The 57,671-nt window shown below is 68.4% G+C and carries 34 protein-coding genes (2 of these 34 running past the window's edge); 21 read left to right on the top strand and 13 right to left on the bottom strand.

Annotated elements, in window-relative coordinates; genetic code table 11:
- Nucleotides 1-1,158: the 5' portion of a glycoside hydrolase family 48 protein gene (locus tag ACE3SG_RS21505; RefSeq protein WP_374568261.1), read on the bottom strand. Its footprint begins 888 nt before the window's first position; the window shows 1,158 of its 2,046 coding nt (coding positions 1-1,158); its start codon is at nt 1,156-1,158; the stop codon falls past the left edge of the window.
- A gap of 355 nt (nt 1,159-1,513) precedes the next feature.
- Here ACE3SG_RS21505 and ACE3SG_RS21500 point away from each other — a divergent pair, with 355 nt between their 5' ends.
- The 4 genes from ACE3SG_RS21500 to ACE3SG_RS21485 all read left to right on the top strand — a co-directional run bounded on the left by ACE3SG_RS21500 (nt 1,514) and on the right by ACE3SG_RS21485 (nt 5,906).
- Complete coding sequence (locus tag ACE3SG_RS21500; RefSeq protein ID WP_374568260.1) at nt 1,514-2,524, top strand: LacI family DNA-binding transcriptional regulator; 1,011 nt, start codon at nt 1,514-1,516, stop codon at nt 2,522-2,524.
- Between the two features lie 173 nt (nt 2,525-2,697).
- Complete coding sequence (locus ACE3SG_RS21495) at nt 2,698-3,543, top strand: SDR family oxidoreductase (RefSeq protein ID WP_374568259.1); 846 nt, start codon at nt 2,698-2,700, stop codon at nt 3,541-3,543.
- A gap of 9 nt (nt 3,544-3,552) precedes the next feature.
- Nucleotides 3,553-4,038 (top strand): thioesterase family protein, encoded by a 486-nt coding sequence (locus tag ACE3SG_RS21490; RefSeq protein ID WP_374568258.1) that lies wholly within the window; start codon nt 3,553-3,555, stop codon nt 4,036-4,038.
- A 311-nt stretch (nt 4,039-4,349) separates the two neighbouring features.
- Nucleotides 4,350-5,906 carry an N-acetylmuramoyl-L-alanine amidase gene (locus ACE3SG_RS21485; protein WP_374568257.1) on the top strand — a complete coding sequence of 519 codons (1,557 nt, stop codon included), beginning with the start codon at nt 4,350-4,352 and terminating at the stop codon, nt 5,904-5,906.
- A 27-nt stretch (nt 5,907-5,933) separates the two neighbouring features.
- Here ACE3SG_RS21485 and ACE3SG_RS21480 read toward each other — a convergent pair whose 3' ends face one another.
- From ACE3SG_RS21480 to ACE3SG_RS21470, 3 genes are all read right to left on the bottom strand, one after another.
- Nucleotides 5,934-7,352, bottom strand: a complete 1,419-nt coding sequence (locus ACE3SG_RS21480; RefSeq protein ID WP_374568256.1) for an AMP-binding protein — start codon at nt 7,350-7,352, stop codon at nt 5,934-5,936.
- Nucleotides 7,349-7,933 carry a hypothetical protein gene (locus tag ACE3SG_RS21475; protein WP_374568255.1) on the bottom strand — a complete coding sequence of 195 codons (585 nt, stop codon included), beginning with the start codon at nt 7,931-7,933 and terminating at the stop codon, nt 7,349-7,351. Before ACE3SG_RS21475 ends, ACE3SG_RS21480 begins: the two co-directional genes overlap by 4 nt.
- A 166-nt stretch (nt 7,934-8,099) precedes the next feature.
- On the bottom strand, nt 8,100-8,522 hold the full coding sequence (locus ACE3SG_RS21470; RefSeq protein ID WP_374568254.1) for a hypothetical protein: 423 nt from the start codon (nt 8,520-8,522) through the stop codon (nt 8,100-8,102).
- Nucleotides 8,523-8,637: 115 nt separating this feature from the next.
- On the opposite strand from ACE3SG_RS21470, the gene ACE3SG_RS21465 reads away from it, so the two are divergent.
- The 4 genes from ACE3SG_RS21465 (at nt 8,638) to ACE3SG_RS21450 (ending at nt 14,026) form a co-directional block, all read left to right on the top strand.
- Entirely contained in the window at nt 8,638-9,489 is an 852-nt protein-coding gene (locus ACE3SG_RS21465; protein WP_374568253.1) for a helix-turn-helix domain-containing protein, read from the top strand.
- 85 nt (nt 9,490-9,574) lie between these two features.
- Nucleotides 9,575-11,854 (top strand): molybdopterin-dependent oxidoreductase, encoded by a 2,280-nt coding sequence (locus tag ACE3SG_RS21460; RefSeq protein WP_374568252.1) that lies wholly within the window; start codon nt 9,575-9,577, stop codon nt 11,852-11,854.
- A 49-nt stretch (nt 11,855-11,903) separates the two neighbouring features.
- Entirely contained in the window at nt 11,904-12,521 is a 618-nt protein-coding gene (gene thrH / locus ACE3SG_RS21455; protein ID WP_374568251.1) for a bifunctional phosphoserine phosphatase/homoserine phosphotransferase ThrH, read from the top strand.
- 206 nt (nt 12,522-12,727) lie between these two features.
- Nucleotides 12,728-14,026, top strand: a complete 1,299-nt coding sequence (locus ACE3SG_RS21450; RefSeq protein ID WP_374568250.1) for a D-Ala-D-Ala carboxypeptidase family metallohydrolase — start codon at nt 12,728-12,730, stop codon at nt 14,024-14,026.
- A 22-nt stretch (nt 14,027-14,048) separates the two neighbouring features.
- Here ACE3SG_RS21450 and ACE3SG_RS21445 read toward each other — a convergent pair whose 3' ends face one another.
- Nucleotides 14,049-15,197: a hypothetical protein gene (locus tag ACE3SG_RS21445; RefSeq protein WP_374568249.1), complete on the bottom strand. Its 1,149-nt coding sequence runs from the start codon at nt 15,195-15,197 to the stop codon at nt 14,049-14,051.
- A 118-nt stretch (nt 15,198-15,315) separates the two neighbouring features.
- On the opposite strand from ACE3SG_RS21445, the gene ACE3SG_RS21440 reads away from it, so the two are divergent.
- Nucleotides 15,316-18,855, top strand: coding sequence for an ATP-binding protein (locus tag ACE3SG_RS21440; RefSeq protein WP_374568248.1), 3,540 nt, complete (start codon nt 15,316-15,318; stop codon nt 18,853-18,855).
- Between the two features lie 100 nt (nt 18,856-18,955).
- Nucleotides 18,956-20,803: an EAL domain-containing protein gene (locus tag ACE3SG_RS21435; RefSeq protein WP_374568247.1), complete on the top strand. Its 1,848-nt coding sequence runs from the start codon at nt 18,956-18,958 to the stop codon at nt 20,801-20,803.
- A gap of 142 nt (nt 20,804-20,945) precedes the next feature.
- Here the strand turns inward: ACE3SG_RS21435 and purL are convergent, their stop codons facing one another.
- Nucleotides 20,946-24,950 carry a phosphoribosylformylglycinamidine synthase gene (gene purL / locus ACE3SG_RS21430; RefSeq protein WP_374568246.1) on the bottom strand — a complete coding sequence of 1,335 codons (4,005 nt, stop codon included), beginning with the start codon at nt 24,948-24,950 and terminating at the stop codon, nt 20,946-20,948.
- A gap of 140 nt (nt 24,951-25,090) precedes the next feature.
- On the opposite strand from purL, the gene map reads away from it, so the two are divergent.
- From map to ACE3SG_RS21400, 6 genes are all read left to right on the top strand, one after another.
- Nucleotides 25,091-25,894 carry a type I methionyl aminopeptidase gene (gene map, locus ACE3SG_RS21425; RefSeq protein WP_374568245.1) on the top strand — a complete coding sequence of 268 codons (804 nt, stop codon included), beginning with the start codon at nt 25,091-25,093 and terminating at the stop codon, nt 25,892-25,894.
- 316 nt (nt 25,895-26,210) lie between these two features.
- Nucleotides 26,211-28,841, top strand: a complete 2,631-nt coding sequence (locus tag ACE3SG_RS21420; protein WP_374568244.1) for a [protein-PII] uridylyltransferase — start codon at nt 26,211-26,213, stop codon at nt 28,839-28,841.
- A gap of 7 nt (nt 28,842-28,848) precedes the next feature.
- Nucleotides 28,849-29,904 (top strand): tRNA 2-selenouridine(34) synthase MnmH, encoded by a 1,056-nt coding sequence (mnmH, locus tag ACE3SG_RS21415; protein WP_374568243.1) that lies wholly within the window; start codon nt 28,849-28,851, stop codon nt 29,902-29,904.
- A gap of 80 nt (nt 29,905-29,984) precedes the next feature.
- Nucleotides 29,985-30,779: a DUF2189 domain-containing protein gene (locus tag ACE3SG_RS21410; RefSeq protein ID WP_374568242.1), complete on the top strand. Its 795-nt coding sequence runs from the start codon at nt 29,985-29,987 to the stop codon at nt 30,777-30,779.
- 263 nt (nt 30,780-31,042) lie between these two features.
- The gene (locus ACE3SG_RS21405; protein ID WP_374568278.1) at nt 31,043-31,264 is read left to right on the top strand and encodes a DUF2788 domain-containing protein; all 222 of its coding nucleotides are present in this window, start codon (nt 31,043-31,045) and stop codon (nt 31,262-31,264) included.
- Nucleotides 31,265-31,394: 130 nt separating this feature from the next.
- Complete coding sequence (locus ACE3SG_RS21400) at nt 31,395-33,848, top strand: S8 family serine peptidase (RefSeq protein WP_374568241.1); 2,454 nt, start codon at nt 31,395-31,397, stop codon at nt 33,846-33,848.
- Between the two features lie 469 nt (nt 33,849-34,317).
- Here ACE3SG_RS21400 and ACE3SG_RS21395 read toward each other — a convergent pair whose 3' ends face one another.
- The 4 genes from ACE3SG_RS21395 to phaC all read right to left on the bottom strand — a co-directional run bounded on the left by ACE3SG_RS21395 (nt 34,318) and on the right by phaC (nt 40,403).
- Nucleotides 34,318-36,465, bottom strand: a complete 2,148-nt coding sequence (locus ACE3SG_RS21395; protein ID WP_374568240.1) for a M3 family metallopeptidase — start codon at nt 36,463-36,465, stop codon at nt 34,318-34,320.
- A 105-nt stretch (nt 36,466-36,570) separates the two neighbouring features.
- Entirely contained in the window at nt 36,571-37,308 is a 738-nt protein-coding gene (gene phbB / locus ACE3SG_RS21390) for an acetoacetyl-CoA reductase (protein ID WP_374568239.1), read from the bottom strand.
- Between the two features lie 226 nt (nt 37,309-37,534).
- Entirely contained in the window at nt 37,535-38,716 is a 1,182-nt protein-coding gene (locus tag ACE3SG_RS21385; RefSeq protein WP_374568238.1) for an acetyl-CoA C-acetyltransferase, read from the bottom strand.
- A gap of 91 nt (nt 38,717-38,807) precedes the next feature.
- Nucleotides 38,808-40,403: a class I poly(R)-hydroxyalkanoic acid synthase gene (phaC, locus tag ACE3SG_RS21380; RefSeq protein WP_374568237.1), complete on the bottom strand. Its 1,596-nt coding sequence runs from the start codon at nt 40,401-40,403 to the stop codon at nt 38,808-38,810.
- A gap of 285 nt (nt 40,404-40,688) precedes the next feature.
- On the opposite strand from phaC, the gene ACE3SG_RS21375 reads away from it, so the two are divergent.
- A complete protein-coding gene (locus ACE3SG_RS21375) occupies nt 40,689-40,931 on the top strand; it encodes a hypothetical protein (protein WP_374568236.1) in 243 nt (80 codons plus the stop codon).
- 280 nt (nt 40,932-41,211) lie between these two features.
- Here ACE3SG_RS21375 and pgeF read toward each other — a convergent pair whose 3' ends face one another.
- Genes pgeF through ACE3SG_RS21360 form a run of 3 tightly spaced genes read right to left on the bottom strand, consistent with a single transcriptional unit; the run spans nt 41,212 to nt 43,332 of the window.
- On the bottom strand, nt 41,212-41,922 hold the full coding sequence (pgeF, locus tag ACE3SG_RS21370; protein ID WP_374568235.1) for a peptidoglycan editing factor PgeF: 711 nt from the start codon (nt 41,920-41,922) through the stop codon (nt 41,212-41,214).
- Between the two features lie 55 nt (nt 41,923-41,977).
- Entirely contained in the window at nt 41,978-42,610 is a 633-nt protein-coding gene (gene maiA / locus ACE3SG_RS21365) for a maleylacetoacetate isomerase (protein WP_374568234.1), read from the bottom strand.
- 17 nt (nt 42,611-42,627) lie between these two features.
- Nucleotides 42,628-43,332: a fumarylacetoacetate hydrolase family protein gene (locus tag ACE3SG_RS21360; protein WP_374568233.1), complete on the bottom strand. Its 705-nt coding sequence runs from the start codon at nt 43,330-43,332 to the stop codon at nt 42,628-42,630.
- A 130-nt stretch (nt 43,333-43,462) separates the two neighbouring features.
- Here ACE3SG_RS21360 and ACE3SG_RS21355 point away from each other — a divergent pair, with 130 nt between their 5' ends.
- The 4 genes from ACE3SG_RS21355 to ACE3SG_RS21340 form a co-directional block, all read left to right on the top strand.
- The gene (locus ACE3SG_RS21355; protein WP_374568232.1) at nt 43,463-44,008 is read left to right on the top strand and encodes an NUDIX hydrolase; all 546 of its coding nucleotides are present in this window, start codon (nt 43,463-43,465) and stop codon (nt 44,006-44,008) included.
- Nucleotides 44,009-44,045: 37 nt separating this feature from the next.
- Complete coding sequence (locus ACE3SG_RS21350; RefSeq protein WP_374568231.1) at nt 44,046-46,259, top strand: type I secretion system permease/ATPase; 2,214 nt, start codon at nt 44,046-44,048, stop codon at nt 46,257-46,259.
- An 86-nt stretch (nt 46,260-46,345) separates the two neighbouring features.
- Nucleotides 46,346-47,755, top strand: coding sequence for an HlyD family type I secretion periplasmic adaptor subunit (locus ACE3SG_RS21345; RefSeq protein WP_374568277.1), 1,410 nt, complete (start codon nt 46,346-46,348; stop codon nt 47,753-47,755).
- A 166-nt stretch (nt 47,756-47,921) separates the two neighbouring features.
- Nucleotides 47,922-57,671: the 5' portion of an Ig-like domain-containing protein gene (locus ACE3SG_RS21340; protein WP_374568230.1), read on the top strand. It continues 5,136 nt past the right edge of the window; 9,750 of the gene's 14,886 nt are visible here — the first part of the coding sequence; the start codon lies at nt 47,922-47,924; the stop codon falls past the right edge of the window.

The raw sequence follows: 57,671 nt of genomic DNA, 5'->3' as shown, positions 1-57,671 counted from the left end.
GGGCTTGAAGTCGGCGTTGGCCGACAGCACCCACGCGGCCATCGGGTTCTGGTAGCCGAAGTGGTTGTGGCTGCTGCCGATGCGCCAGGCCCAGCCCGCGTTCACGTCGGTGGCGCCGCCCCAGGCGTAGTACCAGCTCAGCAGGTAGTGCTGGTTGTCGCGCAGGCCTTGGCCATTGGCCTGGCCGGTGCCGGCCTGGCAGCTGTAGGGGCCACCCACGCAGTTGCCGATCTTCTTGAAGTACTTGTCGAACATCGAGTAGCGCAGGTAGTCGCCCATCTTCGATGCGCTCTTGACGATGTCGGCCACCTCGGCGCCCTTGCCCTGCGCCTTGGCCCAGACGTTGGCCCAGTACACGGCCTCGACCGCGCGGGCGTCGGCGTCCGGCGCGTTGGTGTAGCGCCATTGCTTGGAGTAATTCGAATCGGCGGTGAACAGGCTCAGGAAGCCCTGCGTGCCACCGTTGCGGCCCCAGCGGAAGGTCTCGCACGACGGGTGCGGCACGGTCTCCCAGACCGATTCCTGCGCGCCACGCTGGAAGGTGTTGATCAGCGCCGCGCGGCTCGTGCCGTCACCGCAATGGCCGTAGCCGTACCAGTTGTCCACATCCATCAGCCAGTGCATGCCGTAGATGTTGCGCGTGCCGTAGGCCGACTCCAGCTCGGTGCCGATCGGGTCCTGCCCCACCGGCACGCCGAACTCGAGCTGCGACGGGTAGTCCTTCGGCAGCGAGTGTTCGCCGGCGTACGAAGCCGGCTTGGTGGCGTTGTAGAAGCTGTTCGTCGGCTGGTCGGCCGCCGACGGGATCATGTACTTCTCCATGTTGGCCCACGCCTTCTTCAGCGGGGCCCAGTCGCCGGTCTGGCGGCCGTGGTAGGCCTCGAGCCAGATCCAGAAGCTGTAGGCCTCGGAGGTGGTCTCGTGGCCGTAGTCCGGCGCCTCGACCATCAGCGTCTCGGGTGAGTGGTACGGGATGCCTTCGCTGCTGAAGTAGCCGTTGGCCGGGTCTTTGATCTTCTTGTACTGCGCAGAGAAGCGTTTCTCGAACTTGGTCGCCAGCGTTGCGTCCTCGGCCATCGCGTGGCTGGCGGTCATCGCCAACACCGCGGTGGCGACCGCGTGGGAAATGCGCGTCAGCGAGCGCTTGGAGTTTTTCATGGGGTCTCCTGAAGTTGAAAACGTTGTCAGATTCAGCTTGACCATGCGGGCCACGCACCGTCCCGCATGTCGCGATTCTTTATAGGCCGAGCTGGGGCCATCGGCGCAGAAAAGTCTACGCAAAGCAAACTGAAAACGTTGTCAGTCTTGACCCCCATTGTTGTAACCAATTTCGACGTTAGTATGGGTCGACCCTCACACCAGGCTGCATAGGTGGCCGCGCTGACCAAAGACACCTCCGCCGGGTGCGCGATCGAGTTGAAATCGTTACCATCCCGAGCCCTGTTCGATACTCGCCGCGCCCCCAGCTCTCGCCAGCCGGCTTGAACCCCCAACGACTGGAAGCCCTTTGACCATGCAGGCCGCGCCACTCGCCACCGCCACCATCATCGAAGTCGCCCGCAAGGCCGGCGTGTCGCCGAGCACCGTGTCGCGCGTCGTCAATGGCAGCGCGGGTGTCAGCGAGCGCAAGCGGCTGGCCGTCGAGGCCACCATTCGCGAACTGAACTTCCGCCCCAACCCGTCGGCCCGCAGCCTGAAGACCGGCACCACCATGTCGGTGGGCGTGGTCGTGCAAGACCTCGAGAGCCCGTTCTTCACCCGCATGCTGCGCGGCATCGAAGTGGGCCTGGCCGACAGCGGCAACGTGCCGATCATCGTCAGCGGCTTGTGGAACGCGGCTGAAGAAGCCGCGCGCATCCGGCTGCTGGTCGAGCGCCGCATCGACGGGCTCATCGTGCTGGCCGGCCACCTGTCGGACGACGCCTTGATCGAGTTCGCGCGCATCCAGCCGGTGGCGGTGGCCGGCCGCGAGCTGAGCGGCCCCAATCTCAGCGCCAAATGGGTCGACCAGGACGAAGCCGGCCACCTGGCCACCACCCACCTGCTGGCCCATGGGCACCGGCGCATCGCCTTCATCGCCGGGCCCACCACCCAGCAAGACGCGGTGCAGCGCTACGCCGGCTACTGCCGCGCACACCGCGACCACGGCATCGAGCCCAACCCGGCGCTGTGCGCGCAGGGCGACTTTCTCGAGACCAGCGGCCTGTTGGCGATGAACCGCCTGCTCGACGCCGGCGAGCCCTTCACCGCGGTCTTCGCCGCGAACGACCAGATGGCCTACGGCGCCCGCGTGGCGCTGTACCGCCGCGGCGTGCGCGTGCCCGACGACATCTCGCTGGTCGGTGTCGACGACATGCCCGCGTCGGCCTTCATGACACCAGGCCTGACCACCGTGCGCCAGCCGCTGCACGAGATCGGCCTGCACACCGCCAGCTCGCTGTTGCGGCTGCTGGGCCAGGACGCCGCCGAGGTCGAGGTGCCCGGCCTGCAGCTGATCGTGCGCGAGACCACGCGGCGCTTGTGAAGACAGGCGGGTGACGTGCCGCGACGCTGCGTCACCCGGTTGACGCGCGGCCTGTTCGACCCCCGCGAAAACACTGTCGTGCCCAGCCCCTAATCGCCATTCCCGGCCGTGTCACGGGCGGCCCCAGCCCGTAGGATCAAAGGCTCGAGAACACCTCCTGCGGAGACAAACCCATGAGCCCTTCAGAGCGCAGCCTCAAAGGCAAGACGCTGTTCATCACCGGCGCCTCGCGCGGCATCGGCCTGGCGATCGCCACCAAGGCCGCGGCCGACGGCGCCAACATCGCGCTGATCGCCAAGACGGTCGACCCCAACCCCAAGCTGCCCGGCACATTGCACAGCGCGGCCGAGGCGGTGCGCGCCGCCGGCGGCCAGGCGCTGGTGCTGCAAACCGACATTCGCGACGAAGAGCAGGTGGCCAAGGCGGTGGCGCAGACGATCGAGCAGTTCGGCGGCATCGACATCCTGGTCAACAACGCCAGTGCGATCAGCCTCACGCCCACCGCCGCCACGCCGATGAAGCGCTTCGACCTGATGAACGGCGTCAACGCCCGCGGCACCTTCTGCTGCACCCAGGCCTGCCTGCCCGCGCTCACCGCCAGCGCCAAGGCCGGCCGCGCACCGCAGGTGCTGACCCTGTCGCCGCCGCTGAGCATGAAGCCGCACTGGTTTGCCAACCACGTGGCCTACACGATGGCCAAGTACGGCATGAGCATGTGCACGCTCGGCCACGCCGAAGAGTTCAAGCGCATCGGCATCGCGGTCAACAGCCTGTGGCCACGCACCGCCATCGCCACCGCCGCGCTGCAGATGATCCCGGGGGTCGACCCCAAGCTGTGCCGCAAGCCCGAGATCATGTCCGACGCGGCCTGGTTCATCCTCACCAACCCAGCCCCGGCGCCGAGCGGCCATTTCTTCATCGACGACGACGTGTTGGCCGCCAATGGCATCACCGATCTCGAGCCGTACAGTGTCGAGCCGGGCACCAAGAACTTCCTGCCCGATTTCTTCCTCGACTGAGCTGCCAGCATGCCCGCCCCTGCCGCCCGCCGATCACCGGCCGAACAACACAAGCTCGACGCGACGCTGACCGAGTTGTTCGAGCAGCGCATCAGCTTCAACCAGGTACTGGGCCTGAAGGTCGTGACGCTGGAGCCGGCCCGCCCGACCCTGCGTTTCGACATGCGGCCCGAACTGGTCGGCCACTACCTCTACGGGCGGCTGCACGGCGGCGTCATCTCTGCCGTGCTCGACGCGATGGGCGGCCTCGCGCTGATGGTGGCGATCGGCGAGAAACACGCCGACGAAGCGGCCGACGCGGTGCTGCACCGCTTCGCCCGCATGGGCACCATCGACCTGCGGGTCGACTTCTTGCGCCAGGGCATCGGCAAGCACTTTCTCGCCACCGCCGAGGTCACCCGCCTCGGCGGCCGCGTCGGCTCCACGCAGATGCGCCTGGCCAACGACGAAGGCACGCTGATCGCCACCGCGGCGGCGGCTTACATGATCAGTTGAGCCAGATCAACTGCATCACGTAACGGCACACCTCACCGCACCTCCCGCTTGCCATCACCCGCTCGCCATTACCCTGCCGCGGCGACTTCGGCATGCGGGCAACTGCGTACGGCCCCACGCCTGTTTCAAGTCGGCGCAATTTCGTCGTTGACGCTAACTGTGCACTTGCCCAGACTGCTTCGCCATCAGCCCGGCCGAACGGTTGATCGCAGGGAGGCGTGTTCGGCGATCATTTCTGTCGGTGGCGGGCCGCTTCGGGCTGTTGCCGCATGAACCATTGCCCTCCTGCTTGTCCGTCACAGGAGGAGACCATGGTTCGTTTGAAACGCTTGTGGGCCGCATCGGCCATCTCGGCCGCCGTGCTGAGCCTGAGCGCACCGGTGTTTGCACAAGAAGGCGCCGCCTCGCAGGCCGCGCCGATGACCCGGGTTCAGATCGAGTCGACGATCGCCCGCGATATCCAGCGCCTGGTGGACGCGCAAAAGCGCATCGAAGGCCAGGGCAAGCATGTCAGCGTCAGCGCCTCGCTGAACACCAAGGGCGATGTGCTGACCTTGAACCTCAGCGTCGAGTACCTGCCCAAGTGGTACGGCGCCGAGATCGAAGACCTGTTGAATGAGCTGGCGACCGCGGCCGAAGACCGGCTGCGCGACCGCAGCACCGTCAAGCGCGTGCAGTTCCGCATCGGCGGGCGCGACATCTACGACTACTTCCCCGCCGAGCGCCCGCCGGTGCGCAAGGAAAGCGCTGCACCGCAACCCACGGCCGGCACCATCGTGCTCGGCGCCGGCCACGGCATCTACCACCACTACAAGTTCAAGGACTGGCGCGCCCAGCGCGACCCGAGCAACGGCATCACCGAAGACTTCATCACGCCCAGCTTCACCACCGAGCTGTCGACCTGGCTGGTGGCGCGCAGCAGCGCGACGACCTTGTTCGCACGCTCGCAGGCGACCAGCCTGCACGAGGCCAGCAAGCAAGAGTGGTGGAAGATGGGTGCCCGCTACTACCTGCAAGACACCTACCCCGACAACCCCGAGATCTGGCATTCCCGGCCTGACGACACCAGCGCCCTGCGTGAGCGCAACGAAGACATCAACAGCCGGCCGCTGTACGCCAACTTCATCGGCGCGACCACGCTGATCCACGTGCACACCAACGCCGGCGAAGCCGGTGCCAGCGGCGCGCGGGGCTTCTATCACACGGGCCGCACGGCGGACCAGAAGCTCGCCGACAACATGATGTGCTACATGGGCGAGCTGATCCACGCCAAGGAGGGCTACGAGGAATACAACGTCCCGAAGACCGCCAACGCGCGCGACAACCTGGGCGAGAACTCGAAGGCGACGATGCCCTCGGTGATCATCGAGGCCGGCTTCCACACCAACGCCACCGATGCCGCCGCGCTGCAAGACCCGGTGTTCCGCACCGCGGCGATGAAGGGGGTGGAAAAGGGCTACCGGCTGAACGGCGAGGGCAAGGCCTGCGAGCTGTTCAAGGTGCCGAAGATCGAAGACAGCACCGGCGGGCAGAACGTGCCGATCCCGGTGAAGGTGCCGTACAAGGGCTACCCCGAGTTCGCGGTGACCGCCACGGTCGAGATCATCAGCTGCCCGTCGGGCTGGACCTGCACCGGCGGCACCGTGACCTACAGCGAGAAGACCCCGTCGCCGCTGAAGTACACCTTCAGCTGCAACGTGACCTCGCAGATGCCCGCGGCCACCTTCGGCCTGCGTACCACGCTGAAGGACATCGATGACGTGAAGACCAAGCCGGTCGACCACAACGTGACCTGCACGCCGACCAACCAGAAGTTGGTGCCTGGGGCCGCTGGCACCAAGCCGTCGTTCTCGATCGGCGCTTCGTGATCTGAAGCCCGAGACCGGGGCGCGCGCTCACGGCGCGTGCCCCGGCAACTCGCTGGTGTATTGCCGCTGCTTGTCGTCGGCGTGCAGGGCGGCCACCGTCAGGTCCAACGGCAGCCCGAGCGGCCGTGCCAATGCATGCTGCAGCCGCGGTGCCAGCGCGATCAGCGGCTCGCGGCTGTCCACACGCAGCTCGAAGCGTGCGTCGGCGCGCTGGTGCAAGGCATAACGCACGAGATCAAATGACTTCAGCGCGTGCGTGATTTCGATGTTGTTGACCCACGCGCCGTCGGCGCGGCGAAACCGCACGGGCGAGCGGCCCTGCAGGTCACGCAGCACCGGCCCGCACGGCGTCTGCACCAGGCGGGCATGATCGCCGGTGCGGTAGCGCAACAGTGGCAGGCAGAAATTGAAGCCGCCGCTCAACACGATCTCGCCAAGCTCGCCTTCGGGCAAGGCCCGGCCCTGCTCGTCGAGGATCTCCACGTGCAGCCAGGGTTGCAGCAGGGCAAAGCCTTGCAGGTCGTCTCGGTAGACGCCGATCGGGCCGGCCTCGTTCATCGAATACAGGTCCAGCACCGGCGCCCCGAAGCGCGTCTCGAGGCGGCGCCGCAGCCCGTCGGACAAGGCCATCGACGTGCTCAAGAGGGCCCGCGGACGATGCGCCAGCGGCAGATCGGCCAACTCGGCCAATGACACCGGATCGCCCGAGACCAGCTCGGGCGCACAGGCGTCGAGGTACGCCGCGCGGTCGTCCGGGTGGTGCCACTCGTGCGGCATCAGGTTCAGCTTGGCCAGGCCGCACTCGCCCATGAAGGGGTTGACCGACACGTAGCTGAAACAGCGTTGCTGGTAGCCGGCCAGCACGATGCCCACCTGCCCGCCGCGGGCCTTCGGCACGATGCCGAACAGCGCCAGCGCACGACGGTGGTAGGCGAAGTACTCGGCCGCGACCACCGGGTGCGAAGGCACGCGCAGTGGGTGCCCCGTGGTGCCCGAGGTGGTGAAGCAGATCAACTGGTCCAGCGTCAGCGAGCGCGGGACGTGGTCTTCGAGACGGGCACTCAGGTCGTCGCGCCGGATGGGCTCAATGTCCTGCCAGCGCGGTGGGCGCGCGGCGCTGCGCCGGCGTGCCGGCAGATCGGCCCAGGTACGGCGCACGAAACCGTCGATCCATCCAGGCATGCCCGGTGCCGGCATGGCGGCCTGCCGCACCCGCCATTGCCGCCAGCGCGCCCAGCACAGGCTCGCCCAATCCAACCGGTGCCCGCTGAAATGCCGGTACGCAGGTGCACACGGGTGGCCGCGCAACCAGCGCAGCATCTGCCGGCCCGGCGCACCGAGCAGCGGAAACCGCCGCGGATCAAACAGCTCGGCTTCCATTGCGGCCGGCAGCGGCGCAGCGCTGTGCCGGTCGTGTCGGCGCGGGTCAGGTCGCAGCGGGCTCATTCGCGCGTGTACTTGTCGGCCGCCTCCTGGGCTTCATCGCTGTCCAGCCGTTCGATCAGCGGTGGCGAAGGCTCGCCGGGCGCCGGTGCCGGCGGCTCACCCGGCAGCCGCGGCACCGCCTTCCAGAAGGCGAGTGCGAAGGCGGCCAGACCCAGCAGCACCAGCAGGCCTTGCAGCGCTTGGCCCAGGCCCAGCCAAGCCTCGAACATGACCAGCAGCACGCCCCCGCACAGCAGCGACCAGAGCAGCAGAACCAGGCGCCAGGGGCCCTTGACCCAGCGCGCAGCCAGGCCCACCGCCAAGGCCGACAAGCCCCACGCCAACTCGGGAATGCCGGCCGCGGCCGCCAGCAGGCTGTGCCCGATGCGCATGGTCAGCGCGGTGAACAGCAGGCTCACCGACAAGGCGGCGCAATGCCGCCAGACGGTGGGCAGCCTGAAGTTCATCGCCATGCCGGTGCCCAGCAGCAGCACCAGCCCACCGAGCACGATGACGGCGGGCCAGGGTAACTGCGCCAGGCGCGTCAGTGATTCGACGGCCCACGCCGCCAGTGGATGCGCGGCAGCGGCCTCTGCGCTCACGCCGCCACCCCGTGGGCGGCGACGCTGCCCTCGAAGCGGCCCGGGGCGGGCGCAGACCGTGGACGGAGGGGGGTGCACTCGGCGGACGACATCCACCGAGTATCCACGCGCCGCGCGTCAGCCAGCCAGCGCCCCGCGCGTCATCAGCCAGCCAGCGCTCCGCGCATCAGCCCGCGAGCGCTCCGCGCAAGGGCGCCGCCCGCGGCGCGCGCTTCATCCCCACCCATTCGAGCTCGGCGATCACCAAGGTGCCGACGGCCTGCACCGCCAGCATCGCCACGCCCAAGCCAAGCGGCGAGCCGAAGGCACCAAAGGCCGCCATCGCGCAATCGAGCACCCAGACGAAATTGAGCGCCACCACGGCGCCGACGGCCGCACTGGCCACCACCGGGCGGCCGGCCAGCCAGGCCAGCAGCGCCGTCCACGGCAACAGCGCGGCGCCCAGCACCGTCAGCACGGCCGAGGGCAGCCCGGTCCACCCGGCCAGGGGCTCGGCATCGGCGATCAGCGCCAGCGCCGTCAGGCCGCTCAGCACAGCATCCACCCGCAGCACGTTGCGCAGGAACGGGGTCATCGTCAAACGGGACATGGTCATCTCCTTTGGGGTTGGGGTTCGAAGTGACGCCATCGTCGGCGCGGCGGGTCAGTGCGTCGATGACCTCACAGGTCATGGTGGGCAAGCCACGCGGCGCTATCGTTGCCGCATGGACGCCGCCACCCTCACCCGCCCTGCCCCCGCTCGAGCCCCCAACGTTGCCAACGCGCCGGTCGGCGAGCTGCTGCGCCACTGGCGCCAGCACCGCCGCTGGAGCCAGCTCGACCTGGCGACCGAAGCCGAGGTCTCGACCCGGCACCTGAGCTGCATGGAAACCGGCCGCGCGCTGCCCAGCCGCGACATGCTGCTGCGCTTGGCCGAGCGGCTGGACGTGCCGCTGCGCGAGCGCAACCGGCTGCTCACCGCCGCGGGTTACGCGCCGATGTACCGCGAGCGCCCGCTGGCCGACCCGGCCCTGCAACCCGCCCACGCCGCCGTGCAGCGCGTGCTGCAGGCGCACGACCCGTACCCCGCGCTGGCGGTGGACCGGCACTGGAACCTCGTCGCTCACAACCGCGCCGCATCGGCTTTCATGGCCGGCCTGCCAGACGAGCTGATGACGCCGCCGATCAATGTGCTGCGCGCGTCGCTGCACCCGCAAGGCCTGGCGCCGCGCATCGCCAACTTCGGCGCCTGGCGCGAGCACCTGTTCGAGCGGCTGGCGCACCAGGTGCAAACCAGTGGCGACCCGGTGCTGGCCGCATTGGCCGATGAACTGCGCGCGCTGCCGCTGCCCCCCGGCTTCACCGAGGCCGCGCCCGCGCCGCGCGGCATGGTCGACATCGCCGTGCCGCTGCAGCTGCATTCGCCGGTCGGCCTGCTCAGCTTCATCAGCACGATCACGGTCTTCGGCACGCCGGTCGAGGTGACGCTGTCCGAGCTGGCGATAGAGGCCTTCTTTCCGGCCGACGACGCGACAGCCAAGGCGCTGACGACGATGGCGGCCGCCGCTGCGGATTAACCCTCGCTTCCAGCGTCGCCGGGGTGACGGACAGTGCGGCCACGGCCTGCGATAACCAGCGCCTGCTTGATTGGAGTCAAACGGTATGACCGCCACCCCCACCCCCACCGCCACCGACACCCGCTACCGCATCTGCCCGCTGTGCGAGGCCTGCTGTGGGCTCGATGTGCAGGTGGCCGACGGCAAGGTGCTCGCCATCCGCGGCAAGGCGAACGACGCGTTCTCGCAGGGCTACATCTGCCCCAAGGGCTTCGCGCTGAAAGACCTGCACGAAGACCCCGACCGCCTGCGCCAGCCGCTGGTGCGCCGCAACGGCGAGTTGCAGCCCGCCACCTGGGACGAAGCCTTCGACGAGATCGAGCGGCGCCTGGTGCCGATCATCGAGCAGCAGGGGCGCGATGCGGTCGGCTTGACGGTGGGCAACCCGGCGGCGCACAAGATGTCGCTGCTGCTGTACTTTGGCCGCCTGGCGCGTGCGCTGGGCACGAAGAACATCTACTCCGCCTCGACGCTGGACCAGATGCCCAAGCAGCTGGCTGCCGGCTGGCTGTTCGGCAACTGGTTCTCGATCGCGGTGCCCGACATCGACCGCTGCGACTTTCTGCTGATCCTCGGTGCGAACCCGATGGCAAGCAACGGCAGCCTGTGGACGGTGACCGACTTCCGCGGCCGCGCCAAGGCGCTGCGCCAGCGTGGCGGCCAGATCGTCGTCGTCGACCCACGCCGCAGCGAGACGGCCGCCATCGCCGACGCGCACCACTTCATCCGCCCCGGGGCCGATGTGTTTTTGCTGGCGGCGATGGCCCACACGCTGTTCGACGAGGGCCTCGCGCGGCCGGGCCGGCTGGCCGAGTGGACGGCCGGCATCGACGCGGTGCGCGACGCCGTCCGCCCGTTCGCCCCCGAGGCGGTGGCCGAGCGTTGCGGCATCGCGGCCGAGACGATCCGCGCGCTGACGCGCCAGCTGGCGACGACCGAGCGGGCCTGCGTCTACGGTCGCATCGGCACCTGCACGCAAGAGTTCGGCACGCTGTCGTCGTGGCTGGTCGACGTGTTGAACGTGCTGACCGGCCACCTGGACGCACCCGGCGGCGCGATGTTCCCGAAGGCCGCCGCCTTTGCCGCCAACACCCAGGGCAAGCCCGGCACCGGCCGTGGCGTGGTCACCGGCCGCCACGCCAGCCGCGTCAGCGGCGCGCCCGAGGTGTTCGGCGAGCTACCGATGACGCTGCTGGCCGAAGAGATCGAAACCGCCGGCCCGGGCCAGATCAAGGCGCTGATCACCGTGGCGAGCAACCCGGTGCTCTCGTCGCCCGGCGGCGCCCGGCTCGAGAAGGCGCTCGACTCGCTGGACTTCATGCTCAGCCTGGACATCTACCTCAACGAGACCACGCGCCACGCAGACGTGGTGCTGCCCGGCCTGTCGCCGCTGGAAGACACGCACTACGACGTGAGCTTCCCGCAGTTCTCGCACCGCAACCACGCGCGCTACAGCGCCGCCGTGTTCGAGCCGCCGGCCGATCAGCCGGCCGAATGGCAGAGCCTGTTGCGGCTGATCGCCATCGCGCGTGGGCAAGGCGCACGCAGCGATGTGCAGGCGCTCGACGACGAGCTGCTCGCGCAAGAGGTGAACCGGCAGGCCGGCGAGCATGCCGCCGCGGTCCTGGCGGCGCTGCAGCGCGGTGGGCGCCGCGGCCCCGAGCGCCTGCTCGACCTGGCGCTTCGCACCGGCCCGTACGGTGACCTGTTCGGCATGAAGCCCGATGGCCTGAACCTGGACAAGGTGATGGCGGCCGACGGCGGCATCGACCTGGGCGCCCTGCAGCCGCGCATCCCCGAGCTGCTGCGCACACCCAGCGGCCGCATCGAGCTGGCGCCACCGGCCTGCCTGGCCGACCTGCAGCGCGCCTTCACCCGGCTGGGCGAGCCGGCGCCCGCGATGGTCATCGTCGGCCGGCGCGAGGTGCGCAGCAACAACAGCTGGATGCACAACCTGCACACGCTGGCCAAGGGCCCCGAGCGCTGCACCGTGCTGATGCACCCGGCCGATGCCGAGCGCCTGGGCCTGGCCCAAGGCGCACTGGCACACATCAGCGCCGCCCAAGGCGATGGCCATGGCGATGCCGATATCGACCGCAGCGTGACCGCGCCGATCGCCATCAGCGCCGACATGATGCCGGGCGTGATCAGCCTGCCGCACGGCTGGGGCCACGACAAGCCCGGCGCCAAGCTGCGCGTGGCCGCCGAGCGGCCCGGCGCCAACCTGAACGCGGTGCTGGACCCTTCGTTGCGCGACCCGCTGTCGGGCAACGCAGTGCTGTCGGGGGTGGCCGTGACGGTGAGGCAGGTCGTCAGCGCACGGTGAGACTTGGCCGGTACGATCGCGGCGGCTGAACCACCGGAGCGAACCGCCCATGCAAGTCGTCTGCCTCGATCTCGAAGGCGTGCTGGTCCCCGAGATCTGGATCGAGTTTTCTCAGCGCACCGGCATCGCCGAGTTCTCGCGCACCACCCGCGACGAGCCGGACTACGACAAGCTGATGCGCTTTCGCATCGACCTGCTGGCCCGGCGCGGCCTGAAGCTGGCCGACATCCAGCGCGTGATCGCCGGCATGGCCCCGCTGCCCGGGGCACGCGAGTTTCTCGATGGCTTGCGCGAGCGCTTCCAGGTCATCATCCTGTCGGACACGTTCTACGAATTCGCCGACCCGCTGATGCGCCAGCTCGGCCGGCCCACGCTGTTCTGCCACCGGCTGCTGGTCGACGACGAAGGCTTCGTGCGCGACTACCGGCTGCGCCAACCCGACCAGAAGCGCCATGCGGTGAACGCGCTGAAGGGCCTGAACTTCCAGGTGATGGCGGCCGGTGATTCATACAACGACACCGGCATGCTCGGCGCGGCCGATGCGGGGTTCCTGATCCACCCGCCCGAGGCGATTGCGCTGCAGTTTCCGCAGTTCAAGGCCCACCACGGCTACGACGACCTGCGGCGCTCGATCGACGAGGCCGCGGCCCGGTTGCACGCAGGCTGACCTGGCGCTTCAAGCGCAGACCCGGTACGACTTCTCGTAAGTGGCCGCTGCAAAAAGAAGATCCTAGGATGGGCCACGCTGCCAGCGGGTGAACGCCGGTGCTGCGCCCCGCAGGCCAGACCTTCTCGTTGACATGGATGCAGGGCCCGTGGTGCCGTCGACGCCCGCGGCGGCGTGAATCCGTAAAACCATGAGGAGTGTCATTCATGAAACGTTTTTGCCGTGGTGCACTGGGTACGACGGTCGCGCTGGCGTGTGCAGCGTCTGCCCATGCCGCTTGCGGTGATTCGCGTGACGCGCTGATTCAGGAATACGTCACCTACGGGGTCAGCCTGCGCCCCACCTGCTCGAATTTCACGAGCAGCCGGCGCACCGAGTACTTCGCCTTTTCCGAGCTCGAGACGGGCGACTATTCGTGGGCCTTGCTCAGGTCGCCGTTTGTCGCCGCCAAGTCCACGGGTTATGGCATCGACCGCTGGCGTTATGAATACGGCGGCCCGCGCTACACCAACAGCGTCTACCGCAACCCCGCGCGCAACCGGCGCATCGGCGGGGCCACGCAAAGCCGCCACATGTATGGCGACGCGGCAGACCTGGACAACCGCAGCGGCAGCACGTCGGAGTGGTGGAACATGTACTACGCCGCAGGCCGCGCGCACGCCGATTGGCGCGAGCCGACGAACGGCCCTTGCGGCTATGCCTGCCACCACGCCGACTGGCGCAGCCACTCGGGCGGGTATTCGAGCACCCGGCCGACCGAGAAGGCTGCCGACAGCCAGGGCGTGGCCGAAGCGCTCGCTGTGTTCGACGCGTCGGGCTTCGACTCGCCCGACTGGCAGGCCCGGGCCGCCATGCTGGGGCGCTTGCTCGACGCGGTGGGCGGCACCGAGACCCTGGGGTTCCGCGCCGGCCGGGTGGGCGACCTGCTCGCGTCTGTCGAATCGGCTGCAGCCGATGGCGTGAAGGCACGGTTGGTGTCGATGCTCGCCCTCGAAAACCGCGAGGTGCTGATCGAAAAGGCCCCGGTGTCCGAAGACCGGAGCGAATACCACGCGGCCTTGACCGGCGTGGTGGCGAACCTGCGCGACGCCCGGGCCCTGCCCGCGCTAGGCGCCGCGCTGCCCACCGGCTTCATCGCGCAACGCGGCGTGGCACTGTTGGGCGTCGCGGCCGTCCCGACGCTGTCACAAGCTTTCGACAGCGGGCTCGAGCCGGCGCAGGCCGGCGCGCTGCATTCGCTGGAGCTGTTGCTGGCTGAGCAGCACGAGCCGATGCCGGCCGCCGACCGGCGGGCCGTCCGCCGCATCGTGCTCGGCGGCCTGGCGCATCCGGACTTCAACATCCGCCTGGCCGCGGTCGGCGCGGCCGCGCACCTGGCGGCCACGGACGCCAGCGTGAGAGACGCCCTCGTTCAACTGAGGGACACCGACCCCTACCAGAACCTTGACCCCGAGGGCATCTCGCCCGCCTACCCCGTGCGCGCCGCGGTGGCGCAGCGTTTGTAGGGTCGGCCGGCTGTGTGGGCGATCAGAACCGCATCTTCAGGTTGACGCCCACCGCCCAGGCGCGCAGGCGCGGGCTGTCTTCGTCTTCACGCGGCCAGAAGTGGCCGAGCACCACGCCGCCGAGCAGCCAGTCTTGATAGACCGGCTGCTCCCACCGGACCTGCACGCCGTAGTCGCCCAGGGCCACGCCCGAACCGGTTTCACCGCTGGCCAGGGTCTCGAGGGCCAGCACCCGCTGGTCGCCGAAAGACCGGTAGGCCCCCAGCAGCGTGGACCATTCGAAGTGCTCCGACTCTTGCGTGATGGTGGCCGAGTTGAGCCAGCGCGCCGCCAGCTCGGGCGTGAAGGCATGCTCGTACGAGAACGCGGTGGTCGAGCCGAAGCGATCGTCGAGCGACCAGAACACCGTCTGCCGAAAGTCGGCCAGGTCGTTCGGGCCGATCAGCCACTCGCTGCGGTAACGCGCCTGGGCAAACGGGTTGAGCCCGCCGCGCAGGCCGAGCCGCAGGTCGACCGAATCGTTCAGCGCACGGCCGAGGCCGGCGAAGAAATCGCGGTCGCGGGTGTCGTCGAGCAGGCGGTCCTGGCGCGAGAAGGCGCCGGGCCTGTCGGTGATGATGTCGCGCTGGTCGTCGCGGCCGACGAAGGCGTACAGCCGCTCTTCGACGTTCGGCAGGCGAAAGCGCGCGTTGAAACGCACGTCGAAGTCGGGCTTGTCGTGCTGGCGCAAGAGCAGCGCGGTGCTGAGGCGGCCGTCGCTGACCTTGCCGCCCTGCTCGAACGGCCGGTCGCCGAACCAGCTGTCGACGCCGCGCGCCAGCCAGACGGCGATCGAGCGCACCGTGCTGCGGGCATTTTCGGCCACGATCGAGACCTCGGGCGGCGGCGGCTCGTCCTCGGTGGCGGCGTGGCATGGGGGCGCTGCCACGCACGCCAGGAGCGCGAGTGAGAGCGAGGTGATGTGATGTGAGTGGCGGGTTAGCACGTGCGGAATGTAGCGCCACCGGGCCGCATGGCCACGGCGCTCGCCCCGCCCGGCTTTGTCGGCCGTCAAGCGCGGCGCTGCCGCCCTCTCGGGCGCGCGCTGGCCGCCGCCGTGCTCGAGGTGAGCGCGCAGGGTCTCGGCGGGGTGGGCTTCGCGCTGCGGTGCAGCCAGGTGGATCGGGGGCATGGCCTGCCCATGGCAAACGCAGTGCCCGGGCCCACATCGCCTGAGCCGACAAGCCGCGTAAGCCCGAAGAGGCCAGACGCGCCGGCCGCGTCTATCATCGTTCGCACCGGGCTGTGTCATGGCCCGCCCCGCCTGGATGCTCGACCGCCTGCTTCCGTCGCTCCCGCCCGGTGTCCGCCTGCTGGTGCTCAACATCGGCTTGGGCCTGGCGTACTACGTGACGGCGCAACTCGGCATGCTGCTGGCCATCGGGCCGCTGCGCATCACCGCGATCTGGCCACCCTCTGGCATTGCGCTGGCGGGGCTGGTGCTGTGCGGCCCGCGCGTGTTCCCGGGGCTGCTGCTGGGCGCGCTGACCACCCATTTCTTCGATTTCTTCGGCCCCCATGTGGGCTACGGCGGCACCGCCTTGCTGGGGGCCACGATGCTGGCCAGCGGCTCGCTCGCGCAGGCGGCGCTGGCCGCTCACCTGGCGCGCCATGTGCCTTACCGGGCCGAGGCGGCACCGCTGCGGCAGACGCTGCACTTCGCACTGGTGGTGGGCGCCTGCAGCCTGATCGCCGCCACGGTGGGCCAGGCCACGCTGTACGCGTTCGGCGTGCTGGCGCCCAAGGAGCTGTTCTTCGGCTGGTTGACCTGGTGGGTCGGCGACGTGTGCGGCATGTTGATCGTCACGCCGCCGGCGCTGCTGCTGCTGCACCCGGCGTTCCGCGGCCAGCGCGTGGCGGTGCAGGCTTTCCCGATCATCTGCCTGGGCCTGGGCCTGACGCTGTTTTCCACGCTGTCGATCGGTGTCGTCGAGCGCGATGTGCACATCGAGCGTTTCCGCTCCGACGGCACGCGGCTGGCGATGGCGCTGCAGAACCACATCGACATGGCCGAGCGCGACCTCGAGATCCTGCAGCGCATGTTCTACAAGACCGAGCTGCAGCCGGACGAGTTTCGCGCCGTCTCGGGGCCGATGCTGCTGCGCAGCCCTTGGCAGCAGCACTTTGCCTACCTGCCGCGCGTCAGCGTGGTCGACCGCGATTCGTTCGAGGCCCGCCACGGCGGCCTGTCGCTGCGCGAGATGAGCCCACGCGACACGGTGGTCTCGGCCGGCCTGCGGCCCGAGTATTTCCCGGTGCTGTGGACCGACCCCGAGGCGGGCCACGAGGCGCTGACCGGCATCGACCACCTAGCCGACCCGCAGCGTGGCATGGCGATCGACAAGGCGCGCGCCAGCGGCCACATCGCCGCCTCGCTGCCGCTGCACTCGGTGGCGCAAACGGCCACCAGCGAGCTGGTGCAGGTGCTGTATGCGCCGCTGGCCGGCATTGGCGCGCAGGCACCGCTGTCCGATGCGCAGAACGTGCGCGGCATGGTGTCGGCCACGATCGACGTCGGCCAGCTGCTGCGCGCCGCGGTGGCGCAGATGGCGGTCGAGGGCCACCACCTGTTGCTGTACGACCCCGACGCGCCGGCAGCCCATGCGCTGGACTGGCCAGCCGGCCAAACCCTGGTCACCCGCGACCAGGCCGAGCGCGAGCGGGTGCTGCCGCAGCTCAACAGCGGCATTCACCACCAGGTCGAGCTGCACGTGGCCGACCGGCGCTGGGTGCTGCTGATGCAGCCCGCGTGGGCCCAGCTGGCGCCCCGCCCGGGCTGGCTGCAGCTGGCCGTGCTGGCCTCGGGGCTGGCCTTCACGGCGCTGCTGACCGGCTTCATGGTCGCGCGCCGGCGCCATGACCTGCTGGTGCGCGACCAGCGGCAGGCGCTCGAGACCCAGGTGGCAGAACGCACCCACGAGCTGGCCCAGAGCAACCAGTCGCTGCGCGGCGAGGTGGCCGAGCGCGAGCGCGCCGAACACCAGTTGCAGATGTTCCACTGGCTGGCCGAGAGTGCGCACCAGGGGCTGGGCATCTCCGAGCTGGACGGGCGCATGGTCTACCTCAACCCGGCCCTGCGCCAGATGACCGGCGACGTCGACTGGACCCCATCGACCAACCGCAACCTGCTCGACTACCTGGGCCGGCGCTTCCGCCAGGTCTTCGTCGACGAAGCCATGCCGGCGATGAAAGAGCATGGCCACTGGGAGGGCGAGTGGCGCATCGCCGCCCGCGAGGGCCGGCCGGGCCGCGTGCTGGACCAGTCGCACTTCATTTTGAAAGACGATCTCGGCCACCCGCTCTACATGGCGAGCCTGATCACCGACGTGACGCAGCAGCGCGCGGTGGAAGACGAACTGCGCGACGCGCAAAAACGCGCCGAGGCCGCGAACCGCGCGAAGTCGATGTTCCTGGCCAACATGAGCCACGAGATCCGCACGCCGCTGAATGCCGTGCTCGGCTTCACGCAGATCCTGTTGGCCGACCGCAGCGTGCCGGCGGCGGCGCACCAGCGGCTGGAGGTGATCCTGTCGGCGGGCAACCGGCTGCTGGGCTTGATCAACGACGTGCTGGACCTGGCCAAGATCGAATCCGGCAAGCTGAACCTGGTGCTGCAGACGTTCGACCTGCACCGCGAGCTGCAGGACATCAGCCACCTGTTCGCCAGCCGCGTGGCGGCCAAGGGCCTGGCCTGGGAGGCCGACCTGTCGGGCCTGCCGGCGCCGTCGATGGTGCATGGTGACCGCACGAAGATCGGCCAGGTGGTCATCAACCTGCTCGGCAACGCGCTGAAGTTCACCGAGGCCGGCCGCATCCGGCTGCAGGCCTGGCGCGACGGCGCGGCGCTGTGGGTCGAGGTCGAAGACAGCGGCCCCGGCATGAGCGCCGTCGAGCTGGAGCAGCTCTTCGCCCCCTTCAGCCAGGGCGAGGCCGGCCGCGAGAAGGGCGGCTCGGGTCTGGGCCTGGTGCTCTCGCGCGACATCACCCGCGCGATGGGCGGCGAGCTGTCGCTGACCAGCGAGCCGGGCGTGGGCACGCGGGCCCGCGTCACGCTGCCGCTGCCGGCCGTAGACGCAGAACCCGGCGCGGCGCAGGTGGACGTGCACCTGGCGCAGCTGGACCCGGCCACGCCATGCCGCGCGCTGGTGGTCGAAGACGACACCGACAGCCGCGACCTGCTGGTCAAGCTGCTGCAGGACGTGGGCTGCCAGGTGCAGCAGGCCGAAGACGGCCAGGCCGGGCTGGAAGCCTGCCGCAGCCAGCCCTTCGACATCGTGTTCAGCGACATCCGCATGCCGCGCCTGACCGGTGTCGACATGATCCGCGCGCTGCGGGCGGCGCCCGAGACCGAGGCGCTGCCGGTGGTGGCCGTCACCGCGTCGAGCCTCGAACACGAGCGGCGCTTCTACATCGAGATCGGCTTCCAGGACTTCGTGCCCAAGCCCTACCCGTTCCGCGACATCTACCGCATGCTGGCCCAGCACGCCAAGGTGCGCTTCATCGAAGAGCCGGCACCGCCCGCAGCCCCCGGCCCGGCCCCAGCAGCCGAGCCGGCGCCCGACACGCCGGTGCCGCTGGACACCGAAGCGCGGCAACGCCTGGCCGAGTTGCAGGCCGCGGCCGCCGGCGGCGACCTGGCCCAGGTCAAGCGCCTGCTGGCCGGCCTGGCGCCGGGCCTGCTGGGCCCCGCGCGGCGGCGAGCCTGGGAAGACGCCGCCAAGCGCTACGACTTCCAGGGCCTCGAAGACGCGGTGCGTGAGTTTGTCGCGCAATCGCCGATGGGCCCGTAGGCTGAGGCAAACGCACGTCGGGACAAGCCCGAAAAGCTTGAGCCGGCAGCGCAACCCTGGCATACACTGGGTTTTCTTCGGCACCTCGTTTGCTCCAGCAGTGACCGGAATCAAGCTCACCGTCCTCATCGTCGACGACACACCCGAGAACATCGATGTGCTGAGCGCTGTGCTCGACGGCATGGGCTGCGAGCTGATGGTGGCCACCAACGGCCCCCGCGCGCTGGAGCTCGCGGCGCGCCGCCACCCCGACCTGATCCTGCTCGACGTAATGATGCCGGGCATGGACGGCTTCGAGGTCTGCCGCCGCCTGAAGGCCGACATGGCGCTGGCCGAGATCCCGGTGATCTTCTGCACCGCCCGCACCGACGACATCAGCACCGGCTTCGAAGCCGGCGGCAGCGACTACATCACCAAGCCGATCAATGCCGACGAGGTGCTCGCACGTGTGCGCCACCAGATCGAGCGCCAGGCGCTGCTGCGCGATCTGCGCGAGCTGAACCGCAGCCTCGAAGAGCGGGTGCGCGAGCGCACCGCCGAACTCACGCTGGCCAACCGGCAGCTGCGCGTCGAGATCAACGAGCGGCGCTACATGCAAGACCGGCTGAACTACCTGGCCACGCACGATTTCGTGACCCGGCAGTACAACCGCGGCGCGCTCGACGCCCATGTGTCCGAGCTGCTGGCGCGCATCCAGCGCCAGGCCCTGTCGGCCGTGTTCCTGCTGATCGACATCGACCAGTTCCGCCTCGTCAACGAGACCTGCGGTTGTGTGGCCGGCGACGAGCTGCTGCGCCAGTTCGCCGACCTGGTCGGCGGCGCGCTGCAGCGGTCCGACTTCTTCGCGCGGCTGGGCGGCGACAAGTTCGCCGTCGTCAGCGAAGACCAGAGCGAAGAAGGCGGCACCGCGCTGGCGCGCCAGATCCACCGGCAGATCAGCGAGTTCGAGTTCCAGTGGGAAGAGCGCTCGTTCAAGCTCGCGGCGTCGATCGCGGTGGTGCGCATCCAGCGCGACATCGTCTCGTTCGACCAGCTGATGCTGATGGCCGACGAAGCCGCCTACCTGGCCAAGCGCGAAGGCCGCGGCTCGATCTGCGTCTACGACCCCAAGCGCAGCGCCAGCGACGCCCAACGCGAATCGATCAACTGGGCGCTGGTGCTGTTCGACGCGCTGAAGGAAAACCGGCTGCGCATGTTCTGCCAGCGGCTGGAGCCATTGGCCAACGGCGATGGCACGCCCCGGCGCCTGCACCTGGAAACGCTCGCCCGCCTGTGGGACCCGGTGCGCGAGAAGCTGCTGATGCCGGCCAATTTCATCGCCCCGGCCGAGCGCTTTCACCTCGTCACCGACATCGACCGCTGGATGATCGGCCAGGTGGTCGCGCTGCTGGGCCAGGTGCCCGACCTGCACGAACAGATCGGCCAGATCGCCGTCAACCTGTCGGCCATCACGATCCGCGAGCCGGCGCTGTGCGACTACGTGGCCGAGTTGCTGGCCACGCACCAGGTGCCCGGCCGCCTGCTGTGCTTCGAGATCACCGAGACCGAGGCGATCACCAATCTGCAAAGCGCCAGCAGCTTCATGCAGAAACTGCGCGACCTGGGCTGCCGCTTCTCGCTCGACGATTTCGGCAGCGGCTTCGCCTCGTTCACCTACCTGCGCCGCCTGCCCTTCGACTCGATCAAGATCGACGGCATGTTCGTGCGCGACATGGACGCCGACGACGTGCACAGCGGCATGGTGCGCTCGATGGCCGAGATGGGCCGCCTGCTGAACAAGCCCATCGTCGCCGAATGCGTCGAAAACGAGCGCGTGGCCACGATGCTGCGCTCACTGGGCATCGACTGGGCCCAGGGCTACCTGTACCACCAGCCCGAAGCGCTGACGCCCGAGCTGCTGCGCGCGTGGCTGAACGCCGGCCAGGCGGGCGCACAAAAGGTCGCCTGAAGCAGCCTCTTGGGTCGGCCAGGCTGAAGCAGGCTCAAGGCAAAGCGACACGAGCGGCGCAGTGCGCCCTGCCGCCCCCAATCACGCCCCGATCTTTGATGAGCGACCGGCGAACGCTTCACCGGTCGCAGCAAGCGCGGGCTCAGCCCACCCAGCGCCGTGCGTTGCGGAACATCCGCATCCACGGGCTCAGCGCGGCGATGTCACCGTTGGTCCAGCTCATCTGCGCGTTGCGGAAGACGCGCTCGGGGTGCGGCATCAGCGCGCTGAAGCGGCCATCGGCCGTCGTCACCGCGGTCAAGCCGTCGGGGCTGCCGTTCGGGTTGAACGGGTAGACCTCGGTCGGCGCGCCGTGGCCGTCGACGAAGCGCATCGCCTTGTGCACCAGCGTCGCGTTGCCGCGCTGCGAGAAGTCGGCAAAGCCTTCGCCGTGGGCCACCGCGATCGGCGCGCGGCTGCCGGCCATGCCGGTGAAGAAGATCGACGGGCTCTCGAGCACCTCGACCATCGCCAGCCGGCCTTCGAACTGCTCGCTCTTGTTGCGGGTGAACTTGGGCCAGTCCTGCGCGCCGGGGATGATGGGGCTCAGCGCCGCCATCATCTGGCAGCCGTTGCACACGCCCAGCGCGAAGCTGTCGCTGCGGGCGAAGAAGGCGGCGAACTGCTCGGCCAGCACCGGGTTGAACATCACCGAGCGCGCCCAGCCTTCACCGGCACCCAGCGTGTCGCCATAGCTGAAGCCACCGCAGGCGATGAAGCCCTGGAACTGGTCCAGCCGCGCGCGGCCGGCGTGCAGGTCGCTCATGTGCAGGTCGAAGGTGTCGAAGCCTGCCTTGTCCATCGCATAGCTCATCTCGACATGGCTGTTGACACCCTGCTCGCGCAGGATCGCCAGCTTCGGCCGGGTCTTGTTGATGAACGGCGCGGCAATGTCTTCGGCCGGGTCGTAGGTCAGGTGCACGTGCAGGCCGGGGTCGTCACCACCCGCAGCGGCGTGTTCGCTGTCGGCGCCCGCCGGGTTGTCGCGCAGGCGGCTGATGCGCCAGCTGACATCGTCCCAGGCCTGGTGCAGCTCGCGCAGCGGCGCGCTGAACTGGGCCTTGGCATCGCGCCAGACTTCGACCACCTGCTTGTCGTTGGTCTTGCCGACGACATGGCTCAGCGTCGACAGGCCATGGGCGCGCAGCGTGGCGAGCACCGCGTCGCGCTCGCTCGTCTTCACCTGCACCAGCGCGCCCAGCTCTTCGTTGAACAGCGCCTTCAGCGTCAGCTCGTCGCGGCGGCCGCTGACCTGGGCCGCCCAGTTCTTCGAGTCGCCCATCTCGGCGCGGCTGTCGCTGATGCCGTCGCCTTCGGTGACCAGCATGTCGACATTCAGGCTGACGCCGCGGTGGCCGGCGAAGGCCATTTCGCAGGCCGCCGCCCACAGGCCGCCGTCGGAGCGGTCGTGGTAGGCCAGCAGCTGGCCCCGGCCACGCAGCTCGTTGATCGCAGCGACCAGCGACTTCAGGCGCGCCGCATCGTCGAGGTCGGGCACCGTGTCGCCGAACTGCTGCAGCGTCTGTGCCAGGATCGAGCCGCCCATGCGGGCCTTGCCGGCCCCCAGGTCGACCAGGATCAGCGTGGTGTCACCGTCTTGCAGCTGCGGCGTCAGCGTGCCGCGCACGTCGTCCAGCGTGACGAACGCCGTGACGATCAGCGACACCGGCGCAACGACCTGCTTCTGCACGCCAGCGTCTTGCCAACGGGTGCGCATCGACAGCGAATCCTTGCCGACCGGCACGCCGATGCCGAGCGCCGGGCACAGCTCCATGCCCACCGCCTTCACGGTGTCGTACAGCGCCGCGTCTTCACCCGGCTCGCCGCAGGCCGCCATCCAATTGCAGCTGAGCTTGACGTGCTCGAGCGTGATCGGCGCGGCCAGCAGGTTGGTGATGGCCTCGGCCACCGCCATGCGGCCCGAAGCCGGCGCATCGAGCGCTGCCAGAGGCGTGCGCTCGCCCATGCTCATCGCCTCGCCGCGCAGGCCGGCGTAGTCCGCCAGCGTGACGGCGCAATCGGCCACCGGCACCTGCCACGGGCCGACCATCTGGTCGCGGTGGTTCAGGCCGCCCACGGTGCGGTCGCCGATCGTCACCAGGAAGCGCTTGCTGGCCACGGTCGGGTGGCGCAGCACGTCGAACGCGGCGGTCTTCAGCTCGACGCCGGTCAGGTTCAGCGGTGCCAGTTCACGCGCCACGCGGGTCACGTCGCGCTGCATCTTGGGCGGCTTGCCCAGCAGCACGTCCATCGGCATGTCGATCACGCGCTCGCCACCGGGGCCGTCTTCGAGGACCAGCTCCTTGTCGTCGGTCGCGACGCCGACGATCGAGAACGGGCAGCGCTCACGCTCGCACATCTGCTCGAACAACGGCAGCAGGTCCGGGTTCACGGCCAGGACGTAGCGCTCCTGGCTCTCGTTGCACCAGATCTCTTTCGGTGCCAGGCCGGTTTCTTCCAGCGGCACCTTGCGCATGTCGAAGCGCGCGCCCTTCTCGGCCCCGTCGACCAGCTCGGGGAAGGCATTGCTGATGCCGCCCGCGCCGACGTCGTGCACGGCGACGATCGGGTTCGTCTCGCCCAGCGCCCAGCAGTGGTTGATGACCTCTTGCGCCCGGCGCTGGATCTCGGGGTTGCCGCGCTGCACCGAATCAAAATCCAGCGCCGCGGTGTTGGTGCCGGCCGCCATCGAGCTGGCGGCGCCGCCGCCCATGCCGATGCGCATGCCCGGGCCGCCCAGCTGGATCAGCAGCGTGCCGGCGCCGAACGGCAGCTTGTGCGTCTGGCCATCGCTGATGGTGCCCAGGCCGCCGGCGATCATGATCGGCTTGTGGTAGCCGCGGCGGATGGCGCCTGAGCCCTCGCCCACCGTCTGCTCGAAGACGCGGAAGTAGCCGCCCAGCGCGGGCCGGCCGAACTCGTTGTTGAACGCCGCGCCGCCCAGCGGCCCCTCGGTCATGATCTGCAGCGGGCTGGCGATGTGCTCGGGCTTGCCGTAGGGGCTGGTTTCCCAGGGCTCGTGGGTGCCCGGCAGGTTCAGGTTCGAGACACTGAAGCCGGTCAGGCCCGCCTTGGGCTTGGCGCCCCGGCCGGTGGCACCCTCGTCGCGGATCTCGCCGCCCGAGCCGGTGGAAGCGCCGGGGAACGGCGAGATCGCCGTCGGGTGGTTGTGCGTTTCCACCTTCATCAGCACGTGCGCCGTTTCATGGCGCGAGCCGTACTTGGGCGCGTTGGTGAAGCCTTCGGGCAGCCAGCGCTCGACCGGGCCGCCTTGCATCACCGCGGCGTTGTCGCTGTAGGCCACGATGCTGCGCTGCGGGTTGGTCTTCTCGGTGTGGCGGATCATGCCGAACATCGACAGCGGCTGCTTCTGCCCGTCGATCGTGAACTCGGCGTTGAAGATCTTGTGGCGGCAGTGCTCGCTGTTGGCCTGCGCGAACATCATCAGCTCGACATCGGTCGGGTTGCGCTTCAGCCCGGTGAAGGCGTTGACCAGGTAATCGATCTCGTCGCCCGACAGGGCCAGGCCGAACTCGGTGTTGGCCTTTTCCAAGGCCGCCCGGCCCTGGCCCAGCACGTCGACATGGGCCATCGGCTCGGCCGGCTGTTCGTCGAACAGGTGCCTGGCGGCCTCGCGCTCGAAGGCCACGCTCTCGGTCATGCGGTCGTGCAGCAGCGCGGCACAGGCCTGGCGCTCGTCGGCCGTCAGCGGCTTGGTGCCGCCCAGCAGGCCCGTCTTCAGCGTCAGCCGGTATTCGGTGACGCGCTCGACGCGGTGGATGCCGAGGCCGCAGTTGTGGGCGATGTCGGTGGCCTTGCTGGCCCAGGGCGACACGGTGCCCAGGCGGGGCATCACGACGACCAGCTCAGCTTCGGCGGCGCCTTTCGCCGTGTCCGCCGGGTCGCCGTAGCGCAGCAGCGAGGCCAGCTTGTCCAGCGCGCCGGCGTCGAGGCTGGCGTCGCTCCAGGCCCAGTGCACGTGGCGGGCGGTGACACCGGTCACCTTCGGGCAGGCGCCCTGCAGCGCGGCGAGCAGCGCCTGGGCGCGGAAGGCGGACAGGGCGTTGCCGCCCTCGAAGTGCATCAGGTGCTTGGGAGCTGAAGACATGGGGTGACGGCGTGGAGCGGCGGTGGCGGCGCGGCGCGCTCGTGGCGCACCGTGTGGCGGGAGGCCGGCAGCCCTGGGGCACCAGGGGCCAAGCCCGTGAAAACCCGCGATTTTACGGGGGAGTGGAATAATCCCGACCCATGACGATCACATTGAAGTCCGCCGCCGACATCGAAGGCATGCGCGTGGCCGGCCGTTTGGCCTCTGAAGTGCTGGACATGCTGACCCCGCATGTGAAGCCTGGCATCAGCACCGAACAGCTCGACAAGCTGGCGCACGACCACATCGTGAACGTGCAAGGCGGCATCCCCGCCCCGCTGAACTACGCGCCGGCAGGCTACACGCCCTACCCGAAGTCGATCTGCACGTCGATCAACCACCAGGTCTGCCACGGCATCCCGAACGACCGACCCTTGAAGAACGGCGACATCGTCAACATCGATGTCACCGTCATCAAGGACGGCTGGCACGGCGACACCAGCCGCATGTTCGTGGTGGGCGAAGGCTCGATCGCCGCCAAGCGCCTGTGCGCCATCACCTACGAGGCGATGTGGCGCGGCATCGTCAAGGTCAAGCCGGGCGCGCGCCTGGGTGACATCGGCCACGCGATCCAGACCTTTGCCGAGAACCAGGGCTTCTCGATCGTGCGCGAGTTCTGCGGCCACGGCATCGGCCAAAAATTCCACGAAGAGCCGCAGGTGCTGCACTACGGCCGCCCGGGCACGCTCGAAGAATTGGTGCCAGGCATGGTGTTCACGATCGAGCCGATGATCAACGCCGGCCGCCGCGACATCCGCGAAACCGGCGACGGCTGGACCATCGTCACCAAGGACCGTTCGTTGTCCGCCCAATGGGAGCACACGATCGTCGTCACCGACACCGGGTACGAGGTGATGACGGTGTCGGCCGGCAGCCCGCCGGTGCCGGCGTTCGTCACAGGCTGAAGGGCCGTGGAGCGGGATCAGGATGGCGGGGCACTCTGCTCCGTTCGTGTCCCCCGCCGCCAGCCTGCGGCTGCCGGCTCCTCCTTTACCTCACTGCGCAGAGCACCCCGCCATCCTGATCGGCACCGCCTTGCCTCACCAACGCGTGGCAGAACACCTTGCCTGCCGAGGGTATGGGGTGACTGGTGCAGCGAAGTATCAGGAGGAGGCAGCAGCCCCCGGCTGCTGACGGGGGGCGGAGCCCGGACACAAACAGCTCACTCGGCCCGCGCCGCCTCACTTACTGACCGGAACCGGACACCACGGATCCGCTGACATGGCCCCTCTGGACGCCCCCGCCGAGAAGCCCGCCCCCTGCGTCGCCACGCTGCGCGACCGCTTTCGTGGTGGGAAGGCCGAGCTGATCGAGCATTTCCGCAGCTCGCGCCCCACCACCACGAGCGTGGCCAAGCTGCTGCGCGCGTTGGCCCGGCATGTGGACGCCACGCTGCAAGAGCTTTGGCAAGCCAGCGGCATGCCCACCGGCGCCGCGTTGCTGGCCGTGGGTGGTTACGGCCGGGGCGAGCTGTTCCCGCATTCCGATGTCGACGTGCTGGTGCTGCTGCCGCCCACGATGGTGCACGCGGCCGACGACCCCGCCACGCACGCCACCTTGTCGGGCTTCATCACCGCCTGCTGGGACATCGGGCTGGAGATCGGCTCTTCGGTTCGCACGATCGAAGACTGCATCGCCGAAGCGCGCAAGGACGTGACGGTGCAGACCGCGCTGCTCGAAAGCCGCTTTCTCTGCGGCTCGCGGCGCCTGTTCAACGCCTTTCGTCACGCCAACACCGAGGTGATGGACGCACGCGCCTTCTTGCGCGCCAAGTCGCTGGAAATGCGCCAGCGACACGTCAAGTACGAAGACACCCCCTACGCGCTCGAGCCCAACTGCAAAGAAAGCCCCGGCGGTCTGCGCGACCTGCAGGTCGTCATGTGGGTGGCCCGTGCCGCAGGCCTGGGCCGCACCTGGAGCGAGCTGGCCGCCAAGGGGCTGATCACCGCCTTCGAGGTGAAGCAGCTGCAGCGCCACGAAGGCACGCTGAAGCTGGTCCGCGCCCGGCTGCACATGGTGGCCGGCCGGCGCGAAGACCGGCTGGTGTTCGACCTGCAGACCGCCGTGGCGCAGAGCTTCGGCTACGAGGGCGACCGGGGCACCCGCGCGTCCGAGGTGCTGATGCACCGCTACTACTGGGCGGCCAAGGCGGTCACCCAGCTCAACCAGATCCTGATGCTCAACATCGAGGAGCGGGTCAACGGCACCGAGGCCGTGCCGATGCGGCCGATCAACGCCCGCTTCCTCGACCGGGCCGGCATGCTGGAGGTGGCGCGCGACGACCTCTACACCGAGAACCCGCACGCGATCCTCGAAACGTTCCTCGTCTACCAGCAGACCCCCGGCATCAAGGGCCTGTCGGCCCGCACGCTGCGCGCGCTCTACAACGCCCGCAACGTGATGGACTCGGGGTTCCGGCGCGACCCGGTGAACCGCGAGCTGTTCATGGACATGCTGCGCCAGCCCGAGGGGCAGACACACGCCTTTCGGCTGATGAACCAGACCTCGGTGCTGGGGCGCTACCTGTGGGTCTTCCGCCGCATCGTCGGCCGCATGCAGCACGACCTGTTCCACGTCTACACGGTCGACCAGCACATCCTGATGGTGCTGCGCAACGTGCGGCGCTTCTTCGTGCCCGAGCATGCGCACGAGTACCCGTTCTGCAGCCAGCTGGCCGCGGGTTGGGACAAGCCGTGGGTGCTCTACATCGCCGCGCTCTTTCACGACGTGGCCAAGGGCCGCGGCGGTGACCACTCCGAGCTCGGCGGCACCGAGGTGCGCCGCTTCTGCCGCGACCATGGCCTCGACGCGGCCGACACCGAGCTGGCCGAGTTCCTCGTCCGCCACCATTTGACGATGAGCCGGGTGGCGCAGAAGGAGGATCTGTCCGACCCCGACGTGATCACCGCGTTCGCCCGCCAGATGGGCGACGCGCGCCACCTGACCGCGCTGTACCTGCTGACCGTGGCCGACATCCGCGGCACCGGCCCCAAGGTGTGGAACGCGTGGAAAGGCAAGCTGCTCGAAGACCTGTACCGCCTGACGCTGCGGGCGCTGGGCGGCGGCTCGCCCAACGCCGACGCCGAGATCGAGGCGCGCAAGCAAGAGGCGCAGCACATCCTCGCGCTGCACTCGGCACTGCCCGGCACCGAGCAGCCGCTGTGGAAGACGCTCGACGTGAGCTACTTCGCCCGCCACGACGCGACCGAGATCGCCTGGCATGCGCGCGCGCTGTGGCGCCACATCGAGACCCGCGTACCGATCGTGCGCGCGCGGCCGTCGCCGATCGGCGAAGGGCTGCAGGTGCTGGTCTTCTCGCCCGACTGCCCCGATCTCTTCGCCCGCATCTGCGGCTACTTCGATTCGGCCGGCTTCTCGATTCAGGACGCGAAGATCCACACCACCCGCGCCGGCTACGCGCTGGACACCTTCCAGGTCGTCAACCCCAACGCCGAGAGCCAGGCCGCCAGTGCCTACCGCGACATGATCTCGCTGGTCGAGACCCAGGCCGCCGAGGCGCTGGCCTCGACCGGCGTGCTGCCGCTGCCCAGCCGCGGCCGGGTGTCGCGCCGGGTCAAGAGCTTCCCGATCCAGCCGCGCGTGTCGCTGCGGCCCGATGAACGCGGCCAGCGCTGGCTGCTGTCGGTCAGCACCAGCGACCGTTCGGGCCTGCTCTACGCGATCGCCCGCGTGCTGGGCAAGCACGAGATCAACCTGCAGCTCGCCAAGGTGTCGACGCTCGGCGAGCGGGTGGAAGACACCTTCCTCGTCAGTGGCCCGGCGCTGCAACAGCCCAAGCTGCAGTTGCAGATCGAGAGCGAGCTGCTCGACGCGATCGCGATGACCCCGTGACGCCGCGATGAGCCTGAACACCATCACGGCCGCCGAGGCTATGGCCGCGCCCGACGGCTACGACACCATCGTCGACGCGCGCTCGCCGTCGGAGTTTGCCGAAGACCGCCTGCCCGGCGCCGTGAACTGGCCGGTGCTCGACGACGCCGAGCGCGCCGAGGTCGGCACCATCTACACCCAGGTCTCGACCTTCGAGGCGCGCAAACGCGGTGCGGCCATCGTCTCGCGCAACATCGCCCGCATCATCGACGAGCAGGTCGCCACGCAAGGGCGCGACTGGCGGCCGCTGATCTACTGCTGGCGGGGCGGGCAGCGCTCGGGCAGCCTGGCGATCGTGCTGGCGCAGATCGGCTTTCGCACCCGCCAGCTGCAGGGTGGCTACAAGGCCTTTCGCGCCGTGGTGCGCAACGATCTGGCCGAGCTGCCGCTGCGCTTCAGCTGGCGCGTGCTCGGCGGGCGCACCGGCAGCGGCAAGACCCGCCTGTTGGGCGCATTGGCCGCCGAAGGCGCGCAGGTGCTGGACCTCGAAGCGCTGGCCGCCCACCGCGGCTCGGTGCTCGGCGGCTTGCCGGGCCAGCCGCAACCGACCCAGAAGCACTTCGAGACGCGGCTGTGGCAGGTGTTGCGCGGCTTCAAGGCCGAGCAACCGGTTTACGTCGAAAGCGAAAGCCGCCGCATCGGGCAACTGCAGCTGCCCGACAGCCTGCTCGCCAGCCTGCGCGGCAGCACTACGCCGGTGATGGTGGAGCTGGCGCAGGCCGCGCGCGTGCGGCTGCTGCGTGAGGACTACGCCTTCTTCATGGAAGACGTGGCCACGCTGTGCGAGCGCCTGCAGGCCCTGACCGAGCTGCGCGGCAAGGCCAGCGTGGCGCGCTGGCAGGCCCAGGCCCATGCGGGCGACTGGGACACGCTGCTGGGCGAGCTGACGCAGCAGCACTACGACCCGCTGTACGACCACGCGCTGAAGGCCACCCACGCCACGCACACCCCGCACCACCTGGCGCTGCCCGATGCGGCACCCGCCACGCTCGCCGCCGCGGCGCGCGAGCTGATGGCCCGCTGACGCGAAGAGCGACTGGCCGCGCGGCCGCATTTGTCGCGCATCAAGCGCGCCCGGCCGCAACTCTGCGAGCATGGCGCCCCATGCCGAACCGATTCACCGAACAGGCGCTGCGCGAATCGCGCAGCTTTGGCGTGCGCCGCATCCCGGCGCTGCGCCCGCTGGGCTGGCTGGCGCGCGGCTGGCACGACCTGATGGCCTGCCCGCTGCCCGGCCTGCTGCACGGCCTGGTGCTGGCCGGCTTCGGCGCGCTGCTGTTCTGGAAAGCGCGCCACCAATTCTGGTGGCTGGCGGGCGCGTTCTCGGGCTTCTTGCTGGTGGCACCGGTGCTGGCCACCGGCCTGTACGCCGTCAGCCGGGCGATCGAGCGCGGCGAGCGGGCCGACCTGCACACGGTGATCGACGCCTGGGTGCCGCGCGACCACCGGCTGGTGACCTTCGGGCTGCTGCTGGCGCTGGCCGGCACCGGCTGGGTGCTGACCTCGGCCGCGCTGATCACCGGCGCGCTGCCGGGCCAGGTCAATCGGCCGGCGGATTTCATTCGCCTGGTCGTGCTGGCCGACCACGGCCTGCTGTTCGAGGCCTGGCTGGCGCTGGGCGCGCTGCTCGCCGCGCCGGTGTTCGCGTCCAGCGTGATGACGCTGCCGCTGCTGATGGACAGCCGCGTCGGCGTGCTCGGCGCGGTGTTCACCAGCTGGCGCGCGGTGCTGGAGCACCCGGTGCCGATGGCGCTGTGGGCGATGCTGGTGCTGCTGCTGACCGGCCTGGGCATGGCGACCGCGATGCTGGGGCTGGTGATCGTGTTGCCCTGGCTGGCCCATGCGAGCTGGCATGCCTACAGCGACCTGCTGCAGGCTAGTGCCCTGTCCCGCAAATAGCTGTCATTGAGATTCGACCAGATGGTGATGATCGTGCGTCCGGACGGCTGGGCAGATACCCAGCGTATCTGCCCTGATGGCCGGGCGCGCGAGCGCGCCATCTGGTCGAACCCTTCGGGCCGGCCGAAATGGGGCGCTCGCAGCGCCGCCAAGCCGGGCAGATACCACGAGGTATCTGCCCGGCTCAGCGCCTCGCGATCATCCCCATTGCGGCCCGTCGCAATGACAGTTATTTGCGGGACAGGGCACTGGGCGGAGCGCGGCTGATGTTCGGTTTCACCGAAGAGCAGATCGCGAACTTCGGCCTCACCTTCGGGTTGACGGCCTTCATGCTTTACATGGTGTTCATCATTCTGCAGCTCGCGCGCGAATCGAAGGCCGGCCGCTTCGGCACATTCGTGTTGTTTCTGGGGCTGGGCGTGGGGCTGGTCGGCTTTGCCGCCAAAGGGCTGATCAAGTTCTTCCTGGCCGGCATCGTCGAGTAGCCGCCGTCTCGGCCGTGGCTCGAGCAGCTGGCCACACAGAAGTAATGGGCCAGATGTCCGGATTTGGGCCGCCCAGCCCGTTCTTACCTGCGTCGCCTGGACTTTCAGGCATTCACCGGGAGGTAAGAGGATGGCTGCTTTCTCTCAACGCCGATTCGTCGCGACCCGTTCGCACATTGGCCTGGCGGTCGCGTGCTTCATGGCCCTGGGCTGCGCCGCAGCTGCCACGCCGGCCGCTGGCGCGCCCACCCCAACCGGCGCGAAGCCGGCCTCGCAGGCCCGCCTGGCGCCCCTGGTCGGCCAGCGGCGCGCCGGGGCACTGCAAGACCAGTACGTCGTCGTCTTCAAGCCCGGCTCGACGAACAGCGACGTCAAGGCCGCCCAGAAGACGGCCCGGCTGAACGGCGGGGTCATCGGCTTCACCTACACCAAGGCGCTGGTCGGCTTCAGCGCGATGCTGCCGCCGAGCGCGCTGGAGGCCACGCGCGCCAACCCGAAGGTCGACTACATCGACGCCGACCAGGCGGTGTCGCTCGACACCATCCAGCTCAGCCCGCCCACCGGCCTGGACCGCACGAGCGAGCGCCTGCTGGCGCTGGACAACCGCTACACCTACAGCGAGACCGGCACCGGCGTGCATGCCTACGTCATCGACACCGGTATCCGCGCCACCCACGCCGACCTGGGTGGCCGGGCGACGCTCGATTTCACCGCCGTCGCGCCCGACCCGAACGACTGCCACGGCCACGGCACCCATGTGGCCGGCACGGTCGGCGGCGCCACCTATGGCATCGCCAAACTGGTCAACCTGCATGCGGTGAGGGTGCTGGATTGCAGCGGTTCGGGCACGGTCTCGGGCGTGATCGCCGGGGTCGACTGGGTGACCAACAACGCGATCCACCCGGCGGTGGCCAACATGAGCCTGGGCGTCGCCGCGGTGGTGCCTTCGCTCAACACGGCGGTGGCCAACTCGGTGGCCAGCGGGGTGGTCTACACGGTGGCGGCCGGCAACTCGTCAGCCAACGCCTGCGGCTTCTCGCCGGCGATGGAGCCCTCGGCCTTCACCGTGGGCGCCACCGACCCAACGAACGACGTGGTGGCCGCCTTCTCGAACTACGGACCCTGCCTGGACCTCTACGCGCCGGGCGTCAACATCACCTCGGACTGGAACACCAACGACACCGCCACCAACACCATCAGCGGCACCTCGATGGCCGCGCCGCACGTGGCCGGTGTGGTGGCGCGTTACCTGCAGACCCACCCGCTGGACACGCCGGCGATGGTGTGGACCCAGCTGCACACCAACGACAACGACATCTCGACCACCGCCGGCTGGCCCGGCCTGATCGGCCTGCCGTTCGGCTCACCGAACGAGCTGCTGCATTACGGTTCGGTGGCCGACGGCGCGACCGACGGCGACCCCCACCTCACCACGGTCGAAGGCATTCACTACGATTTCCAGAGCGCCGGCGAATTCGTGGCGCTGCGCGAAGGCAATGGCATGGAGATCCAGACCCGCCAGACGCCGGTGCAGACGACGATGAACCCGCCGGTCAGCGCGTACTCGGGCCTGGCGTCCTGCGTAAGCCTCAACACCGCGGTGGCGGCCCGCGTGGGGTCGCACCGTGTGACCTACCAGCCCGACCCCATCCCCAACTCGGGCGGCATGCAGCTGCGCGTGGACGGCGTGTTGACGACGCTCGGTGCGCCGGGCATCAACCTGCCGCCGGGCGGCCGCGTCGCCAAGGCACCGGTCGGCGATGGCATCGAGATCGATTTCCCCAACGGCACGGTCTTGAGCGTAGTGCAGAACTGGTGGGCTTCGCAGGCCAAGTGGTACCTGACCGTGAAGGTGCTGCGCACGCCGGCCAACGAGGGCATCCTCGGCGCGATCAAGCCGGGCAGCTGGCTGCCCGCCCTGCCCGACGGCAGCTCGCTGGGCCTGCGGCCTGTGGCGCTGCATGACCGTTATGTCGATCTGAACGAAACCTTCGCCGATGCCTGGCGCGTGACCGACGCGAGCAGCCTGTTCGACTACGCGCCGGGCACGTCGACCCACACCTTCACCTTCGATGCCTGGCCGCTCGAATCGCCGCCCTGCCTGATCGCGGGCTCGGACGACATCCCCGCCAAGCCCATCGACAAGCCGACCGCGGTCGAGCTGTGCCGGCCCGTCACCGGCAAGGATGCCAATGCGAACTGCGTCTTCGATGTGCGGGTCACCGGTGAGCCGGGGTTGGTCAAGACCTACCAACTGGCCCAGCAGATCGTGACCGGCGCGACGACCACGACCATCATCGACGCCAAAGACCCGACGCCGCCGGGTGAGGTGGCAAGCTTCTCGGCGAAGGTCGCCATCAGCGCGACCAGCGGCAAGCCACGCGTGCCGACCGGCTGGGTGCAGTTCAGCGTCAACGGCGAGGACTTGGATCTGCCTGTCGCGTTGAACAAGAAGGGAACGGCCCAGTGGACAACGACCTTTGCGAGGCCCGGCGAGGTGACGGTGACCGCGCGCTACCTGCCGACCGACGGCACGACGTTTCTACCGAGCAGCAGCCTGGATGAGACGCACGCCGTGAAGTAGTAGGAGTCGTTGTGGGGCTTGGCCAGGGCGCTCAAATGCGGGTGCCCTGCCGTGGCCATCGCGAGGGGCGGAAGGCCCGGGGCGTTTTCTGCGGCCCGCTCGCGGGGAGCCGTCGCTGGCGTGCCGGCCGCGGCGCGGTCTGCGCCGTGTTCTCTTGCGGCGGTTGGGGCGACCGCGAATGAAGGCCTCCGAAAACGCCCCGAACCTCCCGCCCCAAGTACACCTGCGGCGGGCAACGGCGTGCCACGCCTATGACGGTGCTTGCAGGGCGGTGGTGGTGTCCCCGGCCGTAGGCTTCATTCGCGGTCGCCCCAACGGCGCAAGGGCACGACGGTGTTGATGCGGCTGCCGGCGGCTCACCTCGACTGTGGCCCGCGAGCGGCCGCAGGACGGGGGCACCGCCACCGCGCTGCCGCCACAACCTCACCAAGCGACCATCACCAAGCCAAGCTCAGCAGACCAAGGCTAGCTAGTGCGCCGGTTTGGCCGTCACAACCGCCGGCGCAAACCCATCCGCCCGCAGCAACGCGCCCACCTCGGGATCGCGCCCACGGAAGTTGCGGAAAGCCTGGCCCGGATCGACCGTGTTGCCGACCGACAGCACCGTGTCGAGATAACGTTTGGCCACCACCGGGTCGAACGGGTCACCGGCTTCGACGAAGGCATCGAACGCGTCGTGCGACAGCACCTCGGCCCACAGGTAGCCGTAGTAGCCGGCCGCATACCCATCACCCGAGAACACGTGGCCGAACTGCGGGATGCGGTGGCGCGCCACCATCGCGCTCGGCATGCCCAGCTCACGCAGCGTGGCCTTCTCGAACGCGCGCGGCTCGACCGGCTTGGCGCCTTCGAGGTGGAGTTTCATGTCCAGCAGCGCCGAGGCCAGGAACTCGAGCTTCCAGAACCCCTTGTCGAAATTGCGGCTGCGCTCGATCTTGTCCACCAGCGCCTTCGGCAGCGGCTGGCCGGCCTGGTTCACCAGCATCGCCAGCACCGGCGGCGTCGGCAACCAGTATTCGTTGACCTGCGACGGGAACTCGCCGAAGTCGAGCACCGAGTTGGGCCCCGCCAGGCTGGGGTAGGTCACGTTCGAGCACAGCCCGTGCAGCGCATGACCGAACTCGTGGAACATCGTGACCGCGTCGTCCCAGGTGATGGTCACCGGCTCGCCGGCCTTGCCGCGCTTGAAGTTCGAGTTGTTCGACACGATCGGGCGCACGTCGCCATCGAGCCGGTTCTGCGGCCGATAGCTGTCCATCCAGGCGCCTGAGTTCTTGCCTTCGCGTGCGTAGGGGTCGAAATACCACAGGCCAACCTGCTCGCCATCTTTGCCGAGCACGCGGTAGACGGTCACGTCGGCGTGGAACACCGGCACATCGTGCACCGGCTCGAAGCGCAGGCCATACAGCCGGCCCGCGGCCCAGAACATCGCGTCACGCAACTTGTCCAGCTGCAGGTACGGCGTCAACTCGTCGACGTTGAAATCGAGCTGGGCCTTGCGCAGCTGCTCGACGTAGTAGCGGTAGTCCCAGGGCTGGATCTGGAAGCCGCCCTTCTCTGCGTCGACCAACTTTTGCATGTCGGCCACCTGCTGGTCGACCTGCGCCACCGCCGGGCCCCAGACCTTCAGCATCAGCGCCAGCGCGGCCTGCGGGTCCTGCGCCATCGTGTCCGAGAGCTTCCAGTGCGCGTAGGTCTTGAAGCCCATCAGCGCCGAGCGCTCGGCCCGCAATGCCAGCACCTCGGTGACGATCTTGTTGTTGTCGTGTGCGTCGCCGTTGTCACCGCGGTTCACGAACAGCCGCCAGGCCTTTTCGCGCAGCGCGCGCTTGGGCGACCGGCTCAAAAACGGCTCCATCGCCGAGCGCGTGTTCGCGATCACCCAGCGGCCCGGCATGCCGCGTTGCCTGGCTTCTTGCGCGGCGGCCTCGATGTCGCCAGCGCTCAGGCCGGCCAGGTCGGCCGCGTCGGTGATCACCAGGCCCTGGCCGCCTTCGTCGGCCAGCAGGTTCTGGCTGAAATCGGTGGCCAGCACGGCCAGGCGCTGGTTGATCGCGGCCACGCGCTGCTTGTCCTTCGGGCCCAGCCGTGCCCCTTGCTTGACGAAGCTGGTGCGGTACGACCAGACCAGCCGCTGCTGCTCGGGTGTCAGGCGCTGCATCTCGTCGGACTGGTAGACCGCCTCGATGCGGCCGAACAGACGGGCGTTCTGCGTCAACTCGTCTTCGAACGCCGCGAGCCTGGGCTCCATCTGGCGCTGCACCTGCTGGAAGCCGGGGGTGCTCAACGAGCCGGTCCACACGCCGTAGAGCACCTTCGCCCGCTCGAGCAACCGGCCCGATCGCTCCAGCGCCAGCACGGTGTTGTCGAAGGTCGGCGCCGCCTTGTTGGCGGTGATCACCGCGATCTCACGCCGCTGCTCGGCCATGCCGGCCATCAGCGCCGGCGCGAAATGCTCGGTGCGGATCTGGTCGAACGGCGGCACGCCACCGTAGGGGCCTGCCCACGGGGCCAGCAGCGGATTCGGCGGCGGTGCCGCGGGCGCCTTGGCGACCACGAAGGTCGAACTGCCGGCCAGCGTCAGGGCACCGGCCCAGCGGATGATTGCTCGCAACATGGTAGGAACGGTCCCCCCGGGGAAGTCTGGGCGCCAAAGCTGAGGTCGACAAAGAAAAAGCGGCCTCGTAGGCCGCTCTTCGTTGTTCGCCCGAAGGGCCGAACCTTACCCCATGTGCAAGCCGCCGTTGCACGAGAAGTCGGCGCCGGTGGTGAAGCCCGAGTCCTCGCCTGCCAACCAGGCCACGACCGAGCCGATTTCCTCGGGCGTGCCCAGGCGCTTGACGGGGATCGTCGCGACGATCTTCTCCAGCACCTCGGGCTTGATCGCACGAACCATGTCGGTGCCGATGTAGCCCGGGCTCACGGTGTTGACCGTGACGCCCTTCGAGGCCACTTCTTGCGCCAGCGCCATCGTGAAGCCGTGCATGCCAGCCTTGGCTGCCGAGTAGTTGGTCTGGCCGGCCTGGCCCTTTTCGCCGTTGACCGAGCTGATCTGGATGATGCGGCCCCAGCCCTTCTCGACCATGCCCGGCACCACCTGCTTGGTGACGTTGAACATCGAGTTCAGGTTGGTGTCGATGACCGCGTGCCAGTCTTCGGGCGTCATCTTCAGGAACATGCGGTCGCGGGTGATGCCGGCGTTGTTCACCAGCACGTCGATCGCGCCATGCTCGGCCACCGCCTTCGAGAAGGCCTCGACGGTCGAGTTCCAGTCGGCCACGTTGCCGACCGAAGCGTAGAACGTATAGCCCTGCGCCTTCTGCTCGTCCAGCCACTTGGTGAAGTCGCGGCTCGGGCCGCAGCCGGCGATGACCTTGAAGCCTTCTTTGTGCAGGCGCTGGCAGATTGCCGTGCCGATGCCGCCCATGCCCCCGGTCACGTATGCCACTTTCTGTGCCATGTCTGTCTCTCCTTGATTGCGATTCCAACGAATGCCGGGCTTGTCCCGGGGCCGTGCGCCCACTATTGCGCGTGTGTCCCCGGCTGGGCAGCCCGTGTTAGCCCTAACGATCGCCGAGCAGGTGCCGGATGCACCTCCCCTGGCGCGGCCAGCGCCCGGCCGCTCCGGAGCGGCCGAGCCACCCGCTCGGCGGGTGGTGACGGTACCCCGCCACCGGGTGCACCATTCAGCGTTCGACGGTCAGCGCCACGCCCATGCCGCCGCCGATGCACAGCGAGGCGATGCCCTTCTTGGCGCCGCGGCGCTGCATTTCGTGCAGCAGCGTGACCAGGATCCGGCAGCCGGACGCACCGATCGGGTGGCCGATCGCGATCGCGCCGCCGTTGACGTTGACCTTGCTGGTGTCCCAACCCATTTCCTGGTGCACGGCGCAGGCCTGCGCGGCGAAGGCTTCGTTGATCTCCAGCAGGTCCAGGTCCTGCGGCTTCCAGCCGGCGCGTTCGAGCGCCTTGCGCGCCGCGGGCACCGGGCCCATGCCCATGAAGGCCGGGTCGAGTGCGGCGCTGGCGTAGCTGGCAATGCGCGCCAGCGGCGTCAGGCCCAGCTGGGCGGCCTTGGCGGCGGTCATCACCACCACGCCGGCGGCGCCGTCGTTGATGCCCGAGGCGTTGCCGGCCGTCACGCTGCCGGCCTTGTCGAACGCGGGGCGCAGGCCGGCCAGGGCGTCGGCGGTGGTCTTCTTGTTGATGAACTCGTCGGCGTCGAAGACCAGCGGGTCGCCCTTCTTCTGCGGGATCGTCACGCCGACGATCTCGTCCTTGAAGCGGCCGGCTTCCTGGGCGGCGGCGGCCTTCTGCTGCGAGGCCAGCGCCAGCGCGTCCTGCATCTCGCGGCTGATGCCGTACTTCTTGGCCACGTTCTCGGCCGTGATGCCCATGTGGTACTGGTTGTAGACGTCCCACAGGCCGTCGTTGATCATCGTGTCGACCAGCTTCCAGTCACCCATGCGCTGGCCGTCGCGGCTGTTCGGCAGCACGTGCGGCGCGAGGCTCATGTTCTCTTGCCCGCCGGCGATGATGATCTCGCTGTCGCCATCACGGATGGCCTGGGCCGCCAGCATCACCGCCTTCAGGCCCGAACCGCAGACCTTGTTGATCGTCATCGCCGGCACGCCCTGCGGCAGGCCGGCCTTGATGACCGCCTGGCGGGCCGGGTTCTGGCCCGAGCCGGCTGTCAGCACCTGGCCGAGGATGACCTCGTTGATCTGCTCGCCGGCCAGGCTGCTGCGCTCGAGCAGCGCCTTGATCACGGTCGCGCCCAGCTCCGGCGCAGCGGTCTTGGCGAGCGAGCCGCCGAATTTGCCGACGGCGGTGCGGGCAGCGGCGACGATGACGATGTCGGTGGTCATGGGGCGGATCTCCTAACGGGACAGTGCGGACGGGGGCGGGAATATCAAAACTCGTGTCCATCCGGCCGCCTGGCGGCGCCGGATGGACATGTCATGCCTTGGCTTTGACGTAGCGGCCAGGGGCGGGTTCGATGGCCTTGTGCTTGCGACTGCCGGGCGCCTTGGGCGCGGCCACCATCGGGCCGGCGTGGCCCTTGAGCCACTGGGCCCAGTCGCCCCACCAGCTGCCCGGCACTTCCTTCGCGCCGGCCAGCCAGTCGTCGGCCTTCGGGCTGAGCTTGTCGCTGACCCAGTGGCTGCGCTTCTTGGCCGCCGGCGGGTTGATCACGCCGGCGATGTGGCCAGAGGCACCGAGCACGAAACGCTTCTTGCCCTTGAAGACCTGCGTCGACGCGTAGGCCCCCTTCCACGGCACGATGTGGTCTTCGCGCGAGGCATAAAGGAACACCGGCGATTCGATCTTGCCGAGGTCGAGCTTCTCGCCGCAGACGGTCAGCTTGCCCGGCAGCTTCAGCTCGTTTTGCAGGTAGGTGTGGCGCAGGTACCAGCAGAAGAACGGGCCCGGCAGGTTGGTCGAATCGCCGTTCCAGTACAGCAGGTCGAACGGCGGCGGCGTCTCGCCCTTCAGGTAGTTGCCGACGACGTAGTTCCACACCAGGTCGTTCGGCCGCAGGAAGCTGAAGGTCGTGGCCAGTTCCTGGCCCTTCAGCAGCCCGGGGCCGTTGGGCGCATCGGGGCCGAGCGTCATCTCGCGCACCTGCACCGAGGCCTCGTCGATGAAGACATCGAGGATGCCGGTGTCGGCGAAATCGACAAACGTGGTCAGCAGCGTGACCGAGGCCGCCGGCTGCTCACCACGCGCGGCCAGCACCGCCAGCGCGGTCGACAGGATCGTGCCGCCGACGCAGAAGCCCAGCGTGTCGATCTGGTCTTCGCCCGAAATCTCTTGCACCACGCGGATCGCCTGGATCGCGGCGTGCTCGATGTAGTCGTCCCAGGTCTTGCCGGCCATCGACTCATCGGGGTTGCGCCAGCTGACCACGAACACCCGGTGGCCCTGCTCGACCGTGTAGCGGATCAGCGAGTTCTCGGGCTGCAGGTCGAGGATGTAGTACTTGTTGATGCACGGCGGCACGAACAGCATCGGCCGCTGGTGCACCTTGGCCGTCAGCGGCTTGTACTCGATCAGCTGGAAGAACTCGTTCTCGAAGACGATCGTGCCCTCGGTGGTGGCCACGTTGCGGCCCACCTCGAACACGCTCTCGTCGGTCTGCGAGACATGGCCTTGCTGCAGGTCGTGCACCAGGTGCTGGATGCCCTGGGCGATGCTCTCGCCGCGCGTTTCCAGCGCCTTGCGCTGGGCTTCGGGGTTCAGCGCCAGGAAGTTGCTGGGGCTCATCGCGTCGACCCACTGCTGCACCGCGAAGCGCACGCGGGCCTTGGTCTTCTCGTCGCCTTGCAGGCTCTCGGCCATCTGCATCAGCGTGCGGGCGTTGAGCAGGTACATCTGCGCGGTGTAGGCCGCACCGGGGCTGGCGGCCCAGTCCTTGGCGGCGAAGCGGCGGTCGCCCACCGGCTTGTGCGCCTTGCCGTCGTGCCCGTCGGCACCGGTGGTCGACAACGCCTCCAGCGTGCCGTTCCACAGCGCGGTCGCCTGCTTCAGGTATTCGCCTTGCAAGTCACTCATCGAGGCCTGCGGCAGCGTCAGGCCGGAGAATGAGCGCCAGATGTCACCCACGGCGTGGCCGAAAGCGTCGGCCTGGGCTTGAGCCTGGGCACCGAGGGCGCCAAGTGCCTCCAACGAGGGCTGCTGCGACTTACCAATCACTGCGTTTGTCTCCTTGCGGTGGCCCGCGGCTCGGCTGGGGCAGCCACGTGAAATACGTCGCGGCGCCCAGGCATTTGACTGCCGTCAGCTTACCGCATGATGACTCTATTTTTCGTTACGTGAGATTACTTATCACTGCCTGAAATGCACATTGTCGCGCTGGGTTGGATGTTTGTGGTGGTGCTGATGAGCCTGGCCGAGGCCACATCGCCCCAGGGTTCGGTGCTGGGCGCCGTGTTCACGCTGGCGCTTTATGGCCTGCTGCCGCTGGCCATCGTGCTGTATGTGATGAACACGCCGCACCGCAAATGGGTGCGCCGACAGGCCGAGGCGCAAGAGGCCGCCGCTCAGGCCGAACCGCCGCCCGACAAGGGGCGGGATGATTAACGAGAAGGCGCGCCGCGCGACATGACGTTGTGCACTGCACAACGCCAAACGTTGAACCGTGACACGCCACCAACGCCTCCAGCAGGGTGGCGGTGGTGGCCCCGGTCGGAGGCCCCATTCGCGGTCGCCCCCACCTCATCCGGGCACCACGGCGCCGATCACGCCGCGGCAGGCGCACCGCCTACGGCGCCCCGCGAGAGGCCGTAGAACGGGGCCACCGCCGCCGCCCTGCCGCCGCAACCACGGCACACCGCCCTACGCTCTCAAGCCAAGCAGCGAGCTACCGAATCCAGATCGCCGCCGCATGGCGCCCGGTGACCCGGTCGCGCCGGAACGAAAAGAAGCGCGCCGGCTCGCTGTGGGTGCACCACTGGCCGCCGCTGACCTGCGTGACCCCGGCCAACTGCAGCCGATGCCGGGCCAGGCCGGGCAGATCCGCCCACCACTTGCCCGCGGCCACACCCGGACGGAAGAACGCCACCGCCCCCGGCCCGAAAGCCTCGCGCACGTCGTCGCCCACCTCGAACGCCTCGGGCCCGATGCAGGCGCCCAGCCAGGCGCTGACCTCGTTCGGCGCGCAGCCCGCCGCCCCGCACAGCTCGGCCAACGTCGCCTCGACCACCCCGCCGGCCAGCCCGCGCCAACCCGCATGCGCCGCGCCCACCGCATGCCCGGCTGGCGCCGCCAGCAGCACCGGCAGGCAATCTGCCACCAGCACCGTGCAGGCCACGCCGCGCTCGGTGGTGACGCTGGCGTCGGCCTGCGCGAAATCCTGGCCCTTGGCCAGGTCGGCCCGCGTCAGCCGCACGACCCGCGCACCATGCACCTGGTCCAGGTAGACCGGCTGCGCGCCCTCGAGCCAGCCGGCAAAACGGCGCTGGTTCTCGTGGATCGCCGCCGGCTCGTCGACGGCGTCTGCGCGCAGCCCGGCCGGGCGCAGGTTCAGGCTGTCGAACGGCGCACGGCTGACCCCGCCACGGCGCGTCGACATCAAACCGCCCACCTCAGGCGGAAGGCCTTCAGCGCCCAGGTACGGGACGTTGGACTCAGCCGGCATCCGGGCACTTCTCTGGCCGCGTCGCTTCGAACGCATCCAGCTTCATGCAGGCCTCGAACACCCGCATCACGTTCGGCACGTGGTCCAGCCGGCAGTCGAAGCGCTGGGCATTGAAGATCTGCGGCACCAGCACGCAGTCGGCCAGGCCGGGCGTGTCGCCCACGCAGTAGCGCGTGGGCGCGGCCGCCAGCTGGCGCTCGACCGCCTCCAGCCCCGTCTCCACCCAATGCTTGTACCAGCGGTTCTTCGCGTCCTCGTCGACGCCGAGCGAATTCACCAGGTAGCGCAGCACCCGCAGGTTGTTCAGCGGGTGGATCTCGCAGGCAATGTCCAGCGCCAGGGCGCGAGCGCGGGCGCGGGCCAGCGGGTCTTTCGGCAGCAGCGGCGGCACCGGGTAGGTCTCGTCGAGGTACTCGATGATCGCCAGCGACTGGTGCACGTAGGCGTCGCCGTCTTTGAGCAGCGGCACCAGCCGCGAAGCCGACACCGACGAGTACGACTCGGCCGTCTGCTCGTTCTTCTGCAGGTGAACCGGCTTGTAGTCGTAGGCCAGGCCCTTCAGCGCCAGCGCGATGCGCACGCGGTAAGAGGCCGACGAGCGAAAGTAGTTGAAGAGTTCCATCAAGGGGTCTCCTGTATTCAGATTTCAGCCAGCACGACGTCCAGCTGCAACTGGCCCAGGCCGTCGATCGCGCCGACCAGCCGGTCGCCCGCCACCACCGCGCCCACGCCGGCCGGCGTGCCGGTGAAGATCAGGTCGCCCGGGGCCAGCGTCCACGCGCGGCTCAGCGTGGCGATGGTCTCGCTGACGCTCCAGATCAGGTCCGACAGGTCGCCCGTCTGGCGGCGCTGGCCGTTCACGTCGAGCGTGATCGCGCCCTTCAGCAGTTCGCCGGTGGTGGCCATGGGGTGAATGGGGCCGATCGGCGCGCTGTGGTCGAAGCCCTTGCCGATGCTCCACGGCCGGCCTTGCTTCTTCATGTCGTTCTGCAGGTCGCGCCGGGTCATGTCCAGCCCGATCGCATAGCCCCAGATCAGCTCGGCCGCGCGCTCGGCCGGCACGTCGCGCCCGCCGGCGCCGAGCGCCACCACCAGCTCGATTTCGTGGTGCAGGTTGCTGGTCATCGGGGGGTAGGCCATGCGGCCGATCTGGCCATCGGCCACCGGCAGCACCGCATCGGCCGGCTTCATGAAGAAGAACGGCGGCTCCCGGCCGGTGTGGCCCATCTCGACGGCGTGCTCGGCGTAGTTGCGGCCGACGCAGTAGATGCGGTGGACGGGGAACGAACGCCCGTCGGTGACGGGCACGGCGGCCACGGCGGGCGGCTGGATCACGTAGGTCATGATGAATCTCTGCCTGGCTTGGTCGGTTGATGATGCCACGGCACCGCGAACAAGCTGGGCTGCAGAAGCACGTGGCGCAAGAAGCGACGGGCCCTGCTCGGCCCTGGGGCCCCCATTACACTGCCCCACCATGTTCACGGGCCGCACCATCGTTCACTGTCGCGCCTGCGGCACCAAGGTCAACTACGTGGTGCCCGCAGACGACAACCGGCCACGCGCCGTTTGCCCCCACTGCGCCACCATCCACTATGAGAACCCGCTGAACGTGGTGGGCACGGTGCCGGTGTGGCAAGACCAGGTGCTGCTGTGCAAGCGGGCGATCGAGCCGCGCTACGGTTTGTGGACACTGCCAGCCGGCTTCATGGAGCTGGGCGAGACCCTGGCCGAAGGTGCGCTGCGCGAAACCGACGAAGAAGCCGGCGCGCATGTGGAACTCGAAGGCCTGTTCACCGTGCTGAATGTGGTGCGGGTCGGCCAGGTGCATTTCTTCTACCGCGCCCGCATGACCGACACGCACCTGAACCCCGGCAGCGAGACGCTGGAAGCGCGGTTGTTCAGGGAAGACGAAATCCCTTGGGACGAGTTGGCCTTTCGCACCGTGCGCGAGACACTGATCCGATATTTCGCTGACCGCAAGGCCGGCCAGTTCAGCATCCACTGCGCCGACATCGCCTGAGCGGCCCCGTTGATCGGCCCTGCGTCGACACAGAACAATGACCGACACCACGCAGCCCCCGCCCGCCGCACCGTTGCCCGCCAACGCGGCCGCGCAGCGCCCGCCCGCGCCGGCCACCGAGCGCCTGCGCGAAGACCTGCTGCAATCCGACGCGCTGCTCGACTGCCTGGTCGAAATCTGCCGCCTGCATGGCCACAGCGCCACCCGCGCTTCGCTGGCCGCCGGCCTGCCGCTGGCCAATGGCCGCCTGACGCTCGACCTGGCCGAGCGCGCCGCCGCCCGCGCCGGCATGTACACGCGGCTGGAGCGTGCGAACGCCGAGGCGGTGGAGCCGGCCGCGCTGCCGGCGATCCTGATCCTGAAGGACAACAAGGCCTGCATCCTGCTCGGCTGGGAGGCCGGCGAAGCCCGCGTGCTGCTGCCCGAGACCGGCCAGGGCACGGTCACGCTGAGCGCCGACGAGCTGGCCCGCCGCGCCACCGGCCTGGTGATGTATGTGCGGCCGCATTTCCGCTTCGACGCCCGCGCGCCCGAGGTGCGGGCCACGCGCGAGGGCCACTGGTTCTGGGGCGCCCTGCTGTCGCAGCGTTTCGTCTACCGCGACATCCTGTGGGCCGCCGCGCTGATCAATCTGTTCGCGATCGCCAGCCCGATCTTCACGATGAACGTGTACGACCGCGTGGTGCCCAACGCCGCGGTCGAAACGCTGTGGTCGCTGGCCATCGGCATGACACTGGTGCTCGGCGCCGACCTGCTGCTGCGCAAGCTGCGTGGCCGTTTTGTCGACGAGGCCAGCGCGCGGGTCGATGTGCAGATCTCGGCCACGCTGATGGAACGGGTGCTGGGCATGCGGCTGGAGCACCGGCCCGAGTCGGTCGGCTCGTTCGCCTCGAACCTGCGCGGCTTCGAGCAGGTGCGCGACCTGATCGCCTCGTCCACCGTCACCGCGCTGATCGACCTGCCTTTTGCGCTGCTGTTCCTGCTCGTCATCATCGCCATCTCGCCGTGGCTGGCGATCCCGGTGGTGCTGGGCTTCGGCGCGGTGCTGGCCTCGGGCTGGATGATCCAGGCCAAGATGCACGCGCTGGCCGAGACGACCTACCGCGCCTCGGCCGCGCGCAACGCCACGCTGATCGAAGCGCTGACCGGCATCGAGACCATCAAGACACAAGGCGCCGAGAGCACCATCCAGGCCCGCTGGGAGCGGGCCAACGTGTTCCTGGCCGGGGCCAACGTGAAGATGCGGGCGCTGTCGGCCGGGGCCAACTACTTCACCAACTGGTCGGTGCAGATGGTGACGGTGGTCACCGTGGTGGCCGGTGTCTACCTGATCGGCGAACGCATGATCACGATGGGCGGCCTGATCGCCTGCGGCATGTTGTCATCGCGCGCGTTGGCGCCAGCCGGGCAGATCGTGGCACTGATGATGCAGTACCAGGGGGCGCGCACCGCGCTGGGCGGGCTCGAGAAGATCATGGCCCAGCCGGTCGAGCGGGCCGAGGGCACGGCCTACATCCACCGCGCCAAGCTGCGCGGCGAGATCGAGTTCCGCGGCGTCAGCTTCAGCTACCCGGGCCGCACCGACAACGCGATCGAGAACCTGTCGCTGAAGATCAAGCCCGGCGAGCGCGTGGCGCTGATCGGCCGCGTGGGCTCGGGCAAGAGCACGCTGCAGCGCCTGATGATGGGCCTGTACCGGCCGAGCGAAGGCGCGGTGCTGCTCGACGGCATCGACCTGAACCAGCTGGACCCGGCCGACCTGCGCAAGAACGTGGGCTGCGTGTCGCAAGACGTGCTGCTGTTCTACGGCTCGCTGCGCGAGAACATCACCTTCGGCCTGCCCTACGCCGACGACGGCGCGGTGGTGGCCGCGGCCGAGGTGGCGGGCCTGGCCGAGTTCGTCAACCGCCACCCGCACGGCTTTGACATGAACGTCGGCGAGCGCGGCGAGCGCTTGTCTGGCGGGCAGCGCCAGAGCGTGGGCCTGGCCCGCGCGGTGCTGCACAACACGCCGGTGCTGCTGCTGGACGAACCCACCAGCGCGATGGATTTTTCAACCGAAGCGACGATCACCAAGCGCCTGGCCGAGTTCACCACCGGCAAGACCGTGGTGCTGGTCACCCACCGGACGTCGTTGCTGGCGCTGGTCGACCGCGTGGTGGTCATTGATGGCGGCAAGGTCGTCGCCGACGGCCCGCGCGACCGCATCATGGAAGCCCTGCAAAGCGGGCGGATCGCGAGGGCGGCATGAGTGCCCAGATGCCCACCAACCCGCCAACCAACCCGCCGGCCACCGCGCAGGTGACGACGGTGGAGACCGCTCTGCCGGCGAGCGGCATGCCCCCCGCCGGCCCCGCGGCGGTGGCGGAAGCGCCGCCGGTGGGCTGGCGAAAGATCGTGCGCGCGATCGGCCTGGCGCTGGGCGGCGCCGAAGAGCCGAACCTGATGCCTGGCATGAGCGACTTCGAGCGCGCCGCCGAGGGCGTGATGTCGCGCCAGGCCACGCGGCGCGCGCAGCACATCGTGCGCATCACGCTGGGCGTGGTGGTCGTGCTGCTGGTCTGGGCCGCTTTTGCGCGGGTCGACGAGGTGACGCGCGGCGAAGGCCGCGTCGTGCCGTCGCGCCAGTTGCAGGTGCTGCAGTCTCTGGACGGTGGCGTGGTCGCCGAGATCCTGGTGCGCGAAGGCCAGCAGGTCGAGGCCGGCCAGTTGCTGCTGCGCATCGACGAGACCCGCGCCACCTCGGGCGTGCGCGAGAGCGCGGCCCAGGGCTTTGCGCTGCGCGCCCGCGTGGCCCGCCTGCGCGCGCTCGGCGAAGGCTCGGCCTTCAAGCCGCCCGAGCCGAGCGACGACGAGGAACGCCACATCCTGGACGACGAGAAGCGGCTGTACGAATCGAAGCTGAGCGAGCTGAACACCTTGGTGTCGATCAGCCGCCAGCAACTGATGCAGCGCGAGCAAGAGCTGATCGAGGCCCAGGCCAAGCGCAGCGCCGCGCTGCGCGGGCTCGAGCTGGCGCAGCAAGAGCTGAACCAGACGCGGCCGCTGCTGGCCACCGGCGCGGTGTCGCAGGTCGAGATCCTGCGGCTCGAACGGGACGTGACCCGCAACAAGGGCGACTCGGAGCAGGCGCAGGCGCAGATCTCGCGCGTGCAGGCGGCCATCGGCGAGGCCAGCCGCAAAATCCAGGAGACCGAGCTGTCGTTCCGCAACGACGCACGCAAGGACCTGAACGAGGCCATGGGCAAGCTCAATGTGCTCAGCGAAGGCTCGGTGGCGCTGGCCGACAAAGTCGACAAGGCGCAGGTCAAATCCCCGGTGCGCGGGCGGGTGCAGCGCCTGCTGGCCAATACCGTGGGCGGCGTAGTGCAACCTGGCAAGGATATTGTCGAAATCGTGCCGCTCGACGATGCGCTGGTATTGGAAGCGCGTGTATTGCCGAAGGACATCGCCTTCATCCGCCCCGGCCAGGACGCGATCGTCAAATTCACCGCCTACGATTTCTCGATATTCGGCGGCCTCGAAGCCAAGGTCGAGAACATCAGCCCCGACACCGTGATCGACGAAAAGGGCAATGCCTATTACCTCGTCCGCGTGCGAACCATTCGGCCGAATTTCGACGAGAAACTGCCCGTCATCCCCGGCATGACGGCCGAGGTCGACGTGCTCACCGGCCAGAAAACCGTGCTGGCCTATTTGCTCAAACCGGTACTCAAAGCGAAGGCCTACGCCTTGCGCGAACGCTAGTTCCCCCGGGCCCGGGAGGGCTCGGTGTCGCTCCAACTGCCTTTATTTACGTTTGTGCGACTTTCTCCGGTGACAGGAGTCACAAGGAAAGTGCGCGACGTGCCGATAAGAAGGCGCGGGCTTCTAAGCTCGCGCACAAGGCAAAAGCCAGTCTGGAGCACCGCGCATGTCATCGTCCGAAAACGTTTCCGCCAGGGAGACCCAAGGGGGCCGCGCGGTTCATGTGGCGGTGCATCATGCAGGGGCAGACAGGCTGGCGAACGACCCCGCCGTCCAGGCGCTGATCGTCAAGGGCTACGTACCCGCGCGGCAGCTGACGGGCAAGGTCGTTGGCCTGTGGGGCGTGGCCTTCGTGCGCGACGCCGAGGGCCATATCCAGCCGCTGAAGGTGGGCGACGTCGTCAAGAAGGGCGAAGTCGTACTGACCGGCCAGGACGGCATCGTGCAGGTCGAAGCTGCCCGGCACGCCACGATCGCCGATCTGGAGCGGGTGATTGCCGAGGTGGACCAGGGCGCACCTGACGCCGCACCAGCCGCCGGCCTGCAAGGCGCCGATGGCGGCGATTTGCAGCCCGGCCTGCGGGTGGACCGCATCAGCGAAACCGTGACGCCGGCCGGCATCGGCACCGAGCCGATATCCGGCCAGACCATCACCGCGCGCAGCGACGAAACTGCGCCCGATACCAGTGCCGCGAATATCGCCTCGCCGGACAGCGCCACGGTCACCGAAGATGGCAGCGTCAATATCGACCCGCGCGGCAACGACATGTTCAGCGGCGCCGGCACCCCAGCGGTGCAAACCGTGGCCGGCCAGCCGATCGCGGTGGGCCAGCCGGTCGTGCTGCCGCAAGGCGCCGTCACGCTCAACCCGAACGGCACCCTCACCTTCACCCCCGCGCCGGACTTCAACGGCAGCGTCACGATCCCCTACTCGGCCGACGACGGCAGCGGCGCGCCGGCCAGCTCGACCATCGTCGTGACCGTGACACCTGTGAACGACGGCCCGGTGGCGGCCGGCGACCTGACCACCACCACCGAAGACACGCCGGTGGTGCTGGACCCGCGCGGCAACGACACCGACGCCGACGGCGACCCGTTGGCGATCACCGAGATCAACGGCCACCCGATCGACGCGCAGACCCCGGTCAGCGTGACCGATGACCGTGGCCTGCCGATCGGCACCGTCAGCCTGAACCCCGATGGCTCGCTGACTTTCACGCCGGCCCCCGACTACCACGGCCCGGCCGATTTCAACTACACCGTCAGTGACGGTCACGGCGGCAGCGCCACCGGCCATGTCGGCCTGAGCGTGACGCCGGTCGCGGACGCGCCGACCGTGGTTGCCGACAGCGCCAGCACGGCAGAGAACACGCCCGTCGTGATCGACGTGCTGGCCAACGACAGCATCCGCGATGGCGACGCGCTGACGATCACCGAGGTGAACGGCCAACCGATCAGCGCCGGCACACCTGTGCATCTGGTGGACGGCAACGGCTTGCCGCTGGGCGACGTGCGCCTGACGGCCGATGGCCGACTCGAATTCACCCCCGCCCCCGGCACCAGCGGCCCGGTCGACTTTCACTACACCGCGACCGACGGCCGCGCGCCAGTGCAGGCCAACGTGCACGTCGAGGTCAGCCCGGTCAACGACGCACCGGTGGCGCGCGACAACACCGTCGCCGGCGCCGAAGATCTCCCGCTCACCTTCGACCCGCGCTCAAACGACACCGATGCGGACGGCGACGCGCTCAGCATCACCGCGATCAACGGCCAGGCCGTCAGCGCCGGCCACCCGGTGACGCTGCCCGAAGGCCAGTTGAGCCTCAACGCCGACGGCACCCTCACCTTCCTGCCGGCCCCGAACTACCACGGCACGCTGAGCTTCGACTACACGGTGAGCGATGGCCACGGCGGCAGCGCCACCGCCCAGGCAACACTGGTCATCCAGCCGGTCGACGACCAGCCGTCTGCGGGCAACGACAGCTTCTCGGCCACCGAAGACACCCCACTGAGCGGATCACTGGGCGGCAATGACAGCCTGTCTGCCGACGGCGGCAACACCTTTGCCCTCGGCACCGGCGCCGCCCACGGCACCGTGGTCGTCAATGTGGATGGCACGTTCACGTACACGCCGGCGGCGAACTACAACGGGGCCGACTCGTTCACCTACACGGTGACTGACGTCGATGGCGACGTCTCCACTGCAACCGTCACGCTGAACGTCGCTTCCGTCAACGACCTGCCAACGGCCAAGGCCGATACGTTCAGCGCGACTGAAGACACCTTGCTGAACGGCTCGGTCGCTGGCAACGACACGCTCTCTGGCGACGGCCGCAACACCTTCGCGTTAGGCACGGGTGCGGCGCATGGCACCGTTGTCGTCAACGCCGACGGCACGTTCACCTACACCCCGACCGCCAGCTACAACGGTCCGGACAGCTTCACCTACACGCTGACGGATGCGGACGGCGACGTCTCGACGGCCACCGTCACGCTGAACGTCGCTTCGGTCGACGATCTGCCGGTTGCGAAGGCTGACGCGTTCAACGCGACCGAGGACACCGTCCTCAACGGCTCTGTCGCCGGCAACGACACGCTGTCCGGCGATGGGGGCAACACCTTCGCCCTCGGCACCGGCGCCGCTCACGGCACGGTCGTCGTCAATGCCGACGGCACTTTCACGTACACCCCGACTGTCAACTACAACGGCCCGGACAGCTTCACCTACACGCTGACGGATGCGGACGGCGATGCCTCAACTGCAACCGTCACCCTGAACGTCGCCTCCATCGACGATCTGCCGACCGCCAAGAACGACACCTTCGCTGCCACCGAAGACACCGTTCTCAACGGCTCGGTTGCTGGGAACGACACCCTCTCCGGCGACGGTAGCAACACCTTCGCCCTCGGCACCGGCGCGGCTCACGGCACCGTCGTCGTCAACGCTGACGGCACGTTCACGTACACGCCGGCTGCGAACTACAACGGCCCGGATTCGTTCACCTACACCCTGACCGATGCTGATGGGGACGTGTCGACCACGACCGTCACGCTGAACGTCGCTTCGGTCGACGATCTGCCGACGGCAAAGAACGACACGTTCTCCGCCACCGAGGACACCGTTCTCAACGGCTCCGTGGCGGGCAATGACACCTTGTCCGGCGACGGCAGCAACACGTTCTCCCTCGGCACCAACGCCGCCCACGGAACTGTCGTCGTCAACGCTGACGGCACGTTCACCTATACCCCGACCGCCAACTACAACGGCCCAGACTCGTTCACCTACACGCTGACCGACGCCGACGGCGACGTCTCGACGGCCACTGTGACCTTGAATGTCGCCTCGGTCGATGACCTGCCCACCGCAAAGGCCGACACGTTCAACACCACCGAAGACACCGTCTTCAATGGCTCCGTGGCTGGCAACGACACGCTCTCCGGCGACGGTGGCAACACATTCGCGCTCGGCACTAACGCTGCCCACGGCACCGTCATCGTCAACGCCGACGGCACTTTCACCTACACCCCCGCCGCCAACTACAACGGCCCCGACTCGTTCACCTACACGCTCACGGATGCGGATGGCGACGTCTCGAACGCCACCGTCACGCTGAACATCGCTTCCGTTGATGACCTGCCCACCGCCAAGAACGACACCTTCGCCGCGACCGAAGACACCGTCTTGAACGGTTCAGTCGCCGGCAACGACACACTCTCCGGCGACGGCGGCAACACCTTCGCTCTCGGTACCGGTGCCGCTCACGGCACTGTCGTCGTCAACGCCGATGGCACGTTCACCTACACCCCGGCCGCCAACTACAACGGCCCCGACTCGTTCACGTATACGTTGACCGATGGGGATGGCGATGTCTCGACGGCCACCGTCACGCTGAACGTCGCTTCGGTCGACGATCTGCCGACCGCCAAGAGCGACACCTTCGCCGCTGCTGAAGACACCGTCCTCAACGGTTCCGTGGCGGGCAATGACACCTTGTCCGGCGACGGCGGCAACACTTTTGCCCTCGGCACCGGTGCCGCTCACGGCACCGTCGTCATCAACGCCGACGGTACGTTCACGTACACGCCAGCCGCCAACTACAACGGTGCGGACTCGTTCACGTACACGCTGACCGATGCGGACGGCGATGTGTCGACGGCGACTGTCACGTTGAACGTCGCTTCGGTGGACGATCTGCCGGCGGCCAAGGCCGATACGTTCAACGCCACCGAAGACAACGTGTTGAACGGCTCGGTCGCAGGCAACGACACCCTCTCCGGCGACGGCGGCAACGCCTTCGCCCTCGGCACCAACGCCGCTCACGGCACCGTCATCGTCAACGCCGACGGCACGTTCACCTACACCCCGGTCGCCAACTACAACGGCCCGGACTCGTTCACGTACACGCTGACTGACGCCGATGGCGATGTCTCGACGGCCACCGTCACGCTGAACGTCGCTTCGGTCGACGATCTGCCGACCGCCAAGAACGACACCTTCGCTGCCACCGAAGACATCGTCCTGAACGGGTCAGTCGCCGGCAACGACACGCTGTCCGGCGACGGCGGCAACGCCTTCGCCCTCGGCACCGGCGCCGCCCACGGCACCGTCGTCGTCAATGCCGACGGCACGTTCACCTATACCCCGGCCGCCAACTACAACGGCCCCGACAGCTTCACCTACACGCTGACCGACGCCGATGGCGACGTATCGACCGCGACGGTCACGTTGAACGTCGCTTCGGTCGACGATCTGCCGACTGCCAAGGACGACACGTTCTCCGCCACCGAAGACACGGTCCTGAATGGCTCGGTGGCTGGCAATGACAAGCTCTCCGGCGACGGCGGCAACGCCTTCGCTCTGGGCACCGGCGCAGCTCACGGCGTAGTCGTCGTCAATGCCGACGGCACGTTCACGTACACCCCTGCCGCCAACTACAACGGCCCAGACTCGTTTACGTACACGTTGACCGATGCGGATGGCGAAGCCTCAACTGCAATCGTCACCCTGAACGTCGCCTCGATCGACGATCTGCCGACCGCCAAGAACGACACCTTCGCCGCCACCGAAGATACCGTTCTCAACGGCTCGGTTGCTGGCAACGACACCCTCTCCGGCGACGGCGGCAACGCCTTCGCTCTCGGCACCAACGCCGCCCACGGCACCGTCATCGTCAACGCCGACGGCACGTTCACGTACACGCCTGCCGGGAACTACAACGGCCCGGATTCGTTCACCTACACCCTGACCGACGTCGATGGCGATGTGTCGACGGCGACCGTCACGCTGAACGTCGCTTCCGTTGATGACCTGCCCACGGCCAAGAACGACACCTTCGCCGCGACCGAAGACACCGTCTTGAACGGTTCAGTCGCCGCCAACGACACCCTCTCCGGCGACGGCGGCAACGCCTTCGCCCTCGGCACCAACGCTGCCCACGGCACCGTCGTCGTCAACGCCGACGGCACCTTCACCTACACGCCCGCCGCCAATTACAACGGCCCCGACTCTTTCACCTACACGTTGACCGATGCAGACGGCGACGTCTCGACGGCCACCGTCACGCTCAACGTCGCTTCCGTTAATGACCTGCCCACGGCCAAGAACGACACCTTCGCCGCTACCGAAGACACCGTCTTGAACGGTTCAGTCGCCGGCAACGACACGCTCTCCGGCGACGGCGGAAACACCTTCGCCCTCGGCACCAACGCCGCTCACGGCACTGTCGTCGTCAACGCCGACGGCACGTTCACCTATACCCCGGCCGCCAACTACAACGGGCCGGACTCGTTCACGTACGCGCTGACGGATGCCGATGGCGACGTGTCAACGGCCACGGTCACGCTCAATGTCGTCTCGGTCGATGACCTGCCCGCGGCCAAGAACGACACGTTTTCAGCCACGGAAGACACCGTCCTGAACGGCTCCGTCGCCGGCAATGACACGCTGTCTGGCGACGGCGGAAACACCTTCGCGCTCGGAACCGGTACTGCTCACGGCACAGTCGTCATCAACGCGGACGGCACGTTCGCGTACACCCCGGCTTCCAACTACAACGGCCCGGACTCGTTTACCTACACGCTGACGGATGCCGACGGCGATGTGTCGACTGCGACGGTCACGCTAAACGTCACCTCGGTCGACGACCTGCCGGTCGCCAAGGCCGACACATTCGCCGCGACCGAAGATGCCGTTCTCAACGGCTCGGTTGCTGGCAACGACTCCCTCTCCGGCGACGGCGGCAACGCCTTCGCCATCGGTACCAATGCCGCCCACGGCATCGCCGTCGTCAACGCCGACGGCACGTTCACGTACACGCCGACTGCAAACTACAACGGCCCGGACTCGTTCACCTACACCCTGACCGACGCTGATGGGGACGTGTCGACCGCGACCGTCACGCTGAACGTCGCTTCGGTCGACGATCTGCCGACGGCAAAGAACGACACGTTCTCCGCCACCGAGGACACCGTTCTCAACGGCTCCGTGGCGGGCAATGACACCTTGTCCGGCGACGGCAGCAACACGTTCGCCCTCGGCACCAACGCCGCTCACGGAACTGTCGTCGTCAACGCTGATGGCACTTTCACGTACACGCCAGCCGCCAACTACAACGGTGCGGACTCGTTCACCTATACCCTGACCGATGCCGATGGCGATGTGTCGACGGCTACCGTCACGCTGAACGTAGCTTCCATTGATGACCTGCCCACGGCCAAGAACGACACCTTCGCCGCTACCGAAGACACCGTCTTGAACGGTTCAGTCGCCGGCAACGACACGCTCTCCGGCGATGGCGGCAACACCTTCGCTCTCGGCACCGGTGCTGCTCACGGCACGGTCACCGTCAATGCCGACGGCACGTTCACGTACACCCCCGCCGCCAACTACAACGGCCCCGACTCGTTCTCGTATGCGTTGACCGATGCGGATGGCGATGTCTCGACGGCCACCGTCACGCTGAACGTCGCATCGGTCGACGATCTGCCGACGGCAAAGAACGACACGTTCTCCGCCACCGAGGACACCGTTCTCAACGGCTCCGTGGCGGGCAATGACACCTTGTCCGGCGACGGCGGCAACACTTTTGCCCTCGGCACCGGTGCCGCTCACGGCACCGTCGTCATCAACGCCGACGGTACGTTCACGTACACGCCAGCCGCCAACTACAACGGTGCGGACTCGTTCACGTACACGCTGACCGATGCGGACGGCGATGTGTCGACGGCGACTGTCACGTTGAACGTCGCTTCGGTGGACGATCTGCCGGCGGCCAAGGCCGATACGTTCAACGCCACCGAAGACAACGTGTTGAACGGCTCGGTCGCAGGCAACGACACCCTCTCCGGCGACGGCGGAAACACCTTCGCCCTAGGCACCGGCGCCGCTCACGGCGCGGTCGTCGTCAACGCCGACGGCACGTTCACGTACACGCCGGCTGCGAACTACAACGGTCCGGATTCGTTTACCTACACCCTGACCGATGCCGACGGTGATGTGTCGACCGCAACCGTCACATTGAACGTCGCTTCTGTCGACGACCTGCCCACCGCCGAGAACGATACCTTTGCTGCCACCGAAGACGCCGTCCTCAACGGCTCGGTCGCCGGCAACGACACCTTGTCCGGTGACGGCGGCAACGTCTTCGCCATCGGCACGGGCGCCGCTCACGGCGCCGTAATCGTCAACGCTGACGGGACGTTCACGTACACCCCGGCTGCCAACTACAACGGCCCGGACTCGTTCACCTACACCCTCACCGACGCTGACGGCGACGTCTCGACCGCCACCGTCACGCTGAACGTAGCTTCGGTGGACAACCTGCCGGTCGCCAAGGCCGACACATTCGCCGCGACCGAGGACACCGTCCTGAACGGCTCGGTTGCCGGCAACGACACGCTGTCCGGCGACGGCGGCAACGTCTTCGCTCTGGGCACAGGGGCGGCACACGGCACCGTCGTCGTCAACGCCGACGGTACGTTCACGTATACCCCGGCAGCCAACTACAACGGCCCCGACTCGTTCACGTACACGCTGACGGATGCCGATGGCGACGTGTCGACCGCAACTGTCACGATGAACGTCGCCTCGGTCGACGATCTGCCGACCGCAAAGAACGACACGTTCTCCGCCACCGAAGACACTGTCCTCAACGGTACCGTCGCCGGCAACGACACCCTCTCCGGCGACGGCGGCAACGCCTTCGCCCTCGGCGCCAACGCCGCCCACGGCACCGTCGTCGTCAACGCCGACGGTACGTTCACCTACACCCCGACCGCCAACTACAACGGCCCGGACTCGTTCACGTACACATTGACCGATGCGGACGGCGATGTCTCGTCTGCCACGGTGACGTTGAACGTGTCGGCCGACAACGATTCACCAGGCGCTGCCAACGACACCTTCGCCGCCATCGAGGACACCGTCCTGAACGGCTCGATCGCCGGCAACGACACGCTGTCAGGCGATGGCGGCAACAGCTTCGCGCTGGGCACAGGTGCCGCCCACGGCACAGTCGTCGTCAACGCCGACGGTACGTTCACGTACACGCCAGCCGCCAACTACAACGGTCCCGACAGCTTCACCTACACGCTGACGGATGCCGACGGCGATGTCTCCACGGCTACCGTGACGCTGAACGTTGCATCGGTCGACGACCTGCCGACTGCGAAGGCTGACACTTTCGCAGCCAACGAAGACACGACCCTCAACGGCTCCGTCGCTGGCAACGACACGCTCTCCGGCGATGGTGGCAACACCTTCGCACTGGGCACTGGCGCCGCCCATGGCACCGTCGTCGTCAACGCTGACGGCACGTTCACGTACACGCCGGCCGCCAACTACAACGGTCCGGACTCTTTCACCTACACCCTAACCGATGCAGACGGCGATGTCTCGACCGCCACGGTCATGCTGAACGTCGCCTCCGTCGACGACGTGCCGACGACCAAGAACGACACTTTCGCAGCCACGGAGGACACAGTCCTCAACGGTTCCGTCGCCGGCAACGACACGCTGTCTGGCGACGGCGGCAATGTCTTCTCTCTCGGCACGGGCGCTGCGCACGGCACCGTCGTCGTCAACGCTGACGGCACGTTCGCGTACACGCCAGCTGCGAACTACAACGGTCCCGACAGCTTCACCTACACGCTGATCGATGCGGACGGTGACGTCTCGACGGCCACGGTGACGTTGAACGTTGCCTCAGTCGACGATCTGCCGACCGCCAAGGCCGATGCGCTCAATGCCACCGAGGACACCGTCCTCAACGGCTCGGTCGCCGGCAACGACACCCTCAGCGGCGACGGCGGCAACGTCTTCGCTATTGGCACGGGCGCCGCTCACGGCACCGCCGTCGTCAACTCCGATGGCACGTTCACATACACCCCGGCTGTGGACTACAACGGCCCGGACAGCTTCACCTACACGCTCACCGATGCGGACGGCGATGTGTCCACGGCCACCGTCACCCTGAACGTCGCCTCCGTGGACGATCTGCCGACGGCCAAGAACGACACCTTCGCAGCGGCCGAAGACACTGTCCTGAACGGTTCGATCGGCGGCAACGACACTCTTTCCGGCGACGGCGGCAACGTCTTCGCCATCGGCACGGGCGCTGCGCACGGCACCGTCGTCGTCAATGCCGACGGCACGTTTACGTACACCCCGGCTGCGAACTACAACGGTCCCGACAGCTTCACCTACTCGCTGACGGATGCCGACGGTGATGTCTCGATGGCTACCGTGACGTTGAACGTCGCCTCGGTCGACGATCTGCCGACTGCCAAGGCAGACACCTTCAACGCCACCGAAGACACCGTTCTGAACGGCTCGGTCGCAGGCAACGACACCCTGTCTGGCGACGGCGGCAACGCCTTTGCGCTGGGCACCAACGCCGCTCACGGCGCCGTCGTCGTC

It is taken from the genome of Ideonella sp. (assembly GCF_041914305.1).
Taxonomy (GTDB): domain Bacteria; phylum Pseudomonadota; class Gammaproteobacteria; order Burkholderiales; family Burkholderiaceae_C; genus Ideonella.
This window is presented reverse-complemented; position numbering and strand designations above follow the sequence as displayed.

Excerpts from the sequence above, each read along its gene's own strand:
- ACE3SG_RS21500 (WP_374568260.1), top strand. The coding sequence starts at position 1,514 with ATGCAGGCCGCGCCACTCGCCACCGCCACCATCATCGAAGTCGCCCGC.
- ACE3SG_RS21495 (WP_374568259.1), top strand. The coding sequence starts at position 2,698 with ATGAGCCCTTCAGAGCGCAGCCTCAAAGGCAAGACGCTGTTCATCACC.
- ACE3SG_RS21490 (WP_374568258.1), top strand. The coding sequence starts at position 3,553 with ATGCCCGCCCCTGCCGCCCGCCGATCACCGGCCGAACAACACAAGCTC.
- ACE3SG_RS21485 (WP_374568257.1), top strand. The coding sequence starts at position 4,350 with ATGGTTCGTTTGAAACGCTTGTGGGCCGCATCGGCCATCTCGGCCGCC.
- ACE3SG_RS21480 (WP_374568256.1), bottom strand. The coding sequence starts at position 7,352 with ATGAGCCCGCTGCGACCTGACCCGCGCCGACACGACCGGCACAGCGCT.
- ACE3SG_RS21470 (WP_374568254.1), bottom strand. The coding sequence starts at position 8,522 with ATGTCCCGTTTGACGATGACCCCGTTCCTGCGCAACGTGCTGCGGGTG.
- ACE3SG_RS21465 (WP_374568253.1), top strand. The coding sequence starts at position 8,638 with ATGGACGCCGCCACCCTCACCCGCCCTGCCCCCGCTCGAGCCCCCAAC.
- ACE3SG_RS21460 (WP_374568252.1), top strand. The coding sequence starts at position 9,575 with ATGACCGCCACCCCCACCCCCACCGCCACCGACACCCGCTACCGCATC.
- thrH (WP_374568251.1), top strand. The coding sequence starts at position 11,904 with ATGCAAGTCGTCTGCCTCGATCTCGAAGGCGTGCTGGTCCCCGAGATC.
- ACE3SG_RS21450 (WP_374568250.1), top strand. The coding sequence starts at position 12,728 with ATGAAACGTTTTTGCCGTGGTGCACTGGGTACGACGGTCGCGCTGGCG.
- ACE3SG_RS21445 (WP_374568249.1), bottom strand. The coding sequence starts at position 15,197 with ATGCCCCCGATCCACCTGGCTGCACCGCAGCGCGAAGCCCACCCCGCC.
- ACE3SG_RS21440 (WP_374568248.1), top strand. The coding sequence starts at position 15,316 with ATGGCCCGCCCCGCCTGGATGCTCGACCGCCTGCTTCCGTCGCTCCCG.
- purL (WP_374568246.1), bottom strand. The coding sequence starts at position 24,950 with ATGTCTTCAGCTCCCAAGCACCTGATGCACTTCGAGGGCGGCAACGCC.
- map (WP_374568245.1), top strand. The coding sequence starts at position 25,091 with ATGACGATCACATTGAAGTCCGCCGCCGACATCGAAGGCATGCGCGTG.
- ACE3SG_RS21420 (WP_374568244.1), top strand. The coding sequence starts at position 26,211 with ATGGCCCCTCTGGACGCCCCCGCCGAGAAGCCCGCCCCCTGCGTCGCC.
- mnmH (WP_374568243.1), top strand. The coding sequence starts at position 28,849 with ATGAGCCTGAACACCATCACGGCCGCCGAGGCTATGGCCGCGCCCGAC.
- ACE3SG_RS21410 (WP_374568242.1), top strand. The coding sequence starts at position 29,985 with ATGCCGAACCGATTCACCGAACAGGCGCTGCGCGAATCGCGCAGCTTT.
- ACE3SG_RS21400 (WP_374568241.1), top strand. The coding sequence starts at position 31,395 with ATGGCTGCTTTCTCTCAACGCCGATTCGTCGCGACCCGTTCGCACATT.
- ACE3SG_RS21395 (WP_374568240.1), bottom strand. The coding sequence starts at position 36,465 with ATGTTGCGAGCAATCATCCGCTGGGCCGGTGCCCTGACGCTGGCCGGC.
- phbB (WP_374568239.1), bottom strand. The coding sequence starts at position 37,308 with ATGGCACAGAAAGTGGCATACGTGACCGGGGGCATGGGCGGCATCGGC.
- ACE3SG_RS21385 (WP_374568238.1), bottom strand. The coding sequence starts at position 38,716 with ATGACCACCGACATCGTCATCGTCGCCGCTGCCCGCACCGCCGTCGGC.
- phaC (WP_374568237.1), bottom strand. The coding sequence starts at position 40,403 with ATGAGTGACTTGCAAGGCGAATACCTGAAGCAGGCGACCGCGCTGTGG.
- ACE3SG_RS21375 (WP_374568236.1), top strand. The coding sequence starts at position 40,689 with ATGCACATTGTCGCGCTGGGTTGGATGTTTGTGGTGGTGCTGATGAGC.
- pgeF (WP_374568235.1), bottom strand. The coding sequence starts at position 41,922 with ATGTCGACGCGCCGTGGCGGGGTCAGCCGTGCGCCGTTCGACAGCCTG.
- maiA (WP_374568234.1), bottom strand. The coding sequence starts at position 42,610 with ATGGAACTCTTCAACTACTTTCGCTCGTCGGCCTCTTACCGCGTGCGC.
- ACE3SG_RS21360 (WP_374568233.1), bottom strand. The coding sequence starts at position 43,332 with ATGACCTACGTGATCCAGCCGCCCGCCGTGGCCGCCGTGCCCGTCACC.
- ACE3SG_RS21355 (WP_374568232.1), top strand. The coding sequence starts at position 43,463 with ATGTTCACGGGCCGCACCATCGTTCACTGTCGCGCCTGCGGCACCAAG.
- ACE3SG_RS21350 (WP_374568231.1), top strand. The coding sequence starts at position 44,046 with ATGACCGACACCACGCAGCCCCCGCCCGCCGCACCGTTGCCCGCCAAC.
- ACE3SG_RS21345 (WP_374568277.1), top strand. The coding sequence starts at position 46,346 with ATGCCCCCCGCCGGCCCCGCGGCGGTGGCGGAAGCGCCGCCGGTGGGC.